The following is a 57,671-nucleotide window of genomic DNA, read 5'->3' as shown; positions in this document are numbered from 1 at the left end:
AGTTTTTGCGCAAAGAGCGCCTTAACCGCGACAATGCCCGCGAGCTATACCTGGCCCGCGCCCAATACCACCTGATGCAGGGCGATACTGCCGCCGTGATCGAAAACCTGGACCTGTCGCTGCCTAACTTTACGGATCGGGATGACCAGTCTCGGGTGCGTTTCTCACTGGCCCGGCTATACCAGGATCGTGGCCAAAGCAAGGAAGCCTATCAGCAGTACAGCCGCATCCTGCGCCGCAACCCGCCTTACGACCTGGGCTTTTTCAGCCGACTATACTTGGGCCAGGTATCGGAACTGGACGATGCGCAGGACCTGAACCGCATTGCGGGTTATTACCAGAAGATGCTGCGCGACGAGAAAAACACCGAGTACCGCGACAAGATCTATTATGAGATGGCCGTGTTTGAGCGTCGCCAGCAGCACTATGACAAAGCGCTGCAGAACATTGAGCAATCTCTGAAAACTCCGGGCTCTATACCTAACCAGAAAGCCTATACCTACCTGCTGGCCGGTGAGATCTATTTTGAGAACCTGAACAAATATGACCTGGCTCAGGCTTACTACGATAGTGCCGTTCAGGTATACCCGCAGCAGGCGATAGAATATGAGCAAGTGCTCGAGCGCCGCAATGTGCTGGCAGATTTCACGAAGCAGTATAACACAATACAATTACAGGACAGCTTGCAGCAGCTAGCCGCTATGAGCGAAGGCGAGCGCCTGGCCTTTGTGCAAAACATAGTGCAGCAGGAAGAGGAAATGCGACAGCAGGAGCAGGCTCGCCAGTTGGAACAGGATAAGCAACGCAAAGCCCGACGCGCACAGGAGCAGCAGGCAGCCGTAACAGTCGGAGGTCGCAATAATCCGAACGCAGCCTTAGGCGCCGGCAATACAGGCGGTGTATTCTATTTCGACAACCCGGCGGCAATGGCCACTGCCCGCTCTGAATTCGTGAGGCGCTGGGGCGATCGTCCGTTGCAGGACAATTGGCGACTCCTGAGCCGTGGAGAAACCGTGGGGGGCCAGGAAGAAGCTGTAGCGATGGAGCAACCTGCTGAAGCTGCAGAAGTTGAAACAGAAGAAAACCGCTCTGCCCGCTTGCAGACGCAGGTGGAAACATACCTGCAAAATATCCCGACCACGACACTGGCCATACAGCAGTCAGAGAAACTGCTGGAGGACGCTATGTTCCGCCTGGCCAACATCTATGCTCAAAAGCTTAATTCTCCGGAACAGGCCACTGCTACATACGAGAAGTTCTTGCAGCGTTTCCCGCAATCCGAATATGCAGCCGAGGCGCACTACAGCCTATACCTGATCTACAGCCGAGCAGGCAGTGAACAGAAAGACACCTATTACGCTAAGATCAAGCAGCAGTTCCCAAACACGATCTATGCGAAGCTGGTAGATGACCCGAATTACATGAGCCAGAATGCCCTGGATAACATCAAGGCACATGCGCTCTATGACTCTGCTTATGCACAGTATGAGCGAGCCGAATACCAGCAAGCGACTGCTTTGCTCAAGGAATTGAGCCAGGTATACCCGCTTAATGACATTCCTGACAAAGTGGCCTTCCTGCATGTGATGATCACTGCCCGCTCTGAAAAACCCGAATTGCTTCAACAGCAACTGCTGGCCTTTAAGCAGCAGCACCCATCTAGTCCGCTAACCCCGCGTGCAGACGAGTTGCTCAAGCGCTACCAGGACCTGGAGAGCAAGCAACAGCTCCGTCAGGAAGCTCCCGCTCCCCCTACAGCACAGCTAACCGACGAGCGAACACCGGAGCAGCGGGTCAACAACAATATCGCACTGGCATCTGCACGAGAGCGCAATGCTGCCCTGCAACAGCAGCGTTCTGCCAAGGCGCTTCCTATACCTGATACCACGGCTACCGATCGCTCTGACACGACGGCCACTGCTCAGGTTGGCACGCCTTTGGATGTACCAGCGGTGGCTCTGGATACAGCGACGGCAATGGCACCTGAGGTACAGCCTCCTGCCGCTGATCCGCTGGCTTATACCAGCGCTCCGGATTCGGCTTATTATTTTGTGATGCTATACCCAACAGAGCATGCTGCTTTTAAAGATATTGAGGCAAAGTATGAGAAGTATAACAACACCTATTTCCGCAACCAAAAGCTAACCTTGGCTCAGCAGCCATTCGACGGCAACAGAGGGGTGCTGCTGCTGCGCGCTTTCCCTAACATGAAAGAGGCACAGGCTTATAACATCAAACAAAAAGCACCTCAATCCCCGATTGGCAGAATTAGGGGCGTAGAATTCATTACCTTTGCAATATCATCCGACAACTGGCAGAAGTTGCTTCAGAAGAAGGATGTAGAAGAATATCTGAATTACTTCAGAACGAATAATTAACATGGCAACAACTACCCGCCCAAAACCAAAAACGGTATTCCCTAAGGTCATTTCCACACTGTGGCTTCTCTTCCTGAGTGGCCTGGCTGTGTTCATCCTGTATATTTATGCGGTCAGCGTCAATTTCCTGAACCTGTTCGGTGACCTGCCTAACATGCGTACGCTCGAGAACCCGAAGAGCGCCCTTTCCTCTGTGCTTTACTCAGCTGACAACAAGGAATTGGGTAAGTACTTCCGTGAAAACCGCACCCCGATCGAGTATGCTGACCTGCCCGAAAACTTTGTGCATGCCTTGATGGCAACAGAGGACATCCGGTTTGAGGAACACTCAGGTATAGACCCTGAGGCCATGGCCCGTGTAGCCGGAGGTATACTGATAGGCAGCTCCAAGGGTGGAGGCAGTACTCTGACACAGCAGCTCGCCAAAAACCTGTTCCGTACCCGTGGCGAAGAGCTAAACAACGGTTACCTGAATGACAAGCCAGGCTTCCGTACGCTCATTCACAAAACAAAAGAGTGGATCATGTCGGTGAAGCTGGAGCAGTCCTATACCAAGCAGGAAATCATGATCATGTACCTGAACATTTTTGAGTTCGGGAGTAATGCCTTCGGCTTGCAGTCTGCCGCCAAGACCTTCTTTGGCAAAGATGCGAAGGACCTGGAAGTACAAGAGTCAGCGGTGCTGGTTGGCTTGTTTAAAAACCCGAACCACTATAGCCCGAAGTTTAATCCGGACAATTCGAAACATCGCCGCAACGTGGTGCTGTCGCAGATGGTGAAGTACGGCTACATGACACAGGCCGAGTACGACAGCCTGAAAGAAACTGATATCAAGCTTAAATACCGTGTCGAGAACCAAAACATCGGTCTTGCTCCCTATTTCCGTACCGAAGCCAGTAAGTTCTTACTGAAATGGTGCCGCGAGAATGGCTACGACCTGTATGCCGACGGTCTGAAGATCTACACCACTATTGACTCCCGCATGCAGACTTATGCAGAGCAGGCAGTAGAGGAGCATATGAAAGATCGCCAGAAAGAGTTCTTTGCACACTGGAAAGGACGCAACCCCTGGATTGACCGCCAGGGTAAGGAAATTCCGAATTACCTGGAGAATGCCATTAAGCGTACCGATCGTTACCGCAACCTGAACAGACGCTTCGATGGCAACCAGGATTCTATTAACTACTACCTGAACAAGAAAATCCCGATGACCATCTTTACTTATGATGGAGAGAAGGAAGTTCAGATGAGTCCGCTTGACTCGCTCAAGCATTACAAGCATTACCTCCAAACTGGTTTTATGGCTATGGAGCCACAAACGGGTCATATTAAGGCTTGGGTAGGCGGTATCAATTACAAGCACTTCAAGTATGACCACGTGAAGCAGGGTGCCCGCCAGCCTGGTTCTACGTTCAAACCGTTCCTGTACACTGCCGCTATCGAGAATGGCTATTATCCTTGCTACGAGGTGCTCGATACGCAGGTGTGTATACCGCTGGGTGACGGCACGATGTGGTGCCCTAATAATGCCGACAACAAGTTCTCTGGTGAGAAGTTCACGCTGCGCAAAGCGATGGCGCAGTCTGTTAACTCTATCTCTGCCTTCCTTGTAAACAAACTTGGAGCCGAAACACTGGTTAAGACCGCTAAGCGTATGGGCATCTCAACACCGCTAGAGGCTAATCCATCGTTGGCGCTTGGTGTAAATGACGTGACACTTTACGACATGGTGGGTGCGTATGGCACCTTCGTGAACAGTGGAACCTGGGTGGAGCCAAACTTCATCACTCGCATTGAGGACAAGCATGGCAATGTGCTGCACGAATTTGTGCCTAAGACGGTAGACGCCCTGAGTGAAGAAACTGCTTACATGATGGTGCACATGCTCAAGGCTGCGGCAGAGCCGGGCGGCACTGCTTACTATGGCCTGCGTCATCGCAACGGACTTAAGAACGAGATTGGCGGTAAGACTGGTACAACCCAAAACTACTCTGATGCCTGGTTCATGGGTATAACGCCTGACCTGGTAGCAGGTGCCTGGGTTGGTGGTGACGACCGTTCTATTCACTTCCGTACCATTGCGCTGGGTCAGGGTAATAAACTCGCCATGCCGATCTACGGAAACTTCCTCCAGAAGGTATACGCCGACAAGACCTTAGAAGCTACAAGAGATCCTTTCCCTAAACCTTCTACGCCTTTATCGGTAGAATTAGATTGTTCTAAGTATAACAACGGCATGTCAGTAGACTCCGTTCAGCAGGATCAGTTCTATCAAACACCTGCCCCGATCGACTTAGATGCTTTCTAATGAAATTTGAGCATGGCTGCAAACGAGAAGTTGCGGGAGAAGATTTCCCATTTACCACATAAACCGGGCATTTATAAGTTCTTTGATGATGAAGGCATCATCTATGTAGGCAAAGCGATTGATATCAGGAAGCGTGTCAGCTCCTATTTCAATCGCTCTGCCCAGCATAACAAAAAGACGCTGAAGCTGATCTCCAAGATCAAGGACATCGAGTTCACGATTGTGGATACGGAAGCTGATGCCTTTCTGCTCGAGAACAACCTAATCAAGCAGTACCAGCCCAAGTACAACATCCTGCTGAAAGACGGTAAGACTTACCCGTACATCTGCATTGTAAATGAGCGGTTCCCCAGAGTAATCAGCACCCGCAACAAGATCAATGACGGTTCCCGTTATTTTGGTCCTTATCCGAGCGGCACTACTATGCACATCGTGCTCGATCTGATCCGTACCTTATACCCCCTGCGTACCTGCACTTACAACCTGTCGCCCGAAAATATTGCGGCTGGCAAGTTCAAGGTATGTCTGGAGTATCATATCGGTAACTGTAAGGGCCCGTGCGAAGATCTTATAGATGAAACTACCTATAACCAGTACATTGCTCAGATCAAGAATATACTTTCAGGCAACCTCTCGATAGCAAAGAATTTTTTTAAGGAGCGGATGGCGATTGCAGCGGCTGACTATCAGTATGAGCAGGCACATCGTTACAAGCAAAAGCTTGATCTGCTGGAAGATTATCAGGCTAAGTCTACTGTTGTAAGCAACACACTATCCAACATCGATGTCTTTTCGATTACATCAAACGAGAAGTGTGCTTTTGTGAATTACCTGAAAGTAATGAATGGCTCAATTATACAGACACAGTCGCTGGAGCTACACAAAAAACTGGATGAGTCAGATGAAGAGCTGCTGGCTTCTGTGATTGTACAACTGCGCCATGAGTTTGAAAGCACTTCCCGGGAGATCATCACCAATATTGAGCTTTCCCTACCGCTGGATAACATCACCATCACGCAGCCACAGATAGGCGATAAGCGCAAGCTGCTGAACCTTTCGATGAAGAATGCCATGTACCTTCGCAAAGAGCGTGAAGGTCGCCAGGAGCAGAATAAGAGCATTGGCGAGCAACGTGAAATGCGTGTGCTGGAAACCTTGAAAAAAGACCTCCGGTTAACTGAGCTTCCCCGCCAGATCGAGTGTTTCGACAACTCCAACTTTCAGGGTGATAATCCGGTTGCGTCGATGGTCTGTTTTAAAAATGGCAAGCCAAGTAAAAAAGATTACCGCCACTTCCATATCAAATCTGTTGTTGGTCCGAATGACTTCGAGTCAATGTATGAAGTGGTGACACGTCGTTATCGCCGTCTAATTGAAGAGAAGCAGCCTCTGCCGCAGCTAATTATCATCGATGGTGGCAAAGGCCAGCTTAGTTTTGCTGTGCAGGCTTTGAAAGACCTAAATCTGTGGGGTCAAATTGCAATTGTAGGTATAGCTAAGCGGCTAGAGGAGATTTTCTACCCTGGCGATAAGCTTCCGCTTTACATTGATAAGAAGTCAGAGTCCTTAAAGCTTATTCAACGTTTACGTAACGAGGCACACCGCTTTGCGATTACCTTTCACCGCTCCCGTCGTGATGCTGGCACCTTGAAGACCGAATTGACGGATGTGAAAGGTATAGGCCCTACCACGGCTGATGCACTACTTCAAAAATTCAGGTCAGTTAAGAAACTTAAAGAACTTACTTTGACTGAATTAACTGCTGAGGTCGGTCAGCGTAAGGCTCAGATACTTTACGATTACTTTCATAATGCTAAAGGTACTTCTTCTTAATCAGGTTTTTCGACCTTATTATCACTACTCTATTAATCTCTCAGTTATACTGTACTGTATTCTTTAGATAGGAAGTGCGTACTGCTCCTGTAAGATAATTTTGCTATTGGGACCAAGTTCTGTCAGCTATACCTGTTCTTTCATCATCCATCAAGTTTTCTAAATAAAAAAAGGGGAGATCTTTCAGATCTCCCCTTTTTATGATTGTCTTACAATTAGTAGCTCCACAGGCTGTATTCGTACTCGATCAACGCTTCAAGCGCTTCCTGAGCAGCTAACAGTCCTTTCTTACCACCACCATAGATATCACCCAGCGCTCTGTCGTTCGGGTTAGATATCTTCGTGATATAAGAGCTGAATAGCCACAGATCAAAAGCATCAGCCAGGTTCTTGTGCTGTGCATCGTTCTGTGCGTTGTACCAGATAGCAGTTTCAGGATTGTTTCTGAAAACCTTTACCAGATCGCTCATTTTAAAGCTACCTACTGTCTGCTCAAAACCAAGTGGGTTAAGCGTAGATGGCACTTTAATGCTGATCGTCTGAATATCGTGGTACATACGAGAACGCTTCTTGTCAAACACTACGTTCTCTTTCAGCTCCAGTAGGTATAGCTGCTTAGCAAAGTACTCGTTGCTTACAGGACCAGTCTCTTGGGTAGCAGTTGTGCCCAAGGCAGCTCCCCATGCGTCATCGTCTTCCTCTTCCTGACCGAAACCAGCTGCGATTTCTTCCTCTGTTAACCCACCGCCCATATCTTTGGCAGTCATGTTAGCCAGGAATTCCTCTCTGGTTAGTGGTACATTTACAGAGTCTGTCTTGTAGGCCACCAACTCTCCGCTTTTTACAGCCTCGATCAAAACTTTGGTGATCTCTCTGTTTTCAGAAAACAATGGTCTGTTTTGTTTTTCGCGCAAGTCGATCTTACGCCAAACCGTTTTCTTAAACAATACATCAGACTCCGGAATAGGTCTTGCTGATGGATTACTGGACTGCGTGGTAGACACTTGCTGTGCTACTGCTCCGTAAGAGAGCATCATACCAGCTGCTACACCTATTACTTTGATAAGTTTCATACTCCTTGTAAGCTTCTAATCTTAATTAGTTAAGTGGGATAGTGAAGATACCGTCGCCTGTTGGTTTCGCGTCTACCGGATTGCCCTGATAGTTCAGACGCTTCACTTCCATTACTTCGATCGTAACACGGTCGCCTTTGGCAGCTTTAGAGGCAAAACGGCTCAGGTCACCTGTTGGGCTAGAAAACTCAGCCTGATCAACTGGGTTAGAACCTCTTACCAGGAACGCTCTCCACTTCGTTACTCTATAACGTGCTTCCTGTGGCAAAAATTGCTTAAAGCCTTCGTCAGCGATCGCCTGTATTTCTACTGCTCTGATGCCTTGTGCTGGCAAACCTCTCTTCTGGTCTACTGGTCTTCCGTTTACTACAGTTTGTAGTGATGGTCTTGGCACTGGACGAACTTTGAAAGTTTCTGTACCAATGGCGTTACCACCGCTGCTCACGTTAAGCTTCACTTCAGTAGTAGTTGGGATTACGGTTACCTGACCTTTCTTAGCACCTTTGATGGCAGAGCCACCAGCAGCAGAGAAACTTGGATCGTAAACCGCACCAAGTGCTGGTACCTGTACGTTCAGTTCGTTAGCACAACCAAGGTATAAGGCCTGCACTGCTGCAGATTGTACCTGAATTACTGGCTTCGCTACGATGTACTCTTCTGTTACGTCCAGTACTTCTTGCTCACCATTCTTGTCAATGATAACCTGACCTTTCCAAGTCTGCTTTGAGTTACCATCAGCATCGTAGTTAGAGGCAGCGGCCGTAAATTCAATCTGACCTTTACCGTCTACAACATTGATCGGCTTACCCTGGAACGTCATCTTTGGCGTGATCGCATCAGAAGAAGCGGCGATAAACATGTCTGCTTTGTACTTTGTACCGGCAGCTACTGTCTTAGACTCAGCACGAGCCATCGCAAAGATTTTCTCGAACTTGATGATGTCAGCACCTACTTTTTGAGCAAGGTTCTGCAGGGCATCCGCCTCGTACTTCAGAATTTCTGCTTCTTTCTGAGAAAGTGTTGCAAGCGCAGCTACCAGTGGAGTAGCCTCGAAGTTCAACTGAGCAAAGTCTTTGTTGCGCTGGCTACGGTCTTTTGCAGCCATTGGGTCAGTTTTGCCGTCACGTGCCAGGATGTCCGGCATGCTTGGGTTGTACTGCTTCATGAACTTTGCATAGTTGTTCAAACGCTGCTCCAGCTCGTAAGCGGCACCGTTCTTAGCACTTGCAGGTCCAATCATAGTCATAGCAACCTGATCTTCTGCACTAGGGTTTGAATATCCGGTTTTCTCCTCGTTCTCACCACCTGTTCTTTCGATCAGAGTCGCGCGGAGACCACGGATATACTCTACCAGTTCACCTGTTTCTTTTCTAACAGCATTGGCGCTCTCGAGTACAGTTTTGTCTTTGTCTCGGTTACCACCTTCGCTGACCTTGGATTTAATATTCGTTACAACTCCGCTATTGTCAGTCTGCGTTTTATTGTTGACGTCCATAAGACTCTCATCAATAAACTGAAACTTTAACAGGATAGCAGAGTTCACTTGCAGGGCGAGAAGTGCGGTCAGTACCAGGTACATCATACCGATCATCTTCTGCCGTGGTGTCTCTTTTCCTCCAGCCATTTTCTACTTAGTTACTGTTGTTTTCTTGTTGATTTAGGAAATGATGCGCAATTAGCCTTTCATAGCTGTCAGCATGTTACCGTACACTGTGTTCAGTGAGTGTAGGTTGTGCGTCAGTTTAGAAACCTCTTGCTTGAACTGCTCAGTGTCTTTGCTGGCATCAGTCAGGTTTTCCATGGCCATGCTCAGGTTACCGTAGAACTTGTTCATTGCTTTCAGGTGGTTGTTAGCATCCTGAAGCTCCATTTCGTAAACAGCATTTAAAGCACCTAAGTTTCTTGTCATGCTCTGTACTTGCGTATGATACTCCTGCGCATCGTTGGTAGCAACAGCCATTTTAGACAGTGCATCCGCTGTTGTAGCATAAGCTTCAGTAATGCGGCCCAGTTGGTCACCAGCAGCTTTCACGCGTACACCGTACTCGTTAGTAGCAGCAGTAGCCTGGCTTAGGTCAGCCATTTGAGCAGCTGTTTCACTCAGTCTGTTCAGACCAAGACCCAGTGAGTTGATTGTAGCAGGCGTAATGTCTGCTTCACGCATCATTTTGTCAAGCTCCTTTGTTGCAGAAGGACCGTTGTTTGAAGCTGTGGTTGGGATAAGCGCCTCACCAGCATAATCATCAGCCAGTTGTGGGTATACTCTTGCCCAGTCTGGATCGTGTGGCTGTGGTTGGAATGCACTCAGGGCAAAGATTACGGCCTCTGTACCAAGACCTACAATCAGCATGATGTCGGCACCTGGCCAGTGCTGAATTTTAAACAATGCTCCGATAATTACGACTGCGGCACCAAGACCATACACTTTGGGCATCAACACGTCGTACAAGAAACTGCGACCTCTAGCTTTGCTCATTTTGTTTTCAAAAATTAAATGTGAACGATTGGGTATTAAATTGTTTAGTTTTTAACTGTAAAGAACACTTCTATTGACTATCTGAACTCTCTTCCTGAAGAACGTCCCAGGTAGATCATCGCGTTACGGAAACCGATATACGATCTGGCTGAGTCCTGATATTCGAAGTTACGGGTGCCAGTTTCAAGGAAGTATGCAATATCTTTCCAAGAGCCGCCTCTTACGACTTTGCGAGGCTCGTTATCATCATAGTAAACCGGGTTCAAGTCCCAGGTAATCGGAACAGTAGCATCAGCGTAGGCATCTTCGCACCACTCCGCTACGTTACCGGCCATGTCATACAGACCAAAGTCGTTCGGGAAGAACTGAGCCACTGGAGCTGTATAGGTAAAGCCATCACTGTAATAATCACCACGACCTGGCTTAAAGTTAGCTAGCAAACAGCCTTTGGCATTGCGCAGGTATGGGCCACCCCAAGGGTAAGTTGCCATATCGCGGCCGCCTCTGGCAGCGTATTCCCACTCAGCCTCAGATGGCAAACGGAACTTCGGCATTGGAGCCATTCCGTTGTCAGCATTGGCCTGGTTCTTATGCTTCGTTCTCCAGTCAGAGAAGTACTTGGCAGCGAACCAGTTCACACCTACCACCGGATATTCATCAAATGCAGGGTGAGAAAAATAGTATTCCATCAAGGGGTCACCCATGTGGTAAGTAAAGTCACGCACCCAAACAGTTGTGTCTGGATACAGGCTTGTCATCACAAAGTCTTCGCCCAGAATATCGATCGAGTCATTGACCATTACTTCAATGAACTGACGGTATTCGTTGTTCGTAATCTCGGTTTCGTCCATATAGAAGCCGCCTATTGTTACCTGCTTGTTCAGGTTCGCCATAGTTGCCGCTATATCCTGATCAGCCTGGCCCATATGGAAGGTTCCGCCCGGGCAGGCAACCATGCCGTAAGGTACAGCTTGTGGATTGTAGTCTGGTCGATCCTCTGCGCCTACTAGGTCGCCTTGCGGTCCTCTTCTTAACCCACAACTCGCAAGCAGTACCACCGCCAAAGCGAAGGAAGACAGCTTTAATAGTTTGTTCATGATGACTTTGGAAAAAGTAAATTTTTTAGCAATTATTTATGCACACTATTTCTGGTGTAGCAAATATATTGAGAATTAGAAATAAAACAAAAACAATTAAATTTCTCACTATTAATAATTTTTTAACGGTACTATATCAAGATTTATTGTACCATATTAAAATTATTTAACTGTATTTTTTCAAGAATACAGCTTTTCAGTGATAAATACAATATCATGAAAATTTATTTAGTGAAATTATAGCGAGGGGTTCGCACTGGCGGCCTGAACCGAACAACAGGCTCAGGTAATCGATAGGAAACCATCACTTCATGTGATGTTGGGGCTTTGGCCACTTTATTAAATGTTGTGAGATCTAATGCATATCCTACCCGCAGCGCGTTCTCCTGTAACATCGCTATACCCACAAGCGCACTAACAGCTTCCTGATGCCGAAAATTCAATCCGCCCCAATATTTTTCATCAAATGTTATGCGGGCGCCTGCATCAAACGAAAATGTCTCTGTATCATGCTTTAAGAGGGCTGTAGGAGTAAGTACCAGCTGGTTGGTAAGCGGCAAATGGTAGCCACCTGTCAGGTAAATGTGGTTTTCGCCTACTACGCGGCCGCCTCCTGTGTTATCAACGTCCATAAACTGGTAGCTGGAGCGCAGCAGATTGGTGACGCCAGCGCCTGCGTAGAAGCGCTCTGACTCATACCAAAGGCCGCCTCCCATGTCAAATTTGGAATCGGAGCTGTTGAATGGGATGTTCGGGTCGCCTTCGTCAATAAACCGGTAGCTGCCTTTTCTTATATTATTTATATTACCCTGCACACCTATACCTAACTTGCCTTCGCCCACATTCAGGTGGAAGGAGTAGGAGATGGCGGCTTGCTGGATGCGGGTGTTTGCGATCTGATCCTGAATGAGTGTAATACCTACACCGCCCTTTAAAAGCCGCACCGGAGTATGGGCGGTCAAGAGCAATGTGCGCGGCGAACCGCCATCATCGAAGGAGGCGTCGTAGTTTAGCCACTGGTAGCGGTAGATCGATTGTATTTCAGGGCGATTGGTTATACCTGCGTAAGCCGGGCTGATATACATGCCGTTGAATCCGTAATGGGTAAACTGAGGCTGCTGCTGCGCCCAGGAGTTTAGGTGGCAGATAAACAGCAACAAAACGGCAGGTATAATCTTTTTCATAGAATGTTGCAGCTAAGCATGCGTTAACTGGACGTTAAAGAGCCAGAGTTGAACCAAATATATATATTAAACAGTAAAACGCAAAAGCAAGCAGATGGTTGATTCTACTTGCTTTTGCGTTTTACTGTTTTAATCCTGCCTTTTTAAAAGCCTGATTTATTTCTTTTGATTCTGGATGTACACCTCTATCGCTCCCGTCATGGATGGTGCGTTCGGCATTGGTGCCTCAATGTCAAGCTCCAGACCGGCATCACGCACTGCCTTGGCCGTGGTTGGCCCAAAAGCTGCTATGCGGGTATTGTTTTGCTTAAAGTCAGGGAAGTTGATAAACAGCGAGCTGATGCCTGAAGGACTGAAGAAGGCGATGCAATCATAGGTCACATCGTCCAGATCCGACAGGTCGGCTGCTACTGTCTTGTAGATAACCGCCTCTGTGTGCTTGATCTTATTTGTTTTCAGGAAGCCCGGGATATCGTCTTTGCGGATGTTAGAGCAAGGGTACAGGAACTTCTCGTTCTTGTGCTTCTTGATCACCTCAAAGAGATCCTTGGCCGTTTTCTCGCCTACAAACAACTTACGCTTGCGCAAGGTTATGTATTTCTGCAGGTAGTAGGCCGTCTGGTCAGAGATACAGAAGTACTTCATATCTGCCGGCATTTCGATCTTGCTCTCCTGGCAAATTCTGAAAAAGTGGTCCACTGCGTTGCGGCTAGTGAAAATTACAGCCGTGTGCGACAGAATGTCCACCTTATCCTTGCGAAACTCTTTGTAGGAAACAGGCTCAACCTCAATAAACGCCCTGAAATCAACCTTGATGCCGTACTTTTCTGCTATCGAGAGATAAGGAGAGTTGTCGGTGGTAGGCTGTGGTTGCGTTACGAGTATACTCTTGATCGGAATACTGTGTCTTTCAGGATTTGCCCAAGCCTTTTCTTTACTTTCAGCCATAGAGTATGGAAGTCTGTTTTTATAATTTAAGCCGTACACTGAAGCCCTCAATTTGTGTTTTTAAAAGTTAAACACGATAAACTTCAGCATGATGGCCAACGGAATCACTTCTGTGGCGCAAAGGTAAGAAAATAAATGCAAATTTATCACAGAAGTCTGCTTATTTACTGTCACAAACACACGAATAATCGTGATTACCAGCAACAAGAGCACCGCCATACTCGAAACCGTAAGCACGGTGTCAGGAGCCACTTGGTTAAGCGAAAGGTACAGCAGCATGACCACCGGTAGAAAAAGGCCCAAAAACAACAGAGAACGCAGAAACTCACTGAATTGAACCTGCACAATCTGCTCTAACCCAAAAATATAACCCATCACTTTCAGGAAAAGGTACTTTAGCAGGATGACAGCAAAAATCAGGAAGGTATAGAACAGGATCTTGGTCGTAATATCGGACTCAGACACCGGAAAAAGACGGTTAAAGATGCGCACATGCTGCACATTGGTATGAATAGCCGCTATTAGCAACGCCATGGACATCGAAAAAGCAACAATAAACAACACACCTGACCAGGTACCAAGCGGCTTGGTCAGAATCCCTTCATCCAGAGACCTTGTGCGCCAGAAGGATTGCACCCCGAATACGGCCTGGAAGTCAGAAGGGAAAGTAGTTTTAAGGCTACCGTACAGCAAGCCGATCAGGAGCATGAAAATGATAAAAGCATTCTGATTGACATACTCCCGCAGCCGCACTGAGAAGCTCCCCTGCATTGTTTCGTTATCGTTTCGCTCTGCCTGTACCCGGTTGCGGAAAGACCCGACATTGGGATGCTGCGACGGATGCCACACTGACAAAAGATAGCGGCCGTTCACGGGTTTGACCCGCTTGTTCCACGTGGCCAGGTCAAAGGTATAGTTAGAAGTAGAATCCGCCGTGAAAATCAACTGGTTGTTCAAAAACAGGCATAGGTCCTTCTGGGCTGTAAATTCTATCACAAATGGCTTAGAGGGCGCCATAGTCACCCACTGGTGCACCGCACTGTATCCGCCATGCAGGGTGGTGGCATAGGGCACCAGGTCACTGGATCCGGCATCGTATACCTGCCAGTTCCCGTTCAGGGTGTTCTTCTGCTCCAGCGGCAACACCTGTGCCTGAAGTGAACAGGTCAGCGCCATTAACAGCAGCACAAGCCCGAAGCTATACCTTATGCGGTTTGTGAAATACACGGTCTGGGTGAAAAAATTGGGGAAGCTATACCTTAAGAATGCAGCACACCCTGCATTTGTAGCATGCTGATGTCAATCAGATGCTCATCAGTGATGGAATCGGGCACGAACACAAAGCGCTTGTCATAGATCTTGCCGTCGATGTAGTAGCTTACCCAATACTCGTTATTGAGCTTGAACACGGACGGGTCAATCACCTCCACTTGCACAAAGCTCTTGGCCTCTACACGCTCAAACATGTGTCGCAGCACGGAAGTCTTTACTTCTTCGTCTTCTATAATGCCATAGCCTTTGGATGTGACAAACACATTTTCGAGCGCCACGCTGTTGTTGTTGATCAGGTATACGTTCCAGGTGCGCTCTTCTGGCAACTCGCCTGTGAAAGCAATGGCCACAGCCACACCCTGAACCGGAGTGAAATCAATATCTTTCTTCATTTAATCTTTTGTAATGCCTGCCTCAAACAGAGTCGCCAGATGACCTAGTAGCTTTTCCTCTACCTCTGCCATCGGCAATTCGTGGCCCAACTCTTTTGCCAGCGACGTCACCTGCTTGTCAGTAATGCCGCAAGGTACGATGTTATTAAAATAATCTAAATCAGTGTTGATGTTAAAAGCGAAACCGTGCATGGTTACCCATCGGCTGCACTTCACACCCATGGCGCAGATCTTGCGCGGATTTTTCTGCTCCACATGGTCCAGCCACACGCCTGTGAGGCCAGGTATACGACCCGCTTCTATCCCGTAATCTTTCAAAGTCAGGATAATCGCCTCTTCCAAGAAGCGCAGATATTTGTGAATATCTGTAAAGAAGTTGTCGAGGTCCAGAATAGGATAGCCCACGATCTGTCCCGGGCCATGGTAAGTAATATCGCCACCACGGTTGATCTTATAGAAAGTAGCACCTTTCGCCTTCAGCCCTTCTTCGTTGATCAGCAAATTGGACTCGTGCCCGCTCTTGCCCAATGTATAGACATGCGGATGTGAGCAGAACAGCAGATAGTTAGGCGTTACCTCCTGCGCTTCGGGAGCGGCCGTGCGGTTACGGGATTTCATTTCCAGTATACCTGTAAAGAGCTTATCCTGGTAGTCCCAAGCCTCTTTGTAATCAATCAGTCCCAGGTGCTCAAATTGTATGGTCTTGTTCTGTGACACGTTTATCTCCCTTCTTTCAAGGTATAGCTCAAAGCCAAATATGATGCTGGCGAGTACGCTATACCTCTAGTTTTAGACAAAGATACGGCCGTCTGGGGGTATACGCAAACGTCAACTCGGGCAGCACCCGTAAAACTACCTGCCGCTATTATAAGTTTAAAGCTCTTATGACGACACCGCAAGCACCACATCTCTCTACCGGGGCCAACGGCGAAGACCTGGCCTGTGACCTGCTGCACCAGAAAGGCTATCGCATCCTGCAGCGCAACCTGCGTATGGGCAAAGCTGAGATTGACATCATTGCCCGTCAAAACGACACATTGGTGTTTGTAGAAGTAAAAACGCGAACGAATGATGATTTTGGTTATCCGGAGGAGTTTGTGAACCGGCGAAAGCAGCGGATGATCCTCAACGCAGCTGACTCTTACATCTTAAAGACAGGCTGGCAGGAAGACATTCGCTTCGATATCATTGCCATCACGATGAGCAACCCACCGGAGCTGTTCCACATTGAAGATGCCTTTCACTAACGCGCTGAAGCCCGCTTGTCCAGCTTATCTTTCTCAAAAATAAGTGTGCCATGGCGATCGTATTGCTTGACCAGGTATGGCTCTGACTGCGGTTCATAAGGGGTTTTGGGGTACTGGTACTCATATTGGCGGCGGGCTCTAAAATCGAAGTGCTTCACCCAGAGGCCGACTTTGCGCCCCTTTTGGTACTGCCCCATCCATTCCAACTGACCATTTTCGTAGAAGCGGTAATAAGTCCCCTGTACCTCACCATAGGCATAAGGAATCACTTCTTTTATCTTCTTGGTCCCCTCGTAGTATTTCACCACGGCATCACGCAGGAAGCCTTTCTCAAAGTGCTCTTTTGCTAATAATATACCGTCACGGTTGTAGCGCTCCCAGCGCAAGTGCTTGGTACCTGCATAAAAGTAGCCCTCTTCCACGACTTCACCGCCTTGCTCTTTTTTGTAAGGTCCATGGAGTACTTTGTGCTGCTCAGGATTCAGTTCGCCGCGTGTCTTGTATAGTTTGCGTCGCTTGGTATCGTAGTAGTATTTTTCGGGTGCATAAGGGTCTGGCTGCTGAAATTCAACCAAGTAACTGAAAGATTCGATCACCTCCCGGTCGCCACGTCCGCCTGACTTCACAAAGCCACGAGCTACTCTGTCGCCCATGAAATAGCGTTTGTCAGCTTTTCTCTTGCGCTTTTTGGGTTGCTTTTCCTCTTCGTTTGCTAGGGAATCGCCTATCTGCACAGAAGGCTTGGCGGTATCGGCCAGAGCGATGGCTTCGGCTTTGGCACTCTGCTTCAGGGCGGCACGGCTCAGGTTATAGTCGCTGTTATAGGCCTTTGGCTTACAGCCTGCAAGTCCCACAACCAGCAAAAAACCAAGCCAGACAAGATGAAGAAGGTGCTTCATGGTATAAGTTTGAATCAAAGCGCTTTGAATGGTGAGTTGGCAGTACCTTATCTAAGCAACGTAAATATGCTTAAAAATCATATACCGGCCAACACGCCAATGAGTTTAGCCCCTATAACTTTTCGTCGAGCGGCTTAGTTCACAAATTAAGCTACTACAAAACAAAAGCGGCGCCCAGTTGGGTGCCGCTTTTATACTGTTAAGTGTAATTATGAAAAGGTAATCTTACTCTTTGTCGATCAGGTCCACACTGCGTTTCACAAAGGCAGTCAGGGCCGAGCCGGACAGCATGTTCTGAGACAGCAGGGCCAGGTCAAAGGCCTGACGGGCAATGCGCTCCTTATTATCGTCCTTCGCCTTCAGGATGCGCTGGTTGATGCTGTGGTTCGCGTTGATGGTCACGTTGTAGGTGTCCGGCATGTTGCCCATGAACATCATACCGCCCCCGCCGCTCTTGCTCATGTCCTTCATGCGGCGCATGAACTCTGGCAAGGTAATGATCACCGGCGCATCGTCCGTAGCCATCGGTGCTACTTCTACCTGCATGTTCTGGTTGTTGATAGCCGTTTCGTAGATCTTCTTCAGGTCTTCCTTCTCGGTATCGCTTAGCACGCTATCATTCGCTTCGTCTTTCTCGATCAGCTTGCCGATCGTCTCAGAGTCTACACGCTTGAGCGAGGTTTTCTCCAGCTTTTGCTCTAGCATACCGATAAAGTGACTGTCGATGATAGAGTCCAGCTTGAGTACGTCGTAGCTGCGGTTCTGAGCGGCTTCTACAAAGGCGTGCTGCTTGTCGGCATCGGTAGTATAGAGCATCACCAGCTGACCGTTCTTGTCGGTCTGGTTTGCCTGCGTAAGGGCCTTATACTCTTCCAGGGTATAGTACTTGCCTTCGGTGTTCTGGAGCAGCACAAAGTCTTTGGCTTTCTCATAGAACTTATCGTCGCTCAGCATGCCGTATTTCACAAACACGTTGATGTCGTCCCAGTTCTTCTCAAAGGTCTCGCGATCTTTCTTGAAGATCTCGTTCAGCTTGTCGGCTACCTTCTTCGTGATGTAAGTGTTGATTTTCTTCACGTTGGAGTCAGCCTGCAGGAAGGAGCGGCTCACGTTCAGCGGAATGTCCGGCGAGTCGATCACACCGTGCAGCAGCATCAGAAACTCCGGCACAACGTCTTTTACCTCGTCAGTAATGAACACCTGCTTGGAGTAAAGCTGAATCTTGTTGCGCTGAATCTCAAAGTCGTTCTTCAGTTTCGGGAAGTAAAGAATACCGGTCAGGTTAAACGGATAGTCCACGTTCAGATGGATCCAGAACAGTGGCGCCTCCGAGAATGGGTATAGCTCCTTGTAGAAGTTCTTGTAATCCTCGTCTGTCAGTTCCGATGGCTGTTTCGTCCAGATCGGGTTCGGGTTGTTGATGATCTCACCCTCAAACTCCACTGGTACTGGCAGGAACTTGCAGTATTTATCGAGAATGGTACGGATGCGGGCCGTCTCCAAAAATTCTTCTGAATCTGAAGCCACATTGAGGATCACATTTGTACCGCGGTCTTCTTTGTGTGCAGGAGCAATGGCAAACTCGGTACTGCCGTCGCAAGTCCAGTGTGCTGACTCGGTTTCGTCTTTGTATGATTTGGTAACGATTTCTACACGGTCGGCCACCATAAAGGCGGAGTAGAAGCCCAGACCGAACTGACCAATGATCTGGTTCTGCTCGCCGGCGTCTTTGTAGCGCTCCACAAACTCCGTGGCACCCGAGAAGGCAATCTGGTTGATGTACTTCTTGATCTCCTCTGCCGTCATACCGATACCCTTGTCGGATATAGTGATGGTGCGGGCGTCTTTGTCCACTTTCACGACTACTTTCAGCTCGCCCAGGTCGCCTTTGTACTCGCCGATGGCGGACAGGCGCTTCATTTTTTGGGTGGCGTCCACAGCATTACTCACCAGCTCACGCAGAAATATCTCGTGGTCGGAGTAAAGGAACTTCTTGATGATCGGGAAAATGTTTTCGGTGTGAATCGAAATATTACCTCTTTCTTCCATGTGCTATACTTTTAAAATCTATATTTTAATAAGTGATGTCTTCTGAATCGATGCCTTTGAAAAAGGAAACCGGTGTTTCTGCTCAAGCGCTTTCAAATCCTGTTCCACAGAAAACTTCGCCGCTCAATTGTGACATGATGGCAGAAAACTGGCTCTGTGCGACTGTTTCGGGTATAGCCTTGGGCTGTTTTGGCATATTTTTAGTGATAGCCCAGGCATAACTTAACTAGCAGCGCATTTGTGCGTACATGCAACATTGGCAAAAAAGTCCTATCTTTGTTTTAAAGCCATGCTTTAGGTGTACCGTTTCACAACATATATCGCCCTCTTTCTGTTGCTGCTGTTCACGCGCGCCATGGTGCCGGATCAGTTGCTGCTTAGCCTGCACAGCCATGCCCACACCGAGCATGCGCATCCAGGCGACCAGAAAAATGCGCATGTTGAGAAAAAGCACAGCCATTGTCCGGTAGAAGATCTGTTTGGGGCGCCTTACCAGAGCGCTGCCATCGTCTATACCTTCAGGGCTCCTGTTATGCTGCCGGAGTATACAGCTCGGTATACCCACCATTCGGCTTTTGATTCTTTTGCCCGCCTAAAACTCCGCGGCCCGCCCGCACTCGGCTAAACCTTCCGCCCCCTTTCCAGTCTTACGGCATGTCGCCTCTCCCGACATCTGTTTTCAGACTGGCTTATCAGTATAGCATACCTGCTGTTTTCTTATCGGCATCAGGTACTGTCTTCTGGTATTCCTGTTATTTATTTTTCTGGCATTATGGCTGTACCTATACCTGTGGCTGCTTTTCAGTTGGCGGGTAAGCGGCAGGCTGTAGTAGCCAACACCTTATACCTAAACTTTACACAAACTGTGTATAGATCCAAATTCATAATCGTGCTCTTGTGGCAGCTACTACTCATGGTTCCTATGGCGGTGGCGCAGGGGCAACTATACCTGGACGGCGACACCCCGGAGCAGGACTGCGGCCTTACCCTCTCAGGCAAGGTGCTGGACCATGACACCCGGGAGCCACTAATTGGCGCTACTATTTATATAGAAGAGCTGCAGCGTGGCACTTTGTCGGACGAATACGGCAATTACCATTTTCATCACCTGTGCCGGGGTAGCTATACCCTCAAGGTCACTTATATCGGCTATGTGATGGAGCGGCCTACGCTCCGCATGACCACCTCTACGGTACGCAACCTCACACTGCACATCGATGCGCGGCAGCTCAATCAAGTGTTGATCACGGGAGAGCGCCTGACCGAGGAGGCACAGTCTACGGGAACGCTTTCCGGGCGGGAACTGGAGACGACACGCGGCCTTTCGTTGGCGGAGTCGTTGCAAAACCTCTCGGGAGTGTCTACTATGCAGACCGGCCCAACCATCTCAAAGCCTGTTATCCACGGCTTGCACAGCAACCGCATTCTGATGCTCAACAATGGCGTACGCCACGAAGGACAGCAATGGGGGGCTGAGCATGCACCGGAGATAGACCCTTTTGTGGCCTCTGAGCTGAAGGTGGTGAAAGGAGCTGCCGGCGTACGCTACGGTGCCGACGCCATTGGCGGAGTGGTGCTCGTGGAGCCAAAGGCGCTGCCTGACACGGCTGGCGTGAGTGGTGAGCTAAACCTACTGGGGTCCACCAACAACCGCCAGGGAGCTGTTTCGGCTACTGTAGAAGGCAAGCCTGCCAGTATACCTGCTTTGAGCTGGCGCCTGCAGGGTACGGCAAAGCGTGCCGGCAATGCCCGCACAGCCGACTATTACATGCAGAACACAGGCTTTCAGGAACTGAATTTTTCGGGAGCACTTGGGTATAAGAAGGAAAACTATGGAGCGGAGGTTTATTACAGCCAGTTCAACACGAAGCTGGGCATTCTCAAGGCATCGCACATCGGCAACCTGACTGACCTGGAGAACGCTATCGGGCGGGAGCGGCCCGAGCAGACCAGTTACGACTTTACCTATACCATCGATCGCCCATACCAGGACGTGAGTCACCATTTGCTCAAAACCAAAGCCTACTGGGATACAGGCAATGCGGGCAGACTGGAGTTTGTGTACGGCTTGCAGCGTAACGTCCGCCAGGAGTACGACCTGCACCGTGCATCGAGCGCCGACCCGGAGCTGACACTGGATATTACCACGCATACCACCGAAGCGGTTTGGGAGCACGCGCCGGTAGGCAACTTTACAGGTGCTATGGGCATTAATACGATTTACCAGAACAATACCTACAAGGGGCGCTACTTCATTCCTTTCTTCCGCAATTTCACGGCGGGAGCTTTTGTAACGGAGAAGTGGCGCAAAGACAGGTTGCAACTCGAAGGCGGGCTGCGTTACGATTACAAGAAACTCAATATCACGAAGCGGGAGCGAAACTCTGACATTATCCGGCCGGAGTACCAGTTCCACAACATTTCGGGTACTTTAGGTGCTTTGTATGACGTGGGCTACCACCTCACATTCGGCTTGAGCGCTACCTCAGCCTGGCGGGCGCCGGGGGCGAACGAGCTGTTCAGTGACGGGGTACACCATGGCTCTGCCAGTTACGAGCGCGGCAACCGCGACCTGAACTCCGAGCAGGCTTACAACTTTGAGGCTTCGGTGACCTACTATGGCAACCAGCGCCTGAACGGCAAGCTGAGCGTGTACAACAACTTCATCAACGACTATATCTACCTGGCACCAGTGCAGCCGCCGACACTCACCATTCGCGGGGCCTTCCCGACGTTTGAGTACAAGCAGGCGGATGCCATCTTCAGAGGTATAGATCTGGATCTTGAGTATCGCTTCACACCGCAGCTATACCTGGAGTCGCGCACTTCTATAGTACGTGCCCGCAACCTGGACCTGAACGACCACCTGGTGGGTGTACCAGCGGACAGGTATAACAACATGCTGCGCTTCGACACGGATCGCCTGGCAGGTATAGGCAATACCAGCGATACTTATTTTGCGCTGGGTGGCACCTATGTAGCTGAGCAAAGCCGCGTGCCTACTGTGGCTGAGCAAGACTACATGGCCCCGCCAGCGGGCTATTTCCTGCTCAACCTAGAGGCAGGCACTACGGTACACTTCGGGCGACAGCCTGTGGAGCTGGGTATTACGGGCAGCAACCTGCTCAATACTGCTTACCGCGACTACCTGAACCGCTTCAGGTACTTTACTGACGATATGGGACGCATGCTGCTGTTCCGCGTGAAACTTCCGCTCAACTTCAGCGGCCGCTAGCCTATTTCGGCTTTATCGTTCAACTTTTCATTTCAAACCAAAAAAGACTTTTTATCATGAACAAAATATTCAGACCATACCTGACACTAGCACTTTTCGGATCACTCTTAGCTTTTACCTCTTGCGACGACCATGATCATGAACCGCATGACCATGAGGAAGAGCTGATCACGACTGTGATGCTCACTATGACACCGCAGGATGGCGGCCAGGCCGTAACAGCCACTTACCGTGACCTGGATGGTGACGGTGGACAAGATCCTGTGTATACTCCGGAAAACGTAGTGTTACAGGCAGGCAAGGTATATAACACTACCATTAAACTGATGGATGAGTCGCACCACGAAGAAGATCTGACAGCAGAGATCAGGGAGAAGGGTAGCGAACACCAGTTCTTCTTTGAGCCATCACCAGCCACACTGCTTACCGTGACGACTACAGACCGCGACAGCAACGGCCGCCCAATTGGCCTGGAGAACACTATCCAGACATCTTCAAATCCGCAAGCAGGTAAACTGCGGGTAGTGCTCAAGCACCAACCGGGCGGCTTAAAGACGGATAACAGCAACATCAGCACAGGTGGCACTGATGCGGATGTGCAATTCAACATTACACTACAGTAAGAAGAATCCATTTAGAACAGGCATTCAGATGGGTGCCTGTTCTAATTTACTCTTGATTCGCCACGAATTTTTGCCATAAGTGCATAGGCAATAACAAGCTGAGCTGAATTGGCGTAATCGGGATATTAGGCATAGACCAACAAGTCTATTCTTACAAAACTGTCGTATATTTGGCCAAAAGGCTATATATTTAAGTTCTAATTTATATCTATTACAACGAAATTCATTACTTATGAACAAGCTATTGAGGCCGTATATGGCTTTTCTGTTAATGGGAACCTTATTGTTTACCACTTCATGCAAAGACGATGACCAACCAGGTCCGGATGAAGAAGAAGAGGTAATCACTGCTGTCACGATCTCGCTCACGCCAACAGGTAAAGGCCAGGATGCAGAAGCTACTATCAGCACGATAACAGGTACCCAGGTTCAGAATGCTCCCCTCACGCTAAGACCGGGAACAGAGTATACTGCTGTGGTAACATTAGCCGATGAAAGCAAGACGCCAGTAGCTGATATGACTGCCGAAATCCGCAATGAGCGTGACGAGCACTTACTTGTATATACCTTTACGCCTGATGCAGGCAGCAATGTTACTGTGAACGTAGCCATCACAGACATGGACCAGAACAACCGTCCTGTAGGGCTGGAGTCGACTGTGACAACCGGCGCAGGTACTGGCAACGGCAAACTGAAAGTGGTGCTGAAGCACCAGCCGGGCGGCTTGAAGACAGGCACTAACACCACTGCTGGCAGCACAGACATTGATGTTGATTTTAATGTGATCGTGGCAAACTAAGTTGCTGCGATAAAAAGCATAAAAAAGACCGCAACAGGTATAGCCTGTTGCGGTCTTTTGTTTTCTGACTCTTTTTAGGCTACGCATGCAATCCGCAGCAAGGCTCCGCATTGTTGTGCACAGGACCGCTATACCTGCTTTAACGGCCGAGCAGTTGTTGTCCCATCAGCATCTGAATGGTTTTGCCGATACGGTTGGCTCTTGTCTCGGGGCGCTTGGCTTCCTGTATGGCCAGCACATGCTCCTTGCGGTGCGTAAAGGCCAGCTTTTCGAAAGTCTCCAGCAACCCGGCTGACTCCAGTGCCTCACGCAGGTCCTGCGGAACTTCCACTGTTCTGCTCTTGCGGTCTATACCTGGGGCATCTACTCCAAATTTAGAAGGAGCACTTCGCTCCGACTCGTGCTTAAAACGCAGCGAAGACCAGGTATCGTCCACCGCCACTTGCCGGACAGGAGCGTAGCCCAGTCCTGACACTGACTCCCAGCCATTGTCTCGGTTCAGGTCCGACTTTACTCCCGATGATTTCTTTGGATAAGCTACCCACAGCATGCCATTGTGCTTGAGCGACGGCACAGCCAAAGGTATATAGTAGCTTAGCTCCTTGCTATTAGTGGCAAACACCTGCACCGCATCGTACTCCACACCTTTTTCGGGAGAAGTATGGGTGGTTATGCCCTGGCTCTGCAGTGCTTCAACTATACCTGCCTGCGCATTGAGCACCAGCACCTGCCATCCTGCTTTTAAATTTAATTTCCTGGCTATATCCTGCATGCTAGTTTCTGATTAGATCGAACACACTAATCTAAGGGAAATCGTCAAAAGATTATACCTCCACGGCCAGGTCTTTCACAATTATCAGCAAAACGCTATATTTAAAGCTGTCATAACCTGAACCTTATGCCCACCCTGCAATCATCACCTCAAAAGCACTACCTTTTCAACACGGCTGTTATTGTAGCGGCCCTAGGCTACTTTGTCGACATATACGACCTCGTGCTTTTCAGCATTGTGCGTATTCCCAGCCTGCAGTCACTGGGTGTAACGGACTCTACCGCCCTACTGGAAGACGGCGTGATGCTACTGAACATGCAAATGGCCGGTATGCTGCTGGGCGGTATAGCCTGGGGTGTGCTGGGTGACAAGAAGGGAAGGCTATCGGTGCTTTTCGGCTCAATTTTTCTCTATTCCATCGCCAATATCCTCAACGGCTTTGTGACCACTATACCCATGTATGCAGTGCTGCGCTTTGTAGCGGGCGTGGGCCTGGCCGGAGAGTTGGGCGCAGGTATTACGCTGGTATCAGAGGTATTGCCTAAAGAAAAACGCGGCTATGGCACCATGGTAGTAGCCACCATCGGGATATCAGGAGCCATACTGGCAGGTATAGTCGGAGAGTACTTTGGCTGGCGCACGGCTTATTTCATCGGTGGCGGACTAGGCATGTTGCTGCTTCTGCTGCGGGTTGGGGTATACGAGTCGGGCATGTTCAACAACCTGAAGCAGGCCAATGTGACACGCGGCAATTTTCTGTCGCTCTTTACCAATGTCAAACGTTTCTGGAAGTACCTCAAGTGTATCCTGATCGGGGTGCCGATCTGGTATGTGGTCGGCATCCTCATTACCTTCTCGCCTGAGTTTGGGGTAGCCTTGGGGGTGAAAGACACAGTGTCGGCGGCGCGGGCTGTTTCCTTCTGCTACCTCGGCCTGGTCTTCGGCGATTTTGCCAGTGGTTTCCTGAGCCAGCGCTTCCAGAGCCGACGAAACATTGTGCTGGCATTCCTGCTGCTCACCAGCATTTTCATCAGCGTGTACCTGCTGGGCAGGGAGTTCAGCCTGACAGCCTTTTATACCTTGTGTGTGGCGTTAGGCTTTGCCGGGGGATATTGGGCCGTGTTTGTGACCATAGCAGCAGAGCAGTTCGGCACTAATATCCGGGCTACGGTAACTACCACGGTGCCTAACTTTGTGCGGGGGGCAGTCGTGCCACTCACCATTGCCTTTACTTATCTCAAAGACGGTGTCGGGCTGGTACCGGGCGCCATACTACTGGCCGTGCTCTGCCTGGCCATTGCCATCTACTCTATCCTGACGCTGGATGAAACCTATGGCAAAGACCTGAATTACATGGAGCCGCTGTAATCGCTGGCAGTATCAAGCATTAAGCTGAAGAGCATTTGAGGCTGCAGGTATACCTTGCCACATGCGTTACTGTCTGCCTATTGCTGCCCTCACAGGTTAAGCATTTCAGCAAATTTTCAGTGCTATACCTTACAAAAAGCTGCCAAAATCGTAATTTTGAGTATGATTATATACAACGTAACTATCAACATCGACAACAGTGTGGCCGAAGAGTGGCTGGACTGGATGAAGAGCACGCACATACCGGAAGTAATGGCAACAGGCTATTTTCTGAACAATCAAATTGCCCGCCTGCTGCACGAGGAAGACAATGGCGGCACTACCTACGCCGTACAGTACACCTGCCGCAACCTGGAAGACCTGGAGCAGTACCAGCGCGATCATGCCCCGGGGTTGCAAGCCAAGGTGCTGAACCGCTATCCGGAAAAATTTGTGGCTTTCCGCTCTTTGCTGGAGATTGTAGGCCAGGATGTGGAAAAAGATCAGTAAACCAGTCCATCTTATCAGCAAACAGGCCCGTGCTATACCTGAGCACGGGCCTGTTCTTATTTAGCTGAATTAGTAAGTGTTCGCGCAGGGCATAGTCATTGTCGGCTTTGCTGCATTTATGCTTTTGCAGGCCACCTGAGTCACGCCATACCTTAGTCCGCGGTGTAAGCTTTGATCTGTTCTTCGGTCATGTTGCAGTTTATCCACTCGCCATCAAGGTTGGCACCTATTTTTCTATAGAAAGCGATTGCTGGTTCGTTCCAGTCCAGCACCTGCCACTTCATGCGCTTGGCACCTATCTCCTTCGCCTCGCGGGCAACGGCGTTGAACAACATTTTGCCAATGCCACTGCGGCGCTGGCGTTCGGTCACAATCAGGTCTTCCAGAAACAGCATCTTTCCTTTCCACGTGGAATAGGCAATGTAGTAAAGCGCTATACCTACGATGCCCTCTTCAGTTTCAGCCACAAAGAATTTAAAGATCGGATTCTCCCCAAAGCCATCCCAATGCATATCCTCCAGTGTATTGGTCACTTCGTCTGGCGCTTTTTCATATACCGCCAGCTCTTTAATTAAATTGTGTACCTGTGGCAGGTCATCTATGGTTCCTTTTCTGATGTTTAGCATTTGTCTGAATCAGGATTTTGAGGATTAGTGAAGATTTTCAGGGTTAATCATGCTGTAGTTAAGTGCTGACCTCACAGTGTCTTTCAGACCTGTGAGTGTCTTGTTGCTACGAAGCGCTTCCGTTCGAAACAAGTATACCAGACTGCCATACCTGGGCAGCACAAGACATAAACCCAGGTATAGCGCTGCAGTTAGCACAGATGCTCACAGGTTTGGGAAACAATGTGAGGTCTTTTGCGCAACGACTGCTGCAATTTAGTCGAAATTTTAACTTTATACCTCCTCAACTCCCAAACTTGGTTCTCGCCTGAACCAGTTCTTTGCCTGAATCGATGCTCGTGAGTTTGTGCAGAAACGTATCGGCCTCCTCCGCTGGTCCTGCTGTGGCGAGCACAGTATCGCCGAGCGTACTTTCCGCTTTGAAGATAATGTCTATTTCCTGTAGCTGCTGCGTTGTGAGTATTTCAGTTGATAAGGTTTCCAGCACCCATTGCAGGTAGCGGGTGTTGGTGACGTGGCGGTTCAGGTCGATGTCATGCCAGCGGACAGGCATTTGCTCCTCATACCTGATCTGATCAAGCTGCGGCAGTTTCCCTTTGGCAAAAGGCAATGGCTCCTCACCGGGCACTACTTCCACAGCTGTTATGAAATCGGGCACAGACACCATTTGGCGCTTCACCACATCCATCACCAGCCACACACTCGTCGCCTGCCCCAGCAGCTCGCGGTCGGCGCTGTATACCCTGAAGTCGCGGTGCAGAAACACGCGCTCCCGGCCAGAGGCCCAGGTTTCGACCGTAATCTTTTCACGGTGCCGGGGGTAGCGGAACATCTCGACGCGCATGCGCTGCAGCACCCAGGTCAGGCCTTGTTCCAGCAGCTCGTACATGGAGATGCCCATGGTGGCTGTGTTGTCCCAAGCAGCTTCCTGCATGTACCCGACCAGCGCTGGTAAGGTCGCCTGTCCGTTTTGATCGGTTTCGGTGGAGCGCACGGTAAACTCGCTTTGCCCGGTTACTGATTTCATAGCGTGTAGGATAGTTCGTGTTGCAAGGTACGCAAGAATCAGGGAGGGGGCCAGGAGGTAGCGGTATAAAAAAAGCACATCGGAGGGATGTGCTTTTCTGTTTTAGCATAAAGGCTAATTTAGATGGAAGAGCCAATAGCGACACCAAAGAACATGGCCAGCAGCGCCAGCGCATAAAATCCAAGGAAGACGATTGTAAGAACGCCCATAAATTTAAAGAGGGACTTTAAATTCTTGAATGACGCTGCAATTGTCTCTTCGTCCTCAGTCATAAGGCCAGTCTGCATGTTGCTCGAAAACCTGTACAGGTACAAAACCGGCAACAAATAAAGCGCAGCAAACAGAAGATAGAACAGGCTCAGGAAGGTGCCACTAATGGCTCCACCGCCAAGGCTGGCTCCCATAGTTAAGGCTATAACCCCGAACAGGACCATGATGCCAACGCCTACAAAACCAACTATAGCTAAGAACTTGCCCCACCTCGCCGTGTTCTGCAAGAAATCTCTTGACGCTAAATTAATGCTTAACCCTTGAGGCTGCTCATTGTAAAATTCTGTGTCCATTCAATTATTGTTTAAGGTTGGTTGATTATCTAAATATAAGAATACAGCTATAGAAATCAAATGGAACTGAGGTGGTGCAGAAAACAAAAAAGCCAGCACCACATTTCTGCAGCACTGGCTTTTTGTGATTCAGTTATCAGCTATACCTGTTATGGCTGCTGCTGCTTCGCGTATGGGTTCACACCCATGTTCTTATACAGGAAGGCCCACGTATCCGCCCACTCCTGGATAACGAGTGAAGTCGGCTTACCGGCACCGTGACCTGCACGCACATCGATGCGAATCAGGTATGGGTTGCCCGGAGCGCCCTTGTCCTGCAATTCGGAGATGAACTTGAAGGAGTGCGCTGGCACTACACGGTCGTCATGGTCAGCGGTTTTCACCAGCGTGGCTGGGTACTTTACGCCTTCTTTGAGGTTGTGCAGCGGCGAGAAGGTATACAGGTTTTTGAACTGTGCCTCGTCTTCTGATGAGCCGTATTCCGGTACCCAAGCCCAACCGATGGTGAACTTGTGGAAACGCAGCATATCCATTACACCCACAGCAGGAACAGCCACTTTGGCCAGTTCGGGGCGTTGCGTCATAAAGGCACCTACCAGCAGACCACCATTCGAGCCACCGCCCACAGCCAGTTTCTCGCTGGAAGTATACTTGTTGTCGATCAGGTATTCGGCTGCGGCAATGAAGTCGTCAAATACGTTCTGCTTGTTCGGCGTCATACCTGCCTTGTGCCAGTCTTCGCCGTACTCACCGCCACCACGCAGGTTCGGCATGGCGTATACGCCACCGTTCTCGAGCCACAGCATGTTGGCAATGCTAAAGCTTGGGGTCAGGGAGATGTTGAAGCCACCGTATGCGTACAGGTAGGTCGGGTTGTTGCCATCCAGCTTTAGACCTTTTTTGTGCACGATAAACATCGGCACTTTAGTACCGTCCTTTGAGGTATAAAACACCTGCTTCGTTTCATAGGCTTCAGTATCCACGTCTACTTCGGTTTTGCGGAACAGCGTTACTTTGTTGCTGGCCACTTCGTAACGGAAGATGGTTGGCGGGTACGTGAATGAAGTGAAAGTAAAGAAGGTTTCTTTGTCGTCTTTCTCGCCGCTGAAGCCACCTACTGTACCAATGGCTGGCAGTTCTACTCTGTTCATTTGCTTGCCGTTGGTGTCGTATACCACCACTTCGCTGGCAGCATCTTTCATATAAGAAGCAATGATGCGACCGCCTACTAATGACACGCCTGTCATCACGTTCTCGTTCTGCGGTACTACAACTTTCCAGTTCTGCTCCTGCGGCTTTTTCGGATCAATCAGCACCAGGCGGTAGCGTGGGGCATTCTTGTTGGTGCGCACCAACAGCTTGTCGCCTACGTTGTCCACCACGTTGTATTCCGACTCAAAGCTATCTACAATCGGTTTGATAGTAGACTTTGCATCTGTCAGGTCACGGTAGTACAGGGCGTTGGCGCCAGCGGCACCTTCCGACACGTTCAGGATCAGGAAGCGCTCGTCGTCGGTGGTCTGACCATAGTAGTTGCGGAGCGGCTTGGTTTTGTCTTCATACACCAGTTGGTCCTGGCTCTGTGGCGTACCTATTTTGTGGTAATATACCTTGTGGTACTCGTTCTTGTTGGCCAGTTTGTTGCCTTCAGTCGGGGCGTCGTAGCGGCTGTAGAAGAAGCCGTCTTTGTGCCAGCTTGGGCCCGAGAACTTCACCCACTCTACTTTGTCGTCGAGCTTCTTGCCTGTGGCCACCTCCATCACTTCGTAGGTATTCCAGTCAGAACCGCCGCTTGACGTACCGTAAGCCACATACTTGGCATCTTTGTCAAAAGATAATGCCGTAAGGGCTACTGTACCGTCGTTAGAGAATTTGTTCGGATCGAGGAACACTTTCGGTTCGCTCTCCAGGGAATTCTGCACGTAGAGCACGCTTTGGTTCTGCAGACCGTCGTTCTTATAGAAGTAGTATTTGCCGCCTTTCTTGAATGGTGCGCCATACTTCGGATAGTTCCAGATCTTGGTCAGACGTTCTTTGATCTGGTCACGGAACTCGATGCCGTCGAGGTAATCAAAGGTCACTTTGTTTTGCGCCTCTACCCACTGGTCCACTTCTTCATTGTGGGTTTCGAGCCAGCGATACGGGTCGGCTACCTTCGTGCCGAAATAATCGTCTGCATGGTCTACTTTCTTGGTTTCAGGGTAATTGAGTTGCGTTGCAGCCGGTGCAGGGGCTGTAGTCGTGGTTTCGGTATTCATGCCAGTGGCGGTATTCTCGGTTTGGGTGGATTTGCAGGCCGAGACAGCGGTCAGGCCGCCTGCCAGCAATAGAACAGTTGATTTTTTCATTGTTTAGTACCGTCGATTTTAAGGTTGAGTTACGGAAAAGCTAAGATAGGCAATTAACCTGAATCAGGCTATACCTGTCGTTTAACAGCGCTTATACCTATAAAGTTGCCTTAGTAGACGTAGCAGCTTTTGAGTTTCGGATCAGTACCACATCTGACAGGCCTGTGTTATGGTTAGGTTCGCAGCGTCGGGCGCTACACCCTGATCTTGCATGGATGCTGCCACAAGTAGCTGCCAAAAGGCTGAAACAGCACCAGTATAAAAGCGATTATGCCTCCTGAAAACAATGCCTGCGCCACAGCGAAGGGGCACTTTCCTTTTTGCTTTATTCTCAGCCGGTTCCAGCCAAAAAATCTTTGTGGGCACCGTATACAAGCGATGTCGCTGCGCATTACATTTGCTGGCTTTTTATACAAAGGTTTTTATTCAGATTTAGATGATAGAAGAAGTAGAAGAGGAGAAGTTGTTACAGAAGTTCGAACAGATAGCCGATCGCTTGTCTGACAAGGGATATGCGATCATTGACAATTTTCTGGAGCCCGAAGAGGTACGCAATCTGCTGGAGGTACTGCAACACCATCAGGAGCAGGGCACTTTCAAAAAAGCAGGTATAGGCACCGCCGATCAGTTTACGGTGGACAAGCAGGTACGCGGCGACTTTATCCGCTGGATAGAACCATCGCAGGCGCTGCCGCCAACACAGGTATTTCTGGACCGCATGCACGAGGTGATGCGCTACATCAACCGCACCTGCTTTCTGGGACTAAAGGATTTTGAGTTTCACTTCACAGTGTACCCGCCGGGCACTGTATACCAACGTCACCTTGACCAGTTCCAGACCAATGACCACCGGCGTCTGTCGTTTATCTGCTACCTGAACGAAGATTGGCAACCTGAGAACGGCGGTAATCTGCGCTTATACCTGCCTAAAGAAGATGGCTCGGAAGAAGAAGTGAATGTGCTGCCCATTGCCGGTCGTCTGGCCTGTTTTCGTGCTGACATCATCCCGCACGAGGTACTCGCCGCTAACCGTCACCGCTACAGCCTGACTGGCTGGATGCTGGACCAGTTGAACGAACTGACGTTTTTGTAGGATCGGGATTTTAAGGCAGACAAAGGCCAGTCAGCGAAGGACAAAGTATGATTGAAAGCTTTTTGTCCTTTGCTACACGGTCTTTTATGAGGCAGCGCGACTACTGCGCAAAGTTAATTTCTGTACTGTCCCCAATGTTGAGGCTATGGCTTAGCCCTTTAAAACTGGCGTCGGAACCAATGATGGAGTCGTGCATCACGGCGTTTTGCAGTTCGGAGTAAGCCCCAATGATAGAGTTGCTCAGTGAGGAGCGGGAGATTGTGGTATTGTCGCCGATCGCTACATTAGGTCCGATGATGGAATGTGTGATGTTGCAGTTGGAACCGATACTCACGGGCGGAATGATGATATTGCCGGGATACTCGCCTGAGTAATCCAGCTCCCGGAAGCGGGGGTGCCGCAGCAGTTTGGCGTTGGCTTCCAGCAGCGTCTCCTTGCGGCCGCAGTCAAACCAGTTGTCCACGTTCCAGGTCACCATTCTCTCCCCCTGCCGGATCATGTGCATAAGCGCATCGGTGAGGTGATATTCGTTGTGGGTGCGTATGTTTTCGGTGATGATGTGCTCGAGCGAGCGCACCAGTTTTTCAGGCTGCATGATCTTGTAGAGCCCCACCAGCGCAAAATTTGACTTCGGAATCTTCGGCTTTTCAACCACCTTCACGATATACTCGTCCATACCCACTTCTGTCACTCCAAACAGCGAGGGCTTAGCCACTTTCTTGACACCGAGCACTGACTTAGGAGAAGCAATAATGGCGGGCAGATCCGCCTCTACAATGTTGTCGCCCAGCATGATGAGCACACTGTCTTCGTGGCGATACGTTTCACGGGCGATCCAAAGCGCATGCCCCAAACCCTCACGCGGCTCCTGCACCACAAACTCTGCCCTGATCTGAGGATACTTCTGACGCACGTAGTTTTCGACCTTGTCGCCGAGGTAGCCGATGATGAAAACATAGTCCTGCACACCCGCCTGTATCAGTCGCTCCACGATGTGCCCCAGTATCGTATTGTCCGCCACCGGCACCAGCGATTTAGGCTGTGTGTGCGTGTGCGGACGGAGTTTAGAACCAACACCAGCAACAGGAATAACGACTTTCATATACTACACTTTTTCAGCAATATAGTAATTTTTGATTAGAGTTTTGAGGATTAAGGGGAGTAGTATAGTGTTTTAGCAATTTCACAACGTCATACTATGTTTTCCGTAATCATATCGCTTAGCTTTGTACTTATATCGTATACAAACTATACCCTTCCATAGACATGAAAAAAATATTCTTTTACCTGATCGGCTTTATTATTCTGGCCTCTCAATCTTCTTGCGGTTACAACACCATGGTGCAGAAAGATGAGACCGTAGAAACTGCATGGGCTAACGTGCAGAACGCCTACCAGCGCCGTGCTGACCTGATACCAAACCTGGTGAATACTGTAAAGGGTGCTGCCAATTTTGAGCGCGAAACCCTCGAGAGCGTGATCAATGCCCGCGCCAAAGCAACCAGCGTACAGCTCAGCGCCGACGACCTGACGCCAGAGAACCTGCAGCGTTTCCAGGCTGCCCAGAACGAACTGGGTGGTGCCCTGAGCCGCTTGCTCGTGTCTGTGGAGCGCTATCCGGAACTGAAGGCAAACCAGAACTTCCTGGAGCTGCAGGCGCAGCTGGAAGGCACCGAAAACCGCATTTCGGTGGAGAGGCGCAAGTTCAACGAGGCAGTACAGGACTACAATACCACAGTGCGTTCCTTCCCTAACAACCTGATGGCAGGCATTTTCGGCTTTGAGCGCAAAGGTCACTTCCAGGCCGACCCTGGTGCTGAACGAGCTCCTACGGTGCAGTTCTAAAGTATAAATTGCTACATGGTTAAATTGTTAAATGGTTGACTCTATCGCGATTTTAACAATTTAACCATGCAACCATCTAGCCATCAATAATATGCCTAAAGATACCATAACCGAAGCGGACGAAAAGGTCATCATGGAGGCCATTCAGGAGGCGGAGCGTAATACGTCCGGTGAAATCCGTGTGCACATAGAGAACAACTGCGAAGGCGATGTGCTCGACCGTGCCACAGAAGTGTTTGCCCAGCTCCACATGCACCTGACCAAGCAGCGCAATGGCGTACTGTTTTATGTGGCCATCAAAGACCATCAGTTTGCCGTATTGGGCGATGCAGGCATCAATGCCATCGTACCCGACCACTTCTGGGAAGACATTACCGCCGAAGTGATCTCCCACTTCAAAAAGCAGGAATATGCCGCCGGTCTTGCCAAAGGCGTTATCATGGCGGGTGAGCAACTCAAATCACACTTCCCGTACGACGACAAAGGCGACCTAAACGAACTGAGCGACGACATATCGTTCGGAAAATAACGCACCATGAAACGATCCATTCTGTTCCTATACCTTACTTTGTTGAGTACCCTGGCGGTAGCCCAAAGCGATGATTTCCCGCCAAGGCCCACCCCACCTCGATTGGTAAACGACCTGGCCGGTATCCTGAGCCAGGGCGAAATACAATCACTGGAACAGAAACTGGTCAACTACAACGACACCACCTCTACCCAAATCGCGATTGTCACTATCAAATCCATAGGCGACTATGACGCAAACCAGTACGCGGCCGAATTGGGTGAGCGGTGGGGCGTGGGCGGCAGCAAAAACGACAATGGCTTAGTTATACTTGTAGCTCTCAATGAGCGCAAAGTAGCCATTCAGACAGGCTATGGCATGGAGCACATCATACCTGACGCCATTGCCAAACGCATTACCGAGCGCACGCTCAAACCCAATTTTCAGCAGGGAGAGTTTTACAAAGGATTGAATGAAGCGACGAACCTGATCATTAGCCTGGCCAGCGGTGAGTACCAGGCTGATCCGCAGGCCAGCCAGGGCGAAGGCGAAGGGCCGTCGCTGATAGCCATTATCCTGATCGTGATTGTGCTGGTATTCGTTATGTCGCGCTTTAAAGGTGGCGGCGGCAGAGGAGGTCGCGGTGTACGCACACTCGGAGGACCTATCCTGGGGCCAGGCTCCTTTGGCACTTTCCGTACTGGTGGCGGCATGTTTGGCGGAGGAGGCGGATTTGGCGGCGGAGGCGGTGGCTTCGGCGGTTTCGGTGGCGGCTCTTTCGGCGGAGGCGGTGCCAGCAGCAGCTGGTAAGCCGCTATACCCGCAGGCTTCCGTCAGGGTATTACCCCAACACTGCCCGCAGCGTACTCGTACAAGCGGTGTTGCCACGAACATATGATTCTGGCTTTCTTATCGTTACAGAAAGTATTGCTCCCCAAAAATTAGTACCTTTGCAATTGGAGGGGCATCTGCGCGTATGAAAATAAACAACGGAAACATAAAATCGAAGGTGGTTATCGGCTTTACGCTGGCGCTTTCGGTGGTGGTTTTTGCCATATACCTTACATATAACAGCTTCACCCAGCTGCTCAGCTCCGTCAATGTGCTGGCGGAGCCAAATGCCAAACTAGCCAAGCTACAGCACACCCTCGCTGACATTGCCACGGCAGAAAGTGCCATCCGGGCTTATACCCTCACCACCGAAGACAAGCATTTCCGGGAGTACCTCGACAACCTGGGCAACATCAACAGCCAACTCGACTCGCTCTGCTCGCTCATGCAGGACAATCCTGCCGAACTGGCTCAAATCGACTCGGTGTCTGCGCTGCTGCTGGCTCAGAGAAAGAGCCTGGAGGAGCACGTGAACAACAAAAAACAGCAGCGTGGCAACAACGCCTATACCGATAAAGCGCTGAAACAGATTGCCTCAGCGGCTTCCCGGCAGCCCGCCACTACCACGATCAACCAGCGCACCAAAACAATCATATCGGACAGGCTGACCTACAACACAGACTCCATCATCAGCAGACCCGCCCAGAGCGAGAGTAAAAAAGGTATTTTACATAAGCTTTTTGGCAAACGCAACGAATCCAAACAACAGGAACCACCACAGCCTGTCGTGGTCCCACAACTGAATGTAAAGCAGGAGTACACCGCCGACACCAGCAAAGCAGTCCCAACCAACATGGCGTCCATAGCTAAAGTGCGCGTTGTACTCAAGGATGTGGAGCGTGAGCTACAGCAGCAGCAGGATGCCATGGTAGCCAAAGAGCTGGCACTCCTGCAGCAGGATAAGCAGATCATGGATCAGGTTCGCCGCATGGTATATGACCTGGAACGCTACGAGCTGCAGCAGGCTCGCCTTAATGCAGCACAGGCACAGGAAGTTGCCAAAGAAACATCGCTCGTGCTCTTGCTCGTCGGGATATTCGGTTTGGCGAGCGGCATTGCCTTTATCCTCATCATCCTGCGTGATCTGACCCGAAGCAGCAAGTATAAAGCTGAACTGAAACGCTCCCGCAAAGAGGCTATTCAACTGGCACGTGCCAAAGAGGCCTTCGTGGCCAACATCAGTCATGAGATCCGTACGCCGCTCAACGTAGTGCTCGGTTTCTCGGAACAACTGGGCCATACACAGTTGCAGGAGCAGCAACAGGATCACCTGCAGGCCATACACGGCGCAGGGCAACACCTGCTGCACATCGTAAACGACGTGCTGGACCTCTCCAAACTAGAAGCCGGCAAGCTGCACCTGCACATGGCACCTTTCGAGATGAAACAGCTCCTGACTGAGGTGGAGCGCACATTCCGACTCAAGGCCAGCACCAAAGGTATAGGATTCACCTGCACCATAGATAACCAGCTGAGCGGCCACCTGCTGGGCGACTCGCTGCGACTGCGGCAAGTGCTTTTCAACTTAGTGGACAATGCCATTAAGTTTACCCACGACGGCGAGGTACAGGTGCGCTGCAGGCTTAAATCACAGCGTCGTAACCGTGTTGTGGTGCTGATCGAAGTAAGCGATACAGGTATTGGTATACCGATGGAACAGACCGCGCATGTGTTCGGGGAGTTCAACCAGGCCGATGACTCGATCATCCGGAAGTATGGCGGCACCGGACTGGGACTGTCTATCAGCAAAAAGCTGGTGGAGATGCAGGAAGGCTCACTTACCCTCCGTAGCGTACCAAACGAAGGCACCACGTTCAGCATTGTACTGCCAATGCAGCGGGTAGCTGCCCCTGAACTCGAGGCTATACCTGAGCCTCAGCTCTCTGCCACCAATGTACTGGCTGGCAAAGCCGTGCTGGTGATAGACGATGACGCCTACAGCCGTACCCTCTGCCAGCTGATACTGGGTCGCAAAGGTATGCACGTCACGCTGGCCAACGATGGCCAGGAGGCGCTACAGCTGATCAAGGAGAAGAGCTTTGACATTGTATTGACCGACATCCAGCTACCGGGCATGAGCGGGAAGGCCGTGGCCAGAGCGATCCGAAAAGAGAACGCTACTATACCTATTATGGCGCTCACAGCCAACATCATGAGCAGTAACAAGCGATTCTTTGCCAAAACAGGTATATCAGAACACTTGCTCAAGCCTTTCACGGAACAGGACCTATACCTGAAACTCAGCAAAGCCCTGTCTGCTCAGGCTATACCTGAGGCAACGCCTGCACACACGACCTCAATAGGGAATGAAGAAAAAGAAGAGACAGCAGGTTTATCAGATGCTCAGGTTATACCTACACCCTCAGGTATAACTGAGACGCAAAGCACAGCTGCTGGAGTTGAACCAGAGGTTGAAGCCGAAACTCAACAGGCAAACGAAGCTATACCTGCTGCCTATACCCTGGATGAGCTGCGGGCTTTTGTGGGAGATGATCAGGAGGCGCTGTGGGATATTGTAGAGGTACTGGTAGCGGATAACCGCCGCTCGCTGGCACAGCTAGAAATCGCAGCGGCCATTGCGGACTGGCAACAGGCAGGTGAGCTGGCGCATAAGATGAAAACAGCTTTCCGCCATCTGCAGGCACATAGCGTGCTACCGTCTATTGATACGCTTGAGCAAGTGCTGCATCAGCCGGGCTTGCCAACCGACAACTTGCCTGACACAGCTGCAATATTGAAATCCGAGGCTATTCTTGTACTCTCTGCGCTCGAAACCGAACTTAGCAAGCATAAAAAGCCCGCAGGAGCTGCTGCTTAGGCCTCAATGTTGTACTGCCGCATTTTGTTGTAAAGCGTCTTGCGGTCGATGTTGAGCAAACGGGCTGCTTTGGATTTGTTGTACTTCACGCGCTCCAGCATTTCGAGGATCAGTTCCTTCTCGCTGCGTTCGGTTGCTGTGCGCAGATCGGTCACAGGCATGGCTACTTGCGTGGCGTCCGGCTGCGCCACGATGCTGGCCGGCTCCGGAATGTGGTAGGCGATCTCGGGTGGCAGGTCGTCGAGGCTGATTTCGCTGCCCTTGGCTAACAACACGGCCCGCTTCACCACATTTTTCAACTCCCGCAAGTTTCCCGGCCAGCTATACCTTTCCAAAGCCATGGCTACGGCCGCGTCAAAACCTGTTATGTTACGCTCCAGTTCATGATTCGCCACCTGCAAAAAGTGATCGGCAAACTGCATGATATCAGCCGTGCGGTCGCGGAGCGGAGAGATGTTGATCTTGAACTCGTTGAGGCGGTGATACAGATCTTCCCGGAACTCACCCCGGCTCACAGCCTGCACCAGGTCTTCGTTGGTGGCCACAATAATGCGCACATCCACATCGAGGTCGGTGTTGCTGCCGATCTTGCGCACTTTGCGCTCCTGTATGGCCCGCAACAGTTTCACCTGTATTTCATAGGATAGGTTGCCGATCTCATCCAGAAAGAGCGTGCCGCCATTGGCTGCTTCAAACTGGCCTTCCTTGTCGCCCATGGCGCCTGTAAACGAGCCTTTCACATGCCCAAACAACTCACTTCCAGCCAATTCTTTTGACAGAGCACCGCAGTCGATAGCCACAAAAGGTTTGTCGTGCCGCTTGCTGCGCTGGTGTATCTTGCGGGCCACATACTCTTTGCCCGTGCCGCTCTCGCCTTCTATGATCACCGACATGCTGGTAGGGGCTATCAACGCAATGTACTCTTCTAACTGCGTCGACTGCGGACTGGCACCTTTCACAAAGGTAAAACCGCCCTGCGCAGGTATAACTGGCTTCGTCGCAACATTGCCTTCGCGCCCGTAAGTCAGGGCCTTCCGGATGGTCAATAAGGTTTCGTCTGGATTGATAGGCTTGGCCAGATACTCAAAAGCACCCATTTTGATGGCTCTCACAGCTGTGCGTATGTCTGCATAGTGTGTCATCAGGATGACAGGCACCTGGGTGTCAAGCACGCGGATTTGCTCCAGCAGTTCCAGTCCATTTTTGTCGGGCAGCCTGAAGTCGGTCAGTATCAGATCAAAGGAATCGGCTTTGAGCTGACTGAGGCCTTCACCTGCGGTATAGGCAGTTTTGACCTCATACTGCTGACGTTTCAGGAACGTGCTCAGCATCAGGCAAAAGGTAGGATCGTCGTCGATTAAGAGTATTCTGGGCATAATCTTTAGCAATATACACAACCGTGGGGCAGTGGGGAAATTTTGCCCTGAAATTCGTACTCCGGCGTGCATTCCGACTGTTTACCGAAAAGCAGCTGCTAAGGTTGGCATAAAACAGAAAAGCCCCCGCTGGGCGGAGGCTCGTTCCATGATATTAGGGTCGCTAATATCTAATCTATGTGGCTTATTTTTGGTCGCGGATAATGTTACCTTGTTCATCAATGCGAACTTTAGCGCTCTGCTGCTGCTCGTTGGTGAAGAAGATCTCATACATTGTTTTGGCACCCTGGCCCTGCGCATTTGCCTGTGCATTGGTATTCTGCGCATTTTGAGTCGCCTGCTCAGCACGGTTTTCCATACCCTGTGCGTTAGCACCAGCGGCATTTCCGTTAGGTGTTACGCGGAACACCTCTACAATCTGCCAGCTACTGAAAGCCTCAGCCGTCAGAGTTTGCTTTACGGGCTCTGGAAGCTCTTCCTGCGTGATTGCTTCACGCTTTACATTTTCTTCCTGTGTTGCAGTCTGAGTTTGGGTCTGCGTCTGTGTTTCAGTTGTTACCTGTGTCTCAGTCTGTACTTGCTCTTCATAGTTTACCTGATTTCCAGTTTCGGCCTGCGCTTCAGTTTCTGTCTCAGTAGTTTGTTCTACTTGCTGCTTCTTCTTCGACTTCTTTTTGTTCTTGTCAGTCTGTGCGTTAGCGTCAAGTGAGGCAAAGCCAAAGAAAGCAATGGCGGCTGCCAGGTAGGTTATTTTTTTCATAGTTTTATTCTGTCGCTCAAGTTTAATTTTTCCTAAAGCCTATTAGTCAAAACTGTGCCAAAACCATATATTTAATTCAAGTTGTTTAAAATCAACATATTACATATTAAAACAAAAATCCCCAACCTGTGGAATTCGCCTTAAGGTGTAGCGAAAATTCCACAGGTTGGGGAGTACAAACTGGGTAATCAGGTATAGATGGGGCTTATGCGCCTAACATAAGAGCCAACGCAATCAGTGAGCCAAAGCCTATTCCGAAACCAGTTGCGGCCTTGCCTACTTTACGCTTATGGGCCTGCTTCTTAAAAGCCTCCCGATAAACCGGCTCTTTCATCAACTGATAGTTCGGGTGAAACAGGTTGTCGACATTAGGTGGTACTGCCGCCGTTACAATACCAGTAACTAAACCGACAGGAGGAAGCAGGAAGGTCGCTCCGGCCGTGCCCCAAAGTGGTCCTTGCCCTTTGTAGTACATCAGTGCATCATGACGGCCCTGGTACATCAGTTCTTCAGGGGTATAGTTACGTGACGCTCCGGTACCTGTTGGTATGGCGGAAGCGGTAGCATATTCGTCGTTGCTCTGCGGCAACTGGTTTAGCTGTCGCTGCGAGGGTTGAGTAGCAAACTGCATAGAGGACACATCGTTTCGGAGTACAAACCGCAGTGGGCCTTTCTCTTCGCTTACCATGCGATAATGGATGGTGTCTTCCCCCACTTTCACAATTTTTCCTACTACTTCCTCGCCGTTCTTCTTAACGATCAGATCCTGGCTGTGGCCAAGCATGGCGGTTAGTACGAAACATACACTTAGTACCGCTCTTTTCCATGTCATGAGGTGCATCATCCTGCTTTTCTAATTTTAATTTTGTTTATTTTCAGTCTTGGATTAGGAAGATACAAAGACTATTCCATTTATTGTTTAATCTCTATATTTTATTTCTGCAGCAAAAATTAATTTCCTGACATGTTGTAACAATGTGGCGTATAAAGCCCCAATGGTACAAACTTAATACCCTGACGCTACCAGAAATTTGCAAAGCAAGCCGTCAGCCTATACCTTTATAACATGAGCGAACCACGTAAAAAATTATTCCTGCTTGATGCAATGGCCCTGATTTACCGGGCGCACTTTGCCTTCAGCAAAAACCCGCGCATTAACTCCAAGGGCATGAATACGGGCGCTGTGCTCGGCTTCACCAACACCCTGGTAGAGGTACTACAGAAAGAAAGACCCACTCATATTGGTGTAGCTTTTGACTCAGCGGCCAAGACTTTCCGCCACGACAATTTCGCTGCGTACAAGGCTAACCGACAAGCCATGCCCGAGGATATTTCACTGGCTATACCTTACTGCAAGAAGATTGTAGAGGCCTTTAACATTCCGGTGCTCATCATGGACGGCTACGAGGCCGACGACATCATTGGCACCCTGGCCTGCCGCGCCGAAAAAGATGATTTTGACGTGTACATGATGACGCCCGACAAGGACTATTGCCAGCTGGTGACGGAGCATGTCTTCCTCTATAAACCAGCTTTCCTGGGTAATGCTGTAGAGGTATGGGATGTGGCGCGGGTACTGGAGAAGTTTGAAATTGAACGGGTAGAGCAGGTGATCGATATACTCGGCCTGCAAGGCGACGCCGTGGATAACATACCAGGTATACCGGGTATCGGTGAGAAAACTGCCAAGTCTTTGATCCAGCGTTTTGGCTCCGTAGAAAACCTGATTGCTAATGCCGACCAGCTAAAAGGCAAGCAGAAAGAAAACGTGGTAAACTTTGCCGACCAGGGCATGATGTCCAAAGAGTTGGCCACCATCCACTGTGATGTGCCAGTGCCGTTCAGCGCGGAGGCATTGCATTATGACGGTCCTAACGAAGAGCAACTGGCTGAGCTGTTTGCCGAGCTGGAGTTCCGTCAGCTGATGCAGCGTGTGCTGGGTATCTCCATGGCCGAAGCATCGCCCGCCAAAGTCGCGACCCGACGCGGCAAGCCCGCTAACCAGCAGCAAACCTCTTTATTTGACTCGGCGGCTCCTGCAGCTGTAGCCAACGATGAAGCAGAAATGGCAACTGAACATGTTCCGTTTGAGCGGTTCAGCAACACTGTACAGGACTACCACCTGATCGACACGCCGGCTCTGCGCCAAAGCCTGATCCGCTACCTGCAGAAGCAGCAGGAGTTTTCCTTTGATACCGAGACCAGCAGCATCGATCCGATTACGGCCAAGCTGGTAGGTATGTCGTTCAGCTACCTCCCGGGTGAAGCTTATTATGTGCCGGTACCACCTAATGAAGAAGAGGCTATGCGCCTCGCCGCTGAGTTTAAAGACGTGCTCGAGAACCCTAACATCGCTAAGATCGGACAGAACATCAAGTACGATATCCTGGTGATGAAGAATTATGGCGTTGAGGTGAGTGGACCAATCTTTGATACCATGCTGGCGCACTACCTGCTGGAGCCTGAAATGCGCCACAACATGGATGTACTGGCTGAGACCTACCTCAACTACAGCCCTATACCTATCACCGACCTGATCGGGCCAAAAGGCAAGAATCAGATCACGATGGCTGACCTGAAACCGGAAGAGGTGAAGGACTATGCCTGTGAGGATGCCGATATCACGCTGCGCCTGAAGCACTACTTTGAGCCACTGCTGCAGGAGCAGGGCCTGATGAAGTTGTTCAATGAAGTCGAAAACCCGCTGGTACAGGTGCTGGCAGGTATAGAGAGAGAAGGTATATCGATCGACGCCAATGCGCTGGCCGACATTTCGCTGCTGCTGGAGCAAGAGATTAAAGGTATAGAGACCCGTATCTTCGAACTGGCCGACACAGAGTTTAACATCGGTTCACCAAAACAACTTGGCGAAGTGCTCTTCGACAAAATGGGGCTGCACGGCAAAGCAAAGATCAAAAAAACGAAGACAGGCCAATATGCCACCGGTGAGGAGATCCTCTCCAAACTGGCTGGCGAGCACGAAATCGTGCGCCTGATCCTGGACCACCGCGAACTTGCCAAACTCAAGTCGACCTACGTGGATGCCTTGCCGCAGCTCGTGTGCGAACTGGATAACCGCGTGCATACCTCGTTTAATCAAGCCGTGACGGCAACCGGGCGCCTGAGCTCTACGAATCCAAATCTGCAGAACATTCCAATCCGCACCGAACGGGGTCGCGAGATCCGCAAGGCCTTTGTACCCCGCGACAGCAAGCACCTGATCATTTCGGCGGACTACTCCCAGATTGAGCTACGCATCATGGCTGATTTCAGCGGTGACCCAACCATGAAGGAAGCCTTTAAAAAAGGGCTTGACATCCACGCTTCCACGGCCAGCAAAGTATTCCATGTGCCGCTCGACCAAGTGGACAGCGAAATGCGACGTAAAGCCAAGACGATCAACTTCGGCATCATTTACGGCATTTCAGCCTTTGGTCTGTCGGAGCGACTCGGTATACCACGCCGCGAAGCTGCTGACATCATTGAGGCTTATTTTGAGGAGTTCCCGGCCGTGAAGGAGTACATGGACAGCGCCATCGAGAAGGCCCGCGAACATGAATATGTAGAAACTGTGCTGGGCCGCCGCCGCTACCTGCGCGATATCAACTCCCGCAACGCCACCGTACGTGGGTTTGCCGAGCGTAACGCCGTCAATGCCCCGATACAAGGCACTGCTGCCGACATCATCAAGATTGCGATGATCAACATACACGAGTACCTGCGTCACGAAAACCTGAAGACCCGTATGATTCTGCAGGTGCATGACGAACTCCTCTTCGACGCTCCAAAAGAGGAAGTAGACATCGTGACGCCAAAAATCGTAGAACTAATGACCAACGCCCTGCCGCTAAGCGTGCCGATGGAGGTTGGTCTGGGTGTGGGTAAGAACTGGCTGGAAGCACACTAAGGTATATAAGCTTATACGGCTGCTTATACCTGCTGCTATACCTGATAAAAAGAGAAAGGCGCCTCCTTTGCGGGAGGCGCCTTTCTTGTTACGGAGATACCGTGTATTACTGCACAGGGAATTCTACTGTGCGGTACTGCGTTTCGTCAGCAAATGGCACATTAGCGTTATACTTCGCATTGATTACTTTAATCATTTCATTTGCAAGTATTGCATAGCCTCGAGGCGTTGGATGTACACCATCAAGAGAGAAAAGATTACCAGTTATATAAGCTGGGGAATATGGTACACCATTTTTTGCAAACCCGCTTTGAATGGAGTTGAAGAAAGCATGTGCATCAAACAATGCCAGGTCTCTGGCTTCAGCCTGCGCTTTGATAATATTGTTATAGCCTGTAGTAGCATTCTTGATGTTCTGCTGCTCAGTTGCGTCCAGCACCAATGCACTTGGGAGTGGGTTACCGGCAGATAGACCAAACATAGCAGTTGTGTCAATTTGGTAGTTCAATAGCATCATAGCCAGAGTACCTCTTATCACCAATGGATCTTGACTTGGGCTTGCCTGGCGAGCAAGATCTCTCCAGTACTTACCAGTAGGCTGACCAACAAATGGCGCATATGCCGCCGCTGTAAGTGGAAAATAAATACCATTCTGAGCCGCGTTGATTTGAGCTGCCGCAAACTGCATACGCTGGCTGCCAGCACCTGTAAGTGCTACCATACCAGGGATGTTATTGGCAGCAAGAAGCTGTTTTACAGATGGGCCTACAGTAGTGAAGAAAGGTATAGCTGTAACGTCAGGTACAGTCACGAGAATACCTTTTTTTCCATTAGCTGCTAATACATTAAGCAGATCTGTATAGTTCTTGTCAAAATCAGCTACTGGCGTGATATTTCTATCAGCAAAAGCACCTCCTGATGTAGCGTAGCCTAGCACGTCGTTCTCAGCCATCCATAAGCTGAAGAAAGTATGGTCAGCTGCTTGTGCCTGTGCCTGCACATATTGCAAATAGCTAAGTCCAGGATTATCAGTCAGCCTTTCAAAATAAGGATTGCCCTGCGTGCTGCCATAACCAACTGTATTTACATCAGCAGTTCTGATTCCAGGTATAGCAAGGTTATTAACATTCTCGGTATACTTTGTGAAAAGAACAGGGTTCTGGCTGCGCAGAGCCAAGTCTGTAGTTACAGTTTGAGTGATCGGAGATCCCTGAGCAGTAAAACCAACCAACCTCATGTAACCACTACCATTCTTCTGAGCTTCTGTAAACAGGGGTTGCTCAAATTCACCTCCACCTACTTTCTTGAATTGTTCTGCAAGTATAGCAGGCGTTGAGGCCATCTGACCTGCACGCGTTAAACCATTATCAGCATATCCTGCACTAAGAGAGTTACCTACAGCAATGTAGGAAGTAAAGTCAGCCTGTCCCGAGCTCGAAGAAGGTGTGTCGATGTCTGGATCGCAGCTTGTTAAGAATACACCCGCCATCAAGGCAAGCGCACTCGATTTAAAGAAAAACTTTTTCATATACTTAAATGAAGAAAATTAGAATTTGAAGTTAAGACCAATGCCAGGAATGTAGGCCACAGCCTTGAAAGTGCCTGGTACACCACCAGACAGGTTAGCGGCATCAGTTCTCTCTTTTCTGTTAATATAAAGGAAAGAAGCGTCGATGCTGAAGTTTTCAGAAACGGAATAGCCTATACCTGCAGAAAGACCGCGTGAGTCTGAATCCGGCGTTTCTGGTGTCAGGTAGCCGTCCTGTACAGGCGTCTTGTCAAGGTAAGCACCGGCACGAAGGGCCAGGGCGTCATTCACCATGTACTCACCACCAATGCGATAGATGAAAGCGTTCTCGTAATTACGGCCGGCCTCTGAGAAAGGACTGCCACCCACGTTCTGGCTAAAGTCGAAGCGCAGCTTCTCGTAAGCATCCCAGCCTACATGGCTCACATCAGCAGCTAATGTCAGGCGCTCGTTCGGCTTGAAACCTATACCCACTGAAAGTGTTGAAGGCATTGGAAGCTCCGCGTTGAAAGTCGTGCCATCAGGGAAGTTGCCGCGTGCAGCCGCTGGAATGTTACTGAACATCACATCGCCACCTTCTACACTCAGGTCTACTTTGGAGCGGTAGTTCACACCGATAGAGAGTTTCTCAGTTGGCTGGAAGAAGATACCTGCGTTGAAGCCAAACGCTGATTCAGCGCTGCCATCCAGTTCAATACCGCCTTCAGTGCCGTCCTGGCTCTGCACAGGCAGCGAACGCTGTAGGTTTACACTTCCAATTACATACGAAAGACCTACACCTATACCCAGCTTGTCTGTGATAGCATAGCTAATAGTCGGTTGCACATAAATAGCCTGCAGTTTCAGCTGGTTCAATCCATAACGGCCGCTCCACTGATCGCCCCAGTTCACGGTGCTGCCAAAGGGAGTGTATACACCAAGGCCGGCAGAGAATTTCTCATTTATGTTGTACACGCCATATACCTGGAAGGGAGTACCCAGTGGGTTATCTGTACGAGCCGTAACACCTCCAGACTCAGGAGCAGAATAAGCGATTCTGGAGACAAGCGCACTGCCGCCTATCGTCACGCCACTGTAGCCGATGTGGCTCATGGCTCCAGGGTTAAAGAAGATGCTGGACGTACCTGTCAGAAGGCCTGTACCCGTGTGGCCCATACCGATCTGGCGCTGGCTTGCCAGGTTTACCTGGTATCCGCCAGCCATGGCCGTACCTGTGAGCAGGGCGCTACCTAATAAGGCTAAGATTTTGCTTTTCATAAAATGCGACTTGTTTAAATATAGGGTGTTAATAAGGTAAAACAAATATATAAAACATTCATACTTCCTAAAGCACATACACCACCTTTTTTCAAATAAAATCAGTTTTTGGTCGAAAAATTTTCTGTTCCCTCCGGACTGCTTTGAACAAAGCTTCCCAAAAGCAGTTTTTTTGATGCGAAGGCTATCCCAGAGAGGGATTCTGCGTTTATAGAGTCTCAACTTAAAACCCAAATGAAGGAACAATACGACGTGATTATAATTGGAGGAGGGCCTGCTGGTCTGAATGCTGCCATGATACTGGGACGTTCGCGCCGCAAGGTGCTCTTGTTTGACAGTGGCAAGCCCCGCAACCGCTGGGCCACCAGCATGAATGGCTTTTTGTCCAGTGACGGGGTGAACCCGCGTGATTTTATAAAGAAGGGGCGGGAAGAACTAGTAAAATACGGCGTGCAGATAATAGACCGTGCCGTGAAAACAGCCACCTATAGCAAAGGCCAGTATGTAGTAGACGACGAGGACAAAAATGTATACCACTCACGCAAGATGCTGCTGGCTACCGGCCTTAGAGATGCTCTGCCTGAAGTGGAAGGTATAGAAGAACTTTATGGTAAAAGTGTGCACCACTGCCCATACTGCGACGGCTGGGAAAATCGTGACAAAGCCATAGCTGTGTACGGAAAAGACCGCAGCGGCATAGGCCAGGCCCTGGCCATGAAAAACTGGAGTGACGATGTGACCTTGTATACCGACGGCACCCAGAAACTCAACAACAAAGACATGGAATTGCTTAACCTAAACGGGGTTAAGGTATGCACGGAAGCCATTGTCCGTCTGGAGGGCGATGACGGCATGCTACAGCGGATTGTTTTGCAGAGCGGCGAGTCGAAGCAACAGGGCGCGCTCTTCTTTTCGGGCGAAACCAGTCAGCAGTCGGATATCGGCCGGCAGTTGGGCTGTGAATTTACCGGCAAAGGCGTTATCAAGACACGTCGTCTCCAGCAAGCCAATATTCCGGGCCTTTATGTGGCCGGTGATGCGGCCCGTGATATGCAACTGGTAATTGTGGCGGCGGCCGAAGGCGCCAAAGCCGGGGTGGCCATCAACATGGAGTTGCAGCAGGAAGACAGAGTAAAACCTTAGGCCATGCTGGCAGTAGCATCGCTGGCCTCCTGGGCGGGGCTTGGCAGATGCTGCTCCACAGGCTGAAAAAGGTGCTCCTTCAGACAATAGCGGTATCCTTCTACCAGCATGTGCATGATCAGGTGCTCTACGGCAATGGGCTGGTTTTCTGATACCTGCCTTGTGTTGGTGAACCGGATCTTGCTGGCGTCAATGATTGTCACGACTCCCGTGCCGAACACTTCTATTTTGTTCCCTTCTTTGATAATAATGCCCGTTTCCTCGCTCAACCCCACGCCAACATACGCCGGATCGTGCGCCACAGCATGGGCTAGTCGCCCGAAACGGCCACGCTCCACAAAGTGCGTGTCGATGTACACATGGCTGATAAACCCGAAGCCGATCGTAGTTTTCATCTCTCCTTTGATAAGCGAGTAATGACCGTAGCCATCGTAGATCATACGATCTGACATGATGGCGGCTCCTGCGCTGGTGCCGGCTATGATGATGGGCTCCTGGTGATAACGGCGACGCATGATCTCGAGCAGCTGTGTTCCGTTCAGAAACTCAATTAAACGAACCTGGTCCCCTCCCGTAAAGAAGATAACGTCAGCCTGCTGGATGCGGCTGATATACTCTGGCTGGTCAGCGGCGTGGTTTTCGTCGATGAGCATGAACTGTACGCAGTCACAGCCTAGCTCTTCAAAGGCTTCTTTATACGCCTTACCAGACTCTTCTGGATCACTGGTAGCAGTTGCTATTACTTCGATACGGGAATGTATCGGGCATATCTCAGACCTGATCAACTTAATTAAGTCATCATCATACCCACCTCCGAGCGCTATTAAAGTGCCTTTATACATAAGTGCTCCTGTTTGCTTGATTATTCACGTTCTCTTCACGATAAACGCCTGTATACTTTACAATTGAGTGCCCAAAAAGATCTGAACAGCACGACAGTCTGTTAAAATCCTGTTCGTTTTCGAACAAACACCTGTACGCTATTGGACGATTTAAGTAGACAAACCATTAATCTAAATTCATAAACTGCTTATTATCAGCGTTTTATCCGATTGGCACATAAAATGTAATATGCTAATCAGAAATAAAAAAAATTTAGGAACACCAAGCAACCTTTTACCTAACTCCTCTATCTATTAAGTACTTACAACATGAAACGAAAAACCTTTTAAATATCAACTATTATGAAAATCATCATCTTATTATTCGCCATAGTACTCGGCTTCGGAGCCACCTGCAAAAAGACAGCAGACGACATCAGAGTAACAGCCGCTAAGTACAAACTGCAGCAAGAGCAAAAAGAGCTACGCAGCTACCCTAACCTGTTGCCAGAAGTGCTGATCGTAGCACCAAAGGCCTAACACCCTGACTGATCTCAACCCAATACACACCATCATCTTAACCTGAATTACTATGAAAATCCTAATTCTTTTGTTTGGACTTACAGCCGCCTTCGGCGCTGCTGGCAAAAAAACTACCAGCGACTTGAAAGAAATGAAGCACCGCCAGGAACTAAAGGAGCTGGAGCGTTATCCTAACCTGCTTCCTGAGGTAGTGATTACCATTTCGCGTGACTCTCTGATAAAGTAGCGTACCTGATTATACCTGTTTCCTAACTCCGCCATTAGTACTAAATAAAACCATGAAAATCATCATTCTTTTGTTAGCCCTGGTAGCCGCCTTTGGCTTCGCCTTGAAAAAAACCGTTGACGAGCGTGTGCTGCTGGCTGATCGCTTGCAACAGGAGCGCCTCACATTGCTTTACAGCACTGAAGCTCCTGCTTCTCAGCCCGTGGCCATGCTGTAGTACCGCACCTTTTTCAGGGCCTTTGCCAAACCGTATAACAAAGCTTATACCTAGGCCCAGCATTTACAAAGCCTTTTCCTGCATTACCGTTACGCTCTTGCACAGACAGGGCGAACAGAAAGACATTGCCCTTATAAAACAGCAATCGCCCGACCTGAATGGGGTCGGGCGATTGTTGCTAATTTTCCTTTTTCTTGAATATCTTGTTCAGGTCTATGCGCTTCTCGGGAGCAGGCTCCTCTTTCTTTCCAAATGGCCATACCTTCTTTTTAGGCGGCTCCGGCTCTTTCTTCTTGCCAAAAGGCCAACCTGATTTCTCCTCTTCCACCTCTTGCTTGCCAAAAGGCCAAATCTTCTTTTTCTCTTTCTTCTCCGGCACGATCACATATCGGATCGAGATGCCTGTGGCCAGGTTTACCCAGTCTTCGTGGTTGAAGTGCAGGGCTGGTTTTACGTCGGCTGAGAGCAGTATGGGCAAGCCATTTATCTTGTACTCCACCCCCACAATGGCATCCAAACCAGTGAATACGCCCTGGTCTTTCAGATTTCCGATGTGGCCGCCGCCGCCCAAGTAATAGTTGAAGCGCTTGCCCAGCATGGGCCAGTGCCGCTGATAAAGCAAGGTGCCGCTATACTCCCGCGACCCTACCAGCGCTATACCTTCCAGTGTGGTTTTCTCTGCAATGCGCTGCTGTACGGTAGCACCAAACTGATCGCCACCGAGTCGTATACCTGCTGCTGTTCTGTATTTCTGCGCCTGGCTGGCCGTAGCCGCACCCGCCACCAATAGTATCGTAATAAAAATCTTCTTCATGGAATTGTATTCGGAGTCTGACTCTTGCCGCTGCAAATATCTTACCTATTCTGCACAAGTAAGGCAGTGCAATGCCATCTCGCCGATGTTTTTTTGAAAAGAGCCCTGACTATAGTAGCGTAGCACTAATGGAGCTGAATTATGGAAACGGTCGCATTGGCCGGACTCGTATACCTGAGCAGGAAAATTGACCTTCGCTATACCTTAGTAGTTGCCTTTGAACCCGCCGCGACTGGCTTTTTTGTCGGATTGGCGGCGCTTCCCTTCCAGGCGTTTGCGTACGGATGCGCGTGTAGGCTTGGTGGCTTTCCGCTTTTTCTGTCGGGTAAGTGCCTGCCGGATCAGCTCATAGAAGCGCTCGATGCACTGTTCCTTGTTCTGCAGCTGACTGCGCTCTGCCTGGCACACCACCTGCAGCACGCCCTCACTGTTGATGCGGCTGCCCAGTTTCTCCTGTATCAGTGCCTTCTCCTCGTCCGTCAGCAATTCCGAGTCGCCCACATGGAAGCGCAGTTCTACTTTACTGGCTACCTTATTCACGTTTTGCCCGCCGGCTCCCCCACTGCGCGAAGCCTGAAAGCTCAGCTCCCGCTCAAAGTCACGTTCTTTAATATCTGTCATACTGATGCTATACCTTCCAAATCAATCTTGTAGCCAGCTCTTTATACCTGTTCACCAATAATATGCCGCAAATATGCGTCTTTTCATCTTTTTGAGCGTCTTTTGTGAAATTTTTGATCTCCTAATACGGCTTCATGATAAAGTTACGCTTTGTTTGCCTGCTACTCACACTCTTGGTGCTTCCGCAAATCACGCAGGCAGTCAGCAAGTCATTTTACTTCACTACCTCAGACGGTGTGCAGCTATACGTACGCATGGCAGGCGAGGGCAAGCCCTGCCTCTTTATCCACGGCGGCCCCGGCTCCTGGACTAAGTATTTCTATGCCTTGGGCGGCGATGTGGTGGAACAGGACATGACCATGATCTACGTGGACCAGCGTGGCTGCGGCCGTTCCTCCAGCTCTGAAAACAAAGACTACTCACTGGCCCGCATGGTGCAGGACTTTGAAGAGCTGCGCGAGCACCTGGGTTACGACAAATGGATGATCATGCCGCACTCCTTTGGTGGCACTATCGCGACCGAGTATGCTTACCAACATCCGAAGCGTGTCAGTGCTGCCATTTTCGTAAACTCCACGCTATACCTGAACGATGCCCTGGAAAGTTACATCAAGAACGGCGCTCGCCTGCTGGGCAAACCCGAGTCCGACTTCCGCAAAACGGGTGGCTCAATCGGTGAAGCCCTCAATGGAGTAGCCTATCAGCTGAACCAGCAGGATGTAATGTACAAGATGATGTATCCTGAAAAGGAAATGTTTGACCAAATAAACGCCGTGATGGACACTACACTCAACTGGGACTTTGGCAGTAAGGTATGGGACTTCCCGGAATACGCGCAGGACTTCACCATTAAGAGCGCATCGCTTAAAATGCCGGTACTGGTCATTTCGGGCCACAATGATTTATCAGTAGGGCCTGAACATTACCGGCTGTTTAAGTTCAGGAACGCCACTTACCGCCCTATGGCAACGGGCCATTGCCCTTATCAGGAACAGACGGCGCTTTTCCACGAGCATGTGAAAACCTTTCTGGCGAAAGTAAAATAACCCAGACTATCTACCTGGACAAGAAAGGGGCAGGCCATATTGGTTTGTTCCTTTTTTTGTGTCTGTAGCCTCTCGCGAAACCAAAGCCCAAAGCATCGCCGTATGCCATAGAATAAATTTGTGGCTATACCTATGAACGAAAACAACACGCTCCGAATCGGCTACCATGCCTCGCACGAACAGTTTAAGCCGAGTGAGCTCCTCCAGTATGTACAAAAGGCCGAGCAAGCGGGCTTCAATGCCTCCATGTCATCTGATCACTATGCACCCTGGAGCCTCGACCAGGGCGAAAGCGGCTTTGCATGGTCCTGGCTTGGAGCGGCCATGCAGGCTACCAAACTGCCTTTTGGTATAGTCAATGCGCCAGGCCAGCGTTACCATCCGGCCATCATTGCGCAGGCTGCCGCTACATTGGCCGAGATATTTCCGGAGCGCTTCTGGGTAGCCATGGGCAGCGGGCAATACATCAACGAGCAAATTACCGGTGATCCCTGGCCTGTGAAGCAAGACCGCAACAACCGGCTTAAGGAATGCGTCGACATTATACGGGCGCTTTGGGACGGCGAGACTGTCACCCACCACGGTCTGGTGAAAGTAGAGCAGGCCAAACTCTATACCCGTGCCAAGGTAGCTCCTAAAATAATCGGGGCGGCCATCACCGAAGAGACTGCGGAGTGGGTCGGAAGCTGGGCCGACGGCATGATCACCGTATCAAAGCCGCCAAAAGAACTCAAGAAAATGGTGGAGGCCTTCCACAGAGGCGGGGGCGAAGGCAAACCCATGTACCTGAAAGTCCAGCTCTCTTACGACAAAGACGAGAAAGCGGCCCTACAGGGAGCCCATGATCAGTGGCGATCCAATATCTTCCCGAGTGCTGTGCTCTCTGACATGCGCACGGCCAAGCAATTGGAGCAGGCAGCCATGTTTGTGCGAGAAGAAGACCTTCGGGAGCATGTTCGGGTTTCAGCCGATCCAGGCCAGCACCTCGAGTGGCTGCAGCAGGACATCGATTTGGGCTTTAGTCAGCTGATTCTGCATAATGTGAACCTGGAGCAGGAGCGCTTTATCGATGTGTTTGGTGACAAGGTTGTGCCGCAGCTTTTAAGATAAGGTATAGCACTGCCACAAAGCATGTTTGGCTATTAACTTATAGCGTATAAGCACGTTACAGGTATAACACGTCACGTATCGACACCCTATGAAATGGTCCCTTAACCTTGGCAGAATAGCGGGCATCAAGATTCTGGTGCACTGGACATTCCTGATCCTGATCGGTTGGATCGTGTTTTCGGAAATGCAGCGGGGTTCCGACATGACCACCACTCTTTTGTCGGTGGCTTTTGTGATGACCATTTTTTTGTGCGTGGTGCTGCACGAGCTTGGGCACGCCCTCACGGCAAGGCGCTATGGCGTCAGCACCAAAATGATCACGCTTCTACCCATAGGCGGTGTGGCCAGCCTAGAGCGTATACCTGAGAACCCGAAACAGGAACTCATGATCGCCATCGCCGGTCCTGCCGTGAATGTGGTGATCGCCTTTGTTCTCTGGCTGATACTGCCTTCTCTGAATGAGATACCCGGCGAAGAGTTTTTTACACGCATCACACCGGCTAACTTTCTATACCTGCTATTCTTTGTAAACCTGATGCTTGTCATCTTCAATGCCATACCTGCGTTTCCGATGGATGGCGGGCGTGTGCTGCGGGCTTTGCTGGCTTTTAAGTTAGGTCGGGTGCGGGCTACTCAGATAGCGGCAAACCTGGGGCAGATGCTGGCAATCTTCTTTGTGTTTATCGGCTTTTTCTACAACCCTTTTCTGATCCTGATCGGCATCTTCGTTTTCTTTGGCGCCTGGTCCGAGAACATGATCGTGCAGCACCTTGACTTCCTGCGCGGCCATCTGGTGCGCGAAGGCATGATGACCAATTTCTTGACACTGGCCCCCACCGAAACCGTGCGCGACGCCCTTGGCAAACTCCTCAAAGGCTCGGAGCATGACTTTGTGGTGGAACAGGACGGACTGGTGGTTGGTACGCTCACCCGGATGCAGCTGATACAAGCCGTAAAAGAAGAAAAAATAGAGAGCCCGGTATCGGATATTATGACACAGGAGGTTAAAGCTTTCAATGTGCAGGACAAGCTAGCTGAGGCCTACACGGAACTACAGAAAACAAAGGCGCCACTCTACCCGGTACTCGAGAATGGTCGCCTTGCCGGTGTGATCAACACGGATAACATCAATGAATTTATTCTGATAAAATCTGCCCTGGCTCATTAACTTCTAAAACTATGGCTGTCTGGCAAAAGCTATACTTGATTTACTGCTCCTGACACACAATTTTATTATATTTGGCATTAAACCACGCATACCTCTGCACATCCTTTTGCGTAATAGAACGTTATGGCCGCTTAGGAATGCGACATCCTGATTTTATCGATAGCAAAACTGACAATCCGCACCAGTCTATGACCACCATACTCCCAACACCTGACCGCCTGTGGTCACGAAGCGCTGCCATCATGTTGGCATTACTTCTTTCGGTGATTTCCTTTGCGGCACAAGCCTCCGAAGACCTGCACATGGTGCCTATTCCACTTGAAGAGCGCATAAAAGCGGCGGACATCATCGTGGAGGGCGAAGTAGTAGCTCAAAGATCATTCTGGGATGCCAAACAGGAGCTTATCTATACAGCACATACTGTCCGACTTTTCAAAATATTCAAGGGAGAAGTAAAGGAACGTCAGGTAGAGGTGATCACGGATGGTGGTACCGTTGGCCTGGCGATGCATACCGTTTCATCAGCACTTCAGCTGCAAAAAGGGCAGCAGGGCATGTTTTTTCTGAGCAGAGGTGCTCCTACAGGTATAGTTGCCAGTGCAGCTTCAGTTATTGCCAGACCATACGCCAGCCGGCAGGGTTTTGTGCGCTATGATGTAGAACGGGGTACTGCTGCCGATCCGTTCAGGCAGTACAAGTCGGTGCAGGAGGTTTACCAGACGGTGACTTCCCGCATGGGGCAGCAATATAAAACTGTTATTGCGAATGACAGGCTGGACTCAGGTCTAAAGGCACAGCTGCAGCAGCAGAGCACGCAGGCGACGCAGGCTGTCGTGGTAACCAGCTTTAGCCCTGCCCGCACCAGTGCCGGTACTAGCGCCATCCTCACCATTAACGGCACAGGCTTCGGCAGTTCACGGGGCAACGGATTTGTAGAGTTCCCCAATGCCGACGACGGAGGCACTACTATGGTCCGCCCCTATGCCTCTGACTACATATCATGGAGCAATAACCAGATTAGATTAAGGGTCCCTTCTTATACCCAGACAGGCGGTACGGCTGGCACAGGTCAGATACAAGTCACGGCTAATGACGGAACTTCTGGTATGAGTGCCGGTACGCTGATAATCGAATTCGCTTATTCCAATGTAGTGGCTGAGGGTGGCAACACACCCTTCCAGCCTCTGCTGATTGATGCAAACAGAAGCGGCGGCTACACCATACAATTTGCCCCTAGCATGCAAAACAGAGCAGCTGCGCAGGAAGGCTTCAGACGCGCTGTGAACAATTGGGTATGCACCACAAATGTAAACTGGATAATCGGAGCCGCTACCACAACGGAGAGTTCAGCTGATGATAGCCGTAGCGTCATTCGCTTTGCGTCCTCAGCTGTGACTGGTCAAGGTGTGCTAGCTCGCACGATAAGCAAGTATAGAGGCTGCGTGGCCATTAGCGGTACGCGTCGCGATACGACCTTTTGGCTCACGGAATTTGACATGGAGATCAACAGCAACATCACCTGGCAGTACGGCCCGGGTGCTCCGGCCACCAATCAATTCGACTTCGAAACGGTGATCCTACACGAGTTGGGTCATGCGCACCAGCTTGGCCACGTTATTTTGCCGAACACCCTGATGCACTATAATATAGGCCGCAGGACGCAAATCCGTGATCTGACTCCTCCTGATATAGCAGGAGCCAACCTGGTACTAAACCGGAGCCTTACCCCTCCTGCCTGCGGAGGGCGCTCTGCCATGACACCTAAGCTGGATGGCGAGTGCAACCTGGCTTCCGAGATCTTTACCTTTGACGCTGCCTTTACAAATGCTGGTGCCGTAGAGGTGATATGGACAACCAGCACGGAGCAAGGTATAGCACGCTTTGTGGTTCAGCGCAGCCAGGACGGACAAACCTGGGAAGACGTAGGTCAGGTTCCGGCCTCCGGACAAGCCCGCGACTATACCTTTACTGACAGCAGTCCGCTGCCGCGCCGCAGCTATTATCGCTTGCGTGTGGTCTACAGCAATAACTCAGAAGCGTTCTCAGGCAGAGTGCTGGTGCTCAACCCAAGCGACCTTCGCGTCTTCAGGGTATACCCTAACCCAATTGGGCTGACCACCAATGCCAATGGTTCGCCAGGTGAAACGCTGCGGATCGAGTACCTGGTGCGCAGCACCTCTACCTTGCAGATGCAGCTATATGACATACAGGGACGACAGGTGCGCAATCTGGAAGCTACCGTAACCGATGGCACCGACATCATCGAAGTCAACGTATCTGACCTGGCGTCGGGCACATACGTGCTGCGCTGGAGCGAGGGCAACAACAGTGGCGTCACGAAAGTGGTCAAAGTGCAATAAACTAAAAAAGGGGCTGTAGAGCCCCCTTTTTCAGTTTAGCTAAGCACCTTACTCAATGCTTACGCGCTTGCGATTGCCGGTATTTGTCTGCTCTTGTTTTGGTACCGTTATTTTCAGCACGCCCTCTTCATAACGCGCTTTTATTTCTTCTGCCTTCACGGCGTCCGGCAGCTTAAATGAACGGCTGAATGAGCTGTAGTTATATTCGCGGCGGGTATAGTTATCCTCTTCTGTTGTAGCATCGTGTTCCTTTTGGCTGCTGATGGTCAGCATCCCTTCATCCACGTTTACTTCGAAATCATCTTTCGCCATACCTGGGGCAGCCAATTCAATGGTGTATTCTCTTTCATTCTCACGAATGTTGGTGGCAGGCATGTTCCGCATAATCTGTCGTCCGATCTGCGCCGGCATTCTTAGCAGGTCGTTCTCAAAAAAACGATCTACATCGCTGAAAAAGTCTGTAAAGAAAGACCTGGGAGTGAGACTCTCACCTCCTGTACGTTCTTTTTTCATTGGCTTCATAGTGGTACCTCCTTTTGTTATGGTTGAACATTTGGAGTCATCTGGCTCACTAGGATAGAGTAACTCCACTATTTTTTACGCCTTGATTTTT

General features: G+C 50.0%; 51 protein-coding genes (1 of these 51 running past the window's edge). 25 read left to right on the top strand and 26 right to left on the bottom strand.

Translation table 11 applies throughout. The features are described from left to right. The 3 genes in view from Q1A54_RS16085 to uvrC are tightly spaced (at most 12 nt apart) and all read left to right on the top strand, a layout consistent with a single transcriptional unit that may run on beyond the window. A protein-coding gene (locus Q1A54_RS16085; RefSeq protein WP_299990233.1) for a tetratricopeptide repeat protein crosses the window boundary here: on the top strand, positions 1 to 2,378 show its 3' portion. The gene continues 523 nt to the left of window position 1, outside the view; only the last 2,378 of its 2,901 coding nucleotides appear in the window; its start codon lies beyond the left edge, outside the window; its stop codon occupies positions 2,376 to 2,378. 1 nt (position 2,379) lies between these two features. Next, positions 2,380 to 4,686 (top strand): transglycosylase domain-containing protein, encoded by a 2,307-nt coding sequence (locus Q1A54_RS16080; protein WP_299990231.1) that lies wholly within the window; start codon positions 2,380 to 2,382, stop codon positions 4,684 to 4,686. Positions 4,687 to 4,698: 12 nt separating this feature from the next. Further along, entirely contained in the window at positions 4,699 to 6,519 is a 1,821-nt protein-coding gene (uvrC, locus tag Q1A54_RS16075; protein WP_299990229.1) for an excinuclease ABC subunit UvrC, read from the top strand. A gap of 215 nt (positions 6,520 to 6,734) precedes the next feature. On the opposite strand, the gene gldN is transcribed toward uvrC, so the two are convergent. From gldN to lipB, 9 genes are all read right to left on the bottom strand, one after another. Further along, the gene (gldN, locus tag Q1A54_RS16070; protein WP_299990227.1) at positions 6,735 to 7,592 is read right to left on the bottom strand and encodes a gliding motility protein GldN; all 858 of its coding nucleotides are present in this window, start codon (positions 7,590 to 7,592) and stop codon (positions 6,735 to 6,737) included. A 25-nt stretch (positions 7,593 to 7,617) separates the two neighbouring features. After that, positions 7,618 to 9,216, bottom strand: a complete 1,599-nt coding sequence (gene gldM, locus Q1A54_RS16065) for a gliding motility protein GldM (RefSeq protein ID WP_196116955.1) — start codon at positions 9,214 to 9,216, stop codon at positions 7,618 to 7,620. 51 nt (positions 9,217 to 9,267) lie between these two features. Next, positions 9,268 to 10,068, bottom strand: coding sequence for a gliding motility protein GldL (gene gldL, locus Q1A54_RS16060; RefSeq protein ID WP_196116953.1), 801 nt, complete (start codon positions 10,066 to 10,068; stop codon positions 9,268 to 9,270). 77 nt (positions 10,069 to 10,145) lie between these two features. Continuing rightward, a complete protein-coding gene (locus Q1A54_RS16055; RefSeq protein WP_007658788.1) occupies positions 10,146 to 11,165 on the bottom strand; it encodes an SUMF1/EgtB/PvdO family nonheme iron enzyme in 1,020 nt (339 codons plus the stop codon). Positions 11,166 to 11,389: 224 nt separating this feature from the next. Further along, the gene (locus Q1A54_RS16050) at positions 11,390 to 12,349 is read right to left on the bottom strand and encodes a type IX secretion system membrane protein PorP/SprF (RefSeq protein ID WP_299990224.1); all 960 of its coding nucleotides are present in this window, start codon (positions 12,347 to 12,349) and stop codon (positions 11,390 to 11,392) included. A gap of 156 nt (positions 12,350 to 12,505) precedes the next feature. After that, positions 12,506 to 13,297 carry a uroporphyrinogen-III synthase gene (locus Q1A54_RS16045; protein ID WP_007656327.1) on the bottom strand — a complete coding sequence of 264 codons (792 nt, stop codon included), beginning with the start codon at positions 13,295 to 13,297 and terminating at the stop codon, positions 12,506 to 12,508. Between the two features lie 60 nt (positions 13,298 to 13,357). Continuing rightward, a complete protein-coding gene (locus Q1A54_RS16040) occupies positions 13,358 to 14,524 on the bottom strand; it encodes a DUF4271 domain-containing protein (protein ID WP_299990222.1) in 1,167 nt (388 codons plus the stop codon). A gap of 32 nt (positions 14,525 to 14,556) precedes the next feature. Further along, complete coding sequence (locus Q1A54_RS16035) at positions 14,557 to 14,961, bottom strand: hypothetical protein (RefSeq protein ID WP_299990220.1); 405 nt, start codon at positions 14,959 to 14,961, stop codon at positions 14,557 to 14,559. Continuing rightward, positions 14,962 to 15,684 carry a lipoyl(octanoyl) transferase LipB gene (gene lipB, locus Q1A54_RS16030; protein ID WP_299990334.1) on the bottom strand — a complete coding sequence of 241 codons (723 nt, stop codon included), beginning with the start codon at positions 15,682 to 15,684 and terminating at the stop codon, positions 14,962 to 14,964. 161 nt (positions 15,685 to 15,845) lie between these two features. Between lipB and Q1A54_RS16025 the strand changes: the two genes are divergently transcribed. Beyond that, on the top strand, positions 15,846 to 16,208 hold the full coding sequence (locus Q1A54_RS16025) for a YraN family protein (protein ID WP_196116947.1): 363 nt from the start codon (positions 15,846 to 15,848) through the stop codon (positions 16,206 to 16,208). Here the strand turns inward: Q1A54_RS16025 and Q1A54_RS16020 are convergent. Together Q1A54_RS16020 and htpG are read right to left on the bottom strand one after the other, a co-directional pair. Continuing rightward, on the bottom strand, positions 16,205 to 17,107 hold the full coding sequence (locus tag Q1A54_RS16020) for a hypothetical protein (RefSeq protein ID WP_299990217.1): 903 nt from the start codon (positions 17,105 to 17,107) through the stop codon (positions 16,205 to 16,207). The genes Q1A54_RS16025 and Q1A54_RS16020 overlap by 4 nt on opposite strands. Positions 17,108 to 17,332: 225 nt before the next feature. Continuing rightward, positions 17,333 to 19,156, bottom strand: coding sequence for a molecular chaperone HtpG (gene htpG / locus Q1A54_RS16015; RefSeq protein WP_299990215.1), 1,824 nt, complete (start codon positions 19,154 to 19,156; stop codon positions 17,333 to 17,335). 35 nt (positions 19,157 to 19,191) lie between these two features. Here htpG and Q1A54_RS16010 point away from each other — a divergent pair, with 35 nt between their 5' ends. The 5 genes from Q1A54_RS16010 to Q1A54_RS15990 all read left to right on the top strand — a co-directional run bounded on the left by Q1A54_RS16010 (position 19,192) and on the right by Q1A54_RS15990 (position 23,813). After that, the gene (locus tag Q1A54_RS16010; RefSeq protein WP_299990213.1) at positions 19,192 to 19,377 is read left to right on the top strand and encodes a hypothetical protein; all 186 of its coding nucleotides are present in this window, start codon (positions 19,192 to 19,194) and stop codon (positions 19,375 to 19,377) included. 77 nt (positions 19,378 to 19,454) lie between these two features. Next, positions 19,455 to 19,781 (top strand): hypothetical protein, encoded by a 327-nt coding sequence (locus Q1A54_RS16005; RefSeq protein WP_299990211.1) that lies wholly within the window; start codon positions 19,455 to 19,457, stop codon positions 19,779 to 19,781. 147 nt (positions 19,782 to 19,928) lie between these two features. After that, positions 19,929 to 22,391, top strand: a complete 2,463-nt coding sequence (locus tag Q1A54_RS16000; RefSeq protein ID WP_299990209.1) for a TonB-dependent receptor — start codon at positions 19,929 to 19,931, stop codon at positions 22,389 to 22,391. Between the two features lie 56 nt (positions 22,392 to 22,447). After that, the gene (locus Q1A54_RS15995; RefSeq protein ID WP_299990207.1) at positions 22,448 to 23,014 is read left to right on the top strand and encodes a hypothetical protein; all 567 of its coding nucleotides are present in this window, start codon (positions 22,448 to 22,450) and stop codon (positions 23,012 to 23,014) included. Positions 23,015 to 23,285: 271 nt separating this feature from the next. Then, a complete protein-coding gene (locus Q1A54_RS15990; protein WP_299990205.1) occupies positions 23,286 to 23,813 on the top strand; it encodes a hypothetical protein in 528 nt (175 codons plus the stop codon). Between the two features lie 139 nt (positions 23,814 to 23,952). Here Q1A54_RS15990 and Q1A54_RS15985 read toward each other — a convergent pair whose 3' ends face one another. Next, on the bottom strand, positions 23,953 to 24,585 hold the full coding sequence (locus tag Q1A54_RS15985; protein WP_299990203.1) for a YdeI/OmpD-associated family protein: 633 nt from the start codon (positions 24,583 to 24,585) through the stop codon (positions 23,953 to 23,955). Between the two features lie 126 nt (positions 24,586 to 24,711). On the opposite strand from Q1A54_RS15985, the gene Q1A54_RS15980 reads away from it, so the two are divergent. Together Q1A54_RS15980 and Q1A54_RS15975 are read left to right on the top strand one after the other, a co-directional pair. Continuing rightward, positions 24,712 to 25,953: an MFS transporter gene (locus tag Q1A54_RS15980; protein WP_299990201.1), complete on the top strand. Its 1,242-nt coding sequence runs from the start codon at positions 24,712 to 24,714 to the stop codon at positions 25,951 to 25,953. A 162-nt stretch (positions 25,954 to 26,115) separates the two neighbouring features. Then, a complete protein-coding gene (locus Q1A54_RS15975) occupies positions 26,116 to 26,442 on the top strand; it encodes a DUF4286 family protein (RefSeq protein ID WP_299990199.1) in 327 nt (108 codons plus the stop codon). Between the two features lie 152 nt (positions 26,443 to 26,594). Here Q1A54_RS15975 and Q1A54_RS15970 read toward each other — a convergent pair whose 3' ends face one another. From Q1A54_RS15970 to Q1A54_RS15955, 4 genes are all read right to left on the bottom strand, one after another. After that, positions 26,595 to 27,068: a GNAT family N-acetyltransferase gene (locus Q1A54_RS15970; RefSeq protein ID WP_299990197.1), complete on the bottom strand. Its 474-nt coding sequence runs from the start codon at positions 27,066 to 27,068 to the stop codon at positions 26,595 to 26,597. A 283-nt stretch (positions 27,069 to 27,351) separates the two neighbouring features. Further along, positions 27,352 to 28,095 (bottom strand): acyl-ACP thioesterase domain-containing protein, encoded by a 744-nt coding sequence (locus Q1A54_RS15965; RefSeq protein ID WP_196116929.1) that lies wholly within the window; start codon positions 28,093 to 28,095, stop codon positions 27,352 to 27,354. A 119-nt stretch (positions 28,096 to 28,214) separates the two neighbouring features. Continuing rightward, positions 28,215 to 28,658 carry a DUF5362 family protein gene (locus Q1A54_RS15960; RefSeq protein WP_196116926.1) on the bottom strand — a complete coding sequence of 148 codons (444 nt, stop codon included), beginning with the start codon at positions 28,656 to 28,658 and terminating at the stop codon, positions 28,215 to 28,217. A 149-nt stretch (positions 28,659 to 28,807) separates the two neighbouring features. Next, positions 28,808 to 31,006, bottom strand: a complete 2,199-nt coding sequence (locus Q1A54_RS15955) for a prolyl oligopeptidase family serine peptidase (RefSeq protein WP_299990194.1) — start codon at positions 31,004 to 31,006, stop codon at positions 28,808 to 28,810. Positions 31,007 to 31,442: 436 nt separating this feature from the next. On the opposite strand from Q1A54_RS15955, the gene Q1A54_RS15950 reads away from it, so the two are divergent. Continuing rightward, on the top strand, positions 31,443 to 32,099 hold the full coding sequence (locus tag Q1A54_RS15950; RefSeq protein WP_196116923.1) for a 2OG-Fe(II) oxygenase: 657 nt from the start codon (positions 31,443 to 31,445) through the stop codon (positions 32,097 to 32,099). A gap of 100 nt (positions 32,100 to 32,199) precedes the next feature. Here Q1A54_RS15950 and Q1A54_RS15945 read toward each other — a convergent pair whose 3' ends face one another. Continuing rightward, positions 32,200 to 33,201, bottom strand: a complete 1,002-nt coding sequence (locus Q1A54_RS15945) for a sugar phosphate nucleotidyltransferase (RefSeq protein ID WP_196116921.1) — start codon at positions 33,199 to 33,201, stop codon at positions 32,200 to 32,202. Positions 33,202 to 33,365: 164 nt separating this feature from the next. On the opposite strand from Q1A54_RS15945, the gene Q1A54_RS15940 reads away from it, so the two are divergent. The 4 genes from Q1A54_RS15940 (at position 33,366) to Q1A54_RS15925 (ending at position 38,161) form a co-directional block, all read left to right on the top strand. Continuing rightward, the gene (locus Q1A54_RS15940; protein ID WP_196116919.1) at positions 33,366 to 33,944 is read left to right on the top strand and encodes a LemA family protein; all 579 of its coding nucleotides are present in this window, start codon (positions 33,366 to 33,368) and stop codon (positions 33,942 to 33,944) included. A 91-nt stretch (positions 33,945 to 34,035) separates the two neighbouring features. After that, on the top strand, positions 34,036 to 34,473 hold the full coding sequence (locus Q1A54_RS15935; RefSeq protein WP_076421397.1) for a TPM domain-containing protein: 438 nt from the start codon (positions 34,036 to 34,038) through the stop codon (positions 34,471 to 34,473). Between the two features lie 6 nt (positions 34,474 to 34,479). Then, complete coding sequence (locus tag Q1A54_RS15930) at positions 34,480 to 35,262, top strand: YgcG family protein (RefSeq protein WP_299990189.1); 783 nt, start codon at positions 34,480 to 34,482, stop codon at positions 35,260 to 35,262. A 166-nt stretch (positions 35,263 to 35,428) separates the two neighbouring features. Then, a complete protein-coding gene (locus Q1A54_RS15925; protein ID WP_299990187.1) occupies positions 35,429 to 38,161 on the top strand; it encodes an ATP-binding protein in 2,733 nt (910 codons plus the stop codon). Here the strand turns inward: Q1A54_RS15925 and Q1A54_RS15920 are convergent. The 3 genes from Q1A54_RS15920 to Q1A54_RS15910 form a co-directional block, all read right to left on the bottom strand. Continuing rightward, positions 38,158 to 39,537 carry a sigma-54 dependent transcriptional regulator gene (locus tag Q1A54_RS15920; protein WP_299990185.1) on the bottom strand — a complete coding sequence of 460 codons (1,380 nt, stop codon included), beginning with the start codon at positions 39,535 to 39,537 and terminating at the stop codon, positions 38,158 to 38,160. The genes Q1A54_RS15925 and Q1A54_RS15920 overlap by 4 nt on opposite strands. A gap of 184 nt (positions 39,538 to 39,721) precedes the next feature. Then, a complete protein-coding gene (locus Q1A54_RS15915) occupies positions 39,722 to 40,297 on the bottom strand; it encodes a hypothetical protein (RefSeq protein ID WP_076421394.1) in 576 nt (191 codons plus the stop codon). A 205-nt stretch (positions 40,298 to 40,502) separates the two neighbouring features. After that, positions 40,503 to 41,081: a hypothetical protein gene (locus tag Q1A54_RS15910; protein ID WP_299990182.1), complete on the bottom strand. Its 579-nt coding sequence runs from the start codon at positions 41,079 to 41,081 to the stop codon at positions 40,503 to 40,505. 282 nt (positions 41,082 to 41,363) lie between these two features. Here Q1A54_RS15910 and polA point away from each other — a divergent pair, with 282 nt between their 5' ends. Next, complete coding sequence (polA, locus tag Q1A54_RS15905) at positions 41,364 to 44,204, top strand: DNA polymerase I (protein WP_299990180.1); 2,841 nt, start codon at positions 41,364 to 41,366, stop codon at positions 44,202 to 44,204. 106 nt (positions 44,205 to 44,310) lie between these two features. Here the strand turns inward: polA and Q1A54_RS15900 are convergent, their stop codons facing one another. Both Q1A54_RS15900 and Q1A54_RS15895 read right to left on the bottom strand, forming a co-directional pair. Next, positions 44,311 to 45,732: an SGNH/GDSL hydrolase family protein gene (locus tag Q1A54_RS15900; RefSeq protein WP_299990178.1), complete on the bottom strand. Its 1,422-nt coding sequence runs from the start codon at positions 45,730 to 45,732 to the stop codon at positions 44,311 to 44,313. A gap of 18 nt (positions 45,733 to 45,750) precedes the next feature. Then, positions 45,751 to 46,989 carry an outer membrane protein transport protein gene (locus tag Q1A54_RS15895; RefSeq protein ID WP_299990176.1) on the bottom strand — a complete coding sequence of 413 codons (1,239 nt, stop codon included), beginning with the start codon at positions 46,987 to 46,989 and terminating at the stop codon, positions 45,751 to 45,753. Positions 46,990 to 47,223: 234 nt separating this feature from the next. On the opposite strand from Q1A54_RS15895, the gene Q1A54_RS15890 reads away from it, so the two are divergent. Beyond that, positions 47,224 to 48,132: an NAD(P)/FAD-dependent oxidoreductase gene (locus Q1A54_RS15890; protein WP_299990175.1), complete on the top strand. Its 909-nt coding sequence runs from the start codon at positions 47,224 to 47,226 to the stop codon at positions 48,130 to 48,132. On the opposite strand, the gene Q1A54_RS15885 is transcribed toward Q1A54_RS15890, so the two are convergent. Continuing rightward, complete coding sequence (locus Q1A54_RS15885; protein ID WP_196116899.1) at positions 48,129 to 48,974, bottom strand: cyanophycinase; 846 nt, start codon at positions 48,972 to 48,974, stop codon at positions 48,129 to 48,131. The genes Q1A54_RS15890 and Q1A54_RS15885 overlap by 4 nt on opposite strands. 342 nt (positions 48,975 to 49,316) lie before the next feature. Here Q1A54_RS15885 and Q1A54_RS15880 point away from each other — a divergent pair, with 342 nt between their 5' ends. The 3 genes from Q1A54_RS15880 to Q1A54_RS15870 are packed head-to-tail and all read left to right on the top strand — an operon-like array spanning position 49,317 to position 49,939. Continuing rightward, complete coding sequence (locus tag Q1A54_RS15880; RefSeq protein ID WP_155800719.1) at positions 49,317 to 49,493, top strand: hypothetical protein; 177 nt, start codon at positions 49,317 to 49,319, stop codon at positions 49,491 to 49,493. 52 nt (positions 49,494 to 49,545) lie between these two features. Then, positions 49,546 to 49,722 (top strand): hypothetical protein, encoded by a 177-nt coding sequence (locus Q1A54_RS15875; protein WP_196116896.1) that lies wholly within the window; start codon positions 49,546 to 49,548, stop codon positions 49,720 to 49,722. 52 nt (positions 49,723 to 49,774) lie between these two features. Next, on the top strand, positions 49,775 to 49,939 hold the full coding sequence (locus Q1A54_RS15870) for a hypothetical protein (RefSeq protein ID WP_196116894.1): 165 nt from the start codon (positions 49,775 to 49,777) through the stop codon (positions 49,937 to 49,939). A 178-nt stretch (positions 49,940 to 50,117) separates the two neighbouring features. Here Q1A54_RS15870 and Q1A54_RS15865 read toward each other — a convergent pair whose 3' ends face one another. Then, the gene (locus Q1A54_RS15865; RefSeq protein WP_299990174.1) at positions 50,118 to 50,753 is read right to left on the bottom strand and encodes a hypothetical protein; all 636 of its coding nucleotides are present in this window, start codon (positions 50,751 to 50,753) and stop codon (positions 50,118 to 50,120) included. A gap of 204 nt (positions 50,754 to 50,957) precedes the next feature. Continuing rightward, positions 50,958 to 51,374 carry an alternative ribosome rescue aminoacyl-tRNA hydrolase ArfB gene (gene arfB, locus Q1A54_RS15860; RefSeq protein WP_299990173.1) on the bottom strand — a complete coding sequence of 139 codons (417 nt, stop codon included), beginning with the start codon at positions 51,372 to 51,374 and terminating at the stop codon, positions 50,958 to 50,960. 134 nt (positions 51,375 to 51,508) lie between these two features. Between arfB and Q1A54_RS15855 the strand changes: the two genes are divergently transcribed. The 4 genes from Q1A54_RS15855 (at position 51,509) to Q1A54_RS15840 (ending at position 57,058) form a co-directional block, all read left to right on the top strand. Beyond that, positions 51,509 to 52,420 carry an alpha/beta hydrolase gene (locus tag Q1A54_RS15855; protein WP_299990172.1) on the top strand — a complete coding sequence of 304 codons (912 nt, stop codon included), beginning with the start codon at positions 51,509 to 51,511 and terminating at the stop codon, positions 52,418 to 52,420. Positions 52,421 to 52,552: 132 nt separating this feature from the next. After that, positions 52,553 to 53,530 carry a TIGR03885 family FMN-dependent LLM class oxidoreductase gene (locus tag Q1A54_RS15850; protein ID WP_299990171.1) on the top strand — a complete coding sequence of 326 codons (978 nt, stop codon included), beginning with the start codon at positions 52,553 to 52,555 and terminating at the stop codon, positions 53,528 to 53,530. Between the two features lie 88 nt (positions 53,531 to 53,618). Then, positions 53,619 to 54,698: a site-2 protease family protein gene (locus Q1A54_RS15845; RefSeq protein ID WP_299990170.1), complete on the top strand. Its 1,080-nt coding sequence runs from the start codon at positions 53,619 to 53,621 to the stop codon at positions 54,696 to 54,698. A 137-nt stretch (positions 54,699 to 54,835) separates the two neighbouring features. After that, entirely contained in the window at positions 54,836 to 57,058 is a 2,223-nt protein-coding gene (locus Q1A54_RS15840; RefSeq protein WP_299990168.1) for a T9SS type A sorting domain-containing protein, read from the top strand. Between the two features lie 48 nt (positions 57,059 to 57,106). Here Q1A54_RS15840 and Q1A54_RS15835 read toward each other — a convergent pair whose 3' ends face one another. Beyond that, entirely contained in the window at positions 57,107 to 57,580 is a 474-nt protein-coding gene (locus Q1A54_RS15835; protein WP_299990167.1) for an Hsp20/alpha crystallin family protein, read from the bottom strand. Positions 57,581 to 57,671 lie beyond the last annotated feature (91 nt).

It is taken from the genome of uncultured Pontibacter sp., assembly GCF_947502515.1.
GTDB lineage: Bacteria > Bacteroidota > Bacteroidia > Cytophagales > Hymenobacteraceae > Pontibacter.
Note: the sequence above shows the minus strand (reverse complement) of the source record. Positions and strands in the feature narration are given on the sequence as shown.

Bases quoted from the DNA above. Each gene is read 5' to 3' on its own strand.
- Q1A54_RS16080 (WP_299990231.1), top strand. From the start codon at position 2,380: ATGGCAACAACTACCCGCCCAAAACCAAAAACGGTATTCCCTAAGGTC.
- uvrC (WP_299990229.1), top strand. From the start codon at position 4,699: ATGGCTGCAAACGAGAAGTTGCGGGAGAAGATTTCCCATTTACCACAT.
- gldN (WP_299990227.1), bottom strand. From the start codon at position 7,592: ATGAAACTTATCAAAGTAATAGGTGTAGCAGCTGGTATGATGCTCTCT.
- gldM (WP_196116955.1), bottom strand. From the start codon at position 9,216: ATGGCTGGAGGAAAAGAGACACCACGGCAGAAGATGATCGGTATGATG.
- gldL (WP_196116953.1), bottom strand. From the start codon at position 10,068: ATGAGCAAAGCTAGAGGTCGCAGTTTCTTGTACGACGTGTTGATGCCC.
- Q1A54_RS16055 (WP_007658788.1), bottom strand. From the start codon at position 11,165: ATGAACAAACTATTAAAGCTGTCTTCCTTCGCTTTGGCGGTGGTACTG.
- Q1A54_RS16050 (WP_299990224.1), bottom strand. From the start codon at position 12,349: ATGAAAAAGATTATACCTGCCGTTTTGTTGCTGTTTATCTGCCACCTA.
- Q1A54_RS16045 (WP_007656327.1), bottom strand. From the start codon at position 13,297: ATGGCTGAAAGTAAAGAAAAGGCTTGGGCAAATCCTGAAAGACACAGT.
- Q1A54_RS16035 (WP_299990220.1), bottom strand. From the start codon at position 14,961: ATGAAGAAAGATATTGATTTCACTCCGGTTCAGGGTGTGGCTGTGGCC.
- Q1A54_RS16025 (WP_196116947.1), top strand. From the start codon at position 15,846: ATGACGACACCGCAAGCACCACATCTCTCTACCGGGGCCAACGGCGAA.
- Q1A54_RS16020 (WP_299990217.1), bottom strand. From the start codon at position 17,107: ATGAAGCACCTTCTTCATCTTGTCTGGCTTGGTTTTTTGCTGGTTGTG.
- htpG (WP_299990215.1), bottom strand. From the start codon at position 19,156: ATGGAAGAAAGAGGTAATATTTCGATTCACACCGAAAACATTTTCCCG.
- Q1A54_RS16010 (WP_299990213.1), top strand. From the start codon at position 19,192: ATGTCTTCTGAATCGATGCCTTTGAAAAAGGAAACCGGTGTTTCTGCT.
- Q1A54_RS16000 (WP_299990209.1), top strand. From the start codon at position 19,929: ATGGCTGTACCTATACCTGTGGCTGCTTTTCAGTTGGCGGGTAAGCGG.
- Q1A54_RS15995 (WP_299990207.1), top strand. From the start codon at position 22,448: ATGAACAAAATATTCAGACCATACCTGACACTAGCACTTTTCGGATCA.
- Q1A54_RS15990 (WP_299990205.1), top strand. From the start codon at position 23,286: ATGGGAACCTTATTGTTTACCACTTCATGCAAAGACGATGACCAACCA.
- Q1A54_RS15985 (WP_299990203.1), bottom strand. From the start codon at position 24,585: ATGCAGGATATAGCCAGGAAATTAAATTTAAAAGCAGGATGGCAGGTG.
- Q1A54_RS15980 (WP_299990201.1), top strand. From the start codon at position 24,712: ATGCCCACCCTGCAATCATCACCTCAAAAGCACTACCTTTTCAACACG.
- Q1A54_RS15975 (WP_299990199.1), top strand. From the start codon at position 26,116: ATGATTATATACAACGTAACTATCAACATCGACAACAGTGTGGCCGAA.
- Q1A54_RS15970 (WP_299990197.1), bottom strand. From the start codon at position 27,068: ATGCTAAACATCAGAAAAGGAACCATAGATGACCTGCCACAGGTACAC.
- Q1A54_RS15965 (WP_196116929.1), bottom strand. From the start codon at position 28,095: ATGAAATCAGTAACCGGGCAAAGCGAGTTTACCGTGCGCTCCACCGAA.
- Q1A54_RS15960 (WP_196116926.1), bottom strand. From the start codon at position 28,658: ATGGACACAGAATTTTACAATGAGCAGCCTCAAGGGTTAAGCATTAAT.
- Q1A54_RS15955 (WP_299990194.1), bottom strand. From the start codon at position 31,006: ATGAAAAAATCAACTGTTCTATTGCTGGCAGGCGGCCTGACCGCTGTC.
- Q1A54_RS15950 (WP_196116923.1), top strand. From the start codon at position 31,443: ATGATAGAAGAAGTAGAAGAGGAGAAGTTGTTACAGAAGTTCGAACAG.
- Q1A54_RS15945 (WP_196116921.1), bottom strand. From the start codon at position 33,201: ATGAAAGTCGTTATTCCTGTTGCTGGTGTTGGTTCTAAACTCCGTCCG.
- Q1A54_RS15940 (WP_196116919.1), top strand. From the start codon at position 33,366: ATGAAAAAAATATTCTTTTACCTGATCGGCTTTATTATTCTGGCCTCT.
- Q1A54_RS15935 (WP_076421397.1), top strand. From the start codon at position 34,036: ATGCCTAAAGATACCATAACCGAAGCGGACGAAAAGGTCATCATGGAG.
- Q1A54_RS15930 (WP_299990189.1), top strand. From the start codon at position 34,480: ATGAAACGATCCATTCTGTTCCTATACCTTACTTTGTTGAGTACCCTG.
- Q1A54_RS15925 (WP_299990187.1), top strand. From the start codon at position 35,429: ATGAAAATAAACAACGGAAACATAAAATCGAAGGTGGTTATCGGCTTT.
- Q1A54_RS15920 (WP_299990185.1), bottom strand. From the start codon at position 39,537: ATGCCCAGAATACTCTTAATCGACGACGATCCTACCTTTTGCCTGATG.
- Q1A54_RS15915 (WP_076421394.1), bottom strand. From the start codon at position 40,297: ATGAAAAAAATAACCTACCTGGCAGCCGCCATTGCTTTCTTTGGCTTT.
- Q1A54_RS15910 (WP_299990182.1), bottom strand. From the start codon at position 41,081: ATGCTTGGCCACAGCCAGGATCTGATCGTTAAGAAGAACGGCGAGGAA.
- polA (WP_299990180.1), top strand. From the start codon at position 41,364: ATGAGCGAACCACGTAAAAAATTATTCCTGCTTGATGCAATGGCCCTG.
- Q1A54_RS15900 (WP_299990178.1), bottom strand. From the start codon at position 45,732: ATGAAAAAGTTTTTCTTTAAATCGAGTGCGCTTGCCTTGATGGCGGGT.
- Q1A54_RS15895 (WP_299990176.1), bottom strand. From the start codon at position 46,989: ATGAAAAGCAAAATCTTAGCCTTATTAGGTAGCGCCCTGCTCACAGGT.
- Q1A54_RS15890 (WP_299990175.1), top strand. From the start codon at position 47,224: ATGAAGGAACAATACGACGTGATTATAATTGGAGGAGGGCCTGCTGGT.
- Q1A54_RS15885 (WP_196116899.1), bottom strand. From the start codon at position 48,974: ATGTATAAAGGCACTTTAATAGCGCTCGGAGGTGGGTATGATGATGAC.
- Q1A54_RS15880 (WP_155800719.1), top strand. From the start codon at position 49,317: ATGAAAATCATCATCTTATTATTCGCCATAGTACTCGGCTTCGGAGCC.
- Q1A54_RS15875 (WP_196116896.1), top strand. From the start codon at position 49,546: ATGAAAATCCTAATTCTTTTGTTTGGACTTACAGCCGCCTTCGGCGCT.
- Q1A54_RS15870 (WP_196116894.1), top strand. From the start codon at position 49,775: ATGAAAATCATCATTCTTTTGTTAGCCCTGGTAGCCGCCTTTGGCTTC.
- Q1A54_RS15865 (WP_299990174.1), bottom strand. From the start codon at position 50,753: ATGAAGAAGATTTTTATTACGATACTATTGGTGGCGGGTGCGGCTACG.
- arfB (WP_299990173.1), bottom strand. From the start codon at position 51,374: ATGACAGATATTAAAGAACGTGACTTTGAGCGGGAGCTGAGCTTTCAG.
- Q1A54_RS15855 (WP_299990172.1), top strand. From the start codon at position 51,509: ATGATAAAGTTACGCTTTGTTTGCCTGCTACTCACACTCTTGGTGCTT.
- Q1A54_RS15850 (WP_299990171.1), top strand. From the start codon at position 52,553: ATGAACGAAAACAACACGCTCCGAATCGGCTACCATGCCTCGCACGAA.
- Q1A54_RS15845 (WP_299990170.1), top strand. From the start codon at position 53,619: ATGAAATGGTCCCTTAACCTTGGCAGAATAGCGGGCATCAAGATTCTG.
- Q1A54_RS15840 (WP_299990168.1), top strand. From the start codon at position 54,836: ATGCGACATCCTGATTTTATCGATAGCAAAACTGACAATCCGCACCAG.
- Q1A54_RS15835 (WP_299990167.1), bottom strand. From the start codon at position 57,580: ATGAAGCCAATGAAAAAAGAACGTACAGGAGGTGAGAGTCTCACTCCC.